Annotated in this window: 44 protein-coding genes; 9 read left to right on the top strand and 35 right to left on the bottom strand. The window is 67.1% G+C overall.

All coding sequences use genetic code 11. From position 1 onward, the window contains the following. The 9 genes from der to trpS form a co-directional block, all read right to left on the bottom strand. Window positions 1-877: ribosome biogenesis GTPase Der (gene der, locus VFV09_05665; GenBank protein ID HEU4867200.1), on the bottom strand; the 877-nt coding region annotated here is incomplete at its 3' end. Continuing rightward, window positions 874-1,518 (bottom strand): (d)CMP kinase, encoded by a 645-nt coding sequence (cmk, locus tag VFV09_05660; GenBank protein HEU4867199.1) that lies wholly within the window; start codon window positions 1,516-1,518, stop codon window positions 874-876. The genes cmk and der, both read right to left, overlap by 4 nt. After that, on the bottom strand, window positions 1,515-2,798 hold the full coding sequence (gene aroA, locus VFV09_05655) for a 3-phosphoshikimate 1-carboxyvinyltransferase (protein ID HEU4867198.1): 1,284 nt from the start codon (window positions 2,796-2,798) through the stop codon (window positions 1,515-1,517). Before aroA ends, cmk begins: the two co-directional genes overlap by 4 nt. 3 nt (window positions 2,799-2,801) lie before the next feature. Further along, window positions 2,802-3,917, bottom strand: a complete 1,116-nt coding sequence (locus VFV09_05650; GenBank protein HEU4867197.1) for a prephenate dehydrogenase — start codon at window positions 3,915-3,917, stop codon at window positions 2,802-2,804. Between the two features lie 7 nt (window positions 3,918-3,924). Further along, entirely contained in the window at window positions 3,925-4,290 is a 366-nt protein-coding gene (gene aroH / locus VFV09_05645; GenBank protein HEU4867196.1) for a chorismate mutase, read from the bottom strand. Window positions 4,291-4,326: 36 nt separating this feature from the next. Beyond that, a complete protein-coding gene (locus VFV09_05640; GenBank protein ID HEU4867195.1) occupies window positions 4,327-5,922 on the bottom strand; it encodes a pseudouridine synthase in 1,596 nt (531 codons plus the stop codon). Window positions 5,923-5,931: 9 nt separating this feature from the next. After that, the gene (gene scpB / locus VFV09_05635) at window positions 5,932-6,492 is read right to left on the bottom strand and encodes an SMC-Scp complex subunit ScpB (GenBank protein ID HEU4867194.1); all 561 of its coding nucleotides are present in this window, start codon (window positions 6,490-6,492) and stop codon (window positions 5,932-5,934) included. Then, window positions 6,492-7,235, bottom strand: coding sequence for a segregation/condensation protein A (locus VFV09_05630; GenBank protein ID HEU4867193.1), 744 nt, complete (start codon window positions 7,233-7,235; stop codon window positions 6,492-6,494). Before VFV09_05630 ends, scpB begins: the two co-directional genes overlap by 1 nt. Before the next feature lie 40 nt (window positions 7,236-7,275). Next, window positions 7,276-8,268 (bottom strand): tryptophan--tRNA ligase, encoded by a 993-nt coding sequence (gene trpS, locus VFV09_05625; protein ID HEU4867192.1) that lies wholly within the window; start codon window positions 8,266-8,268, stop codon window positions 7,276-7,278. Window positions 8,269-8,312: 44 nt separating this feature from the next. On the opposite strand from trpS, the gene VFV09_05620 reads away from it, so the two are divergent. Next, window positions 8,313-8,957: a site-2 protease family protein gene (locus VFV09_05620; GenBank protein ID HEU4867191.1), complete on the top strand. Its 645-nt coding sequence runs from the start codon at window positions 8,313-8,315 to the stop codon at window positions 8,955-8,957. On the opposite strand, the gene VFV09_05615 is transcribed toward VFV09_05620, so the two are convergent. From VFV09_05615 to VFV09_05585, 7 genes are all read right to left on the bottom strand, one after another. Next, window positions 8,954-9,661 carry an RDD family protein gene (locus VFV09_05615; GenBank protein ID HEU4867190.1) on the bottom strand — a complete coding sequence of 236 codons (708 nt, stop codon included), beginning with the start codon at window positions 9,659-9,661 and terminating at the stop codon, window positions 8,954-8,956. The genes VFV09_05620 and VFV09_05615 overlap by 4 nt on opposite strands. Beyond that, window positions 9,658-10,011, bottom strand: a complete 354-nt coding sequence (locus VFV09_05610) for a PadR family transcriptional regulator (GenBank protein HEU4867189.1) — start codon at window positions 10,009-10,011, stop codon at window positions 9,658-9,660. The genes VFV09_05615 and VFV09_05610 overlap by 4 nt, the downstream gene beginning before the upstream one ends. Window positions 10,012-10,345: 334 nt before the next feature. Continuing rightward, window positions 10,346-10,747 (bottom strand): cobyrinic acid a,c-diamide synthase, encoded by a 402-nt coding sequence (locus tag VFV09_05605; GenBank protein HEU4867188.1) that lies wholly within the window; start codon window positions 10,745-10,747, stop codon window positions 10,346-10,348. Next, the gene (locus VFV09_05600) at window positions 10,737-11,816 is read right to left on the bottom strand and encodes a ParA family protein (GenBank protein ID HEU4867187.1); all 1,080 of its coding nucleotides are present in this window, start codon (window positions 11,814-11,816) and stop codon (window positions 10,737-10,739) included. Before VFV09_05600 ends, VFV09_05605 begins: the two co-directional genes overlap by 11 nt. Window positions 11,817-11,932: 116 nt before the next feature. Further along, window positions 11,933-12,280 (bottom strand): TraR/DksA C4-type zinc finger protein, encoded by a 348-nt coding sequence (locus VFV09_05595; protein ID HEU4867186.1) that lies wholly within the window; start codon window positions 12,278-12,280, stop codon window positions 11,933-11,935. A 139-nt stretch (window positions 12,281-12,419) separates the two neighbouring features. Continuing rightward, complete coding sequence (locus VFV09_05590) at window positions 12,420-13,514, bottom strand: RlpA-like double-psi beta-barrel domain-containing protein (GenBank protein HEU4867185.1); 1,095 nt, start codon at window positions 13,512-13,514, stop codon at window positions 12,420-12,422. A gap of 62 nt (window positions 13,515-13,576) precedes the next feature. Then, the gene (locus tag VFV09_05585; GenBank protein ID HEU4867184.1) at window positions 13,577-14,587 is read right to left on the bottom strand and encodes a DUF3048 domain-containing protein; all 1,011 of its coding nucleotides are present in this window, start codon (window positions 14,585-14,587) and stop codon (window positions 13,577-13,579) included. Between the two features lie 103 nt (window positions 14,588-14,690). Between VFV09_05585 and VFV09_05580 the strand changes: the two genes are divergently transcribed. After that, window positions 14,691-15,254 carry an SRPBCC domain-containing protein gene (locus tag VFV09_05580; protein HEU4867183.1) on the top strand — a complete coding sequence of 188 codons (564 nt, stop codon included), beginning with the start codon at window positions 14,691-14,693 and terminating at the stop codon, window positions 15,252-15,254. On the opposite strand, the gene VFV09_05575 is transcribed toward VFV09_05580, so the two are convergent. The 13 genes from VFV09_05575 to VFV09_05515 all read right to left on the bottom strand — a co-directional run bounded on the left by VFV09_05575 (window position 15,204) and on the right by VFV09_05515 (window position 30,083). Next, a complete protein-coding gene (locus VFV09_05575; protein ID HEU4867182.1) occupies window positions 15,204-15,869 on the bottom strand; it encodes a DNA alkylation repair protein in 666 nt (221 codons plus the stop codon). The two genes, VFV09_05580 and VFV09_05575, sit on opposite strands and share 51 nt — an antisense overlap. Before the next feature lie 281 nt (window positions 15,870-16,150). Next, window positions 16,151-17,260, bottom strand: coding sequence for an alanine dehydrogenase (gene ald, locus VFV09_05570; GenBank protein ID HEU4867181.1), 1,110 nt, complete (start codon window positions 17,258-17,260; stop codon window positions 16,151-16,153). After that, on the bottom strand, window positions 17,257-17,814 hold the full coding sequence (locus tag VFV09_05565) for an NUDIX hydrolase (protein HEU4867180.1): 558 nt from the start codon (window positions 17,812-17,814) through the stop codon (window positions 17,257-17,259). The genes ald and VFV09_05565 overlap by 4 nt, the downstream gene beginning before the upstream one ends. 27 nt (window positions 17,815-17,841) lie before the next feature. Continuing rightward, window positions 17,842-19,560: a CTP synthase gene (locus VFV09_05560; GenBank protein ID HEU4867179.1), complete on the bottom strand. Its 1,719-nt coding sequence runs from the start codon at window positions 19,558-19,560 to the stop codon at window positions 17,842-17,844. Between the two features lie 271 nt (window positions 19,561-19,831). After that, window positions 19,832-20,707: a hypothetical protein gene (locus VFV09_05555; GenBank protein HEU4867178.1), complete on the bottom strand. Its 876-nt coding sequence runs from the start codon at window positions 20,705-20,707 to the stop codon at window positions 19,832-19,834. Beyond that, complete coding sequence (locus VFV09_05550; GenBank protein HEU4867177.1) at window positions 20,704-21,102, bottom strand: hypothetical protein; 399 nt, start codon at window positions 21,100-21,102, stop codon at window positions 20,704-20,706. Before VFV09_05550 ends, VFV09_05555 begins: the two co-directional genes overlap by 4 nt. 68 nt (window positions 21,103-21,170) lie before the next feature. Then, entirely contained in the window at window positions 21,171-23,426 is a 2,256-nt protein-coding gene (locus tag VFV09_05545; GenBank protein HEU4867176.1) for a hypothetical protein, read from the bottom strand. Further along, window positions 23,423-24,274 carry a hypothetical protein gene (locus VFV09_05540; GenBank protein HEU4867175.1) on the bottom strand — a complete coding sequence of 284 codons (852 nt, stop codon included), beginning with the start codon at window positions 24,272-24,274 and terminating at the stop codon, window positions 23,423-23,425. The genes VFV09_05545 and VFV09_05540 overlap by 4 nt, the downstream gene beginning before the upstream one ends. Then, entirely contained in the window at window positions 24,271-26,508 is a 2,238-nt protein-coding gene (locus tag VFV09_05535; GenBank protein ID HEU4867174.1) for a hypothetical protein, read from the bottom strand. The genes VFV09_05540 and VFV09_05535 overlap by 4 nt, the downstream gene beginning before the upstream one ends. Further along, window positions 26,505-28,088 carry a lipid II flippase MurJ gene (locus VFV09_05530; protein HEU4867173.1) on the bottom strand — a complete coding sequence of 528 codons (1,584 nt, stop codon included), beginning with the start codon at window positions 28,086-28,088 and terminating at the stop codon, window positions 26,505-26,507. The genes VFV09_05535 and VFV09_05530 overlap by 4 nt, the downstream gene beginning before the upstream one ends. Further along, entirely contained in the window at window positions 28,088-28,366 is a 279-nt protein-coding gene (locus VFV09_05525) for a DUF2283 domain-containing protein (protein ID HEU4867172.1), read from the bottom strand. Before VFV09_05525 ends, VFV09_05530 begins: the two co-directional genes overlap by 1 nt. Continuing rightward, entirely contained in the window at window positions 28,366-28,587 is a 222-nt protein-coding gene (locus VFV09_05520; GenBank protein ID HEU4867171.1) for a DUF4258 domain-containing protein, read from the bottom strand. Before VFV09_05520 ends, VFV09_05525 begins: the two co-directional genes overlap by 1 nt. Window positions 28,588-28,613: 26 nt before the next feature. Continuing rightward, entirely contained in the window at window positions 28,614-30,083 is a 1,470-nt protein-coding gene (locus VFV09_05515) for a PLP-dependent aminotransferase family protein (GenBank protein ID HEU4867170.1), read from the bottom strand. A 106-nt stretch (window positions 30,084-30,189) separates the two neighbouring features. Here VFV09_05515 and VFV09_05510 point away from each other — a divergent pair, with 106 nt between their 5' ends. The 3 genes from VFV09_05510 (at window position 30,190) to crcB (ending at window position 31,526) form a co-directional block, all read left to right on the top strand. After that, complete coding sequence (locus tag VFV09_05510; protein ID HEU4867169.1) at window positions 30,190-30,648, top strand: cyclic nucleotide-binding domain-containing protein; 459 nt, start codon at window positions 30,190-30,192, stop codon at window positions 30,646-30,648. A gap of 66 nt (window positions 30,649-30,714) precedes the next feature. Further along, window positions 30,715-31,155 (top strand): CrcB family protein, encoded by a 441-nt coding sequence (locus VFV09_05505; protein HEU4867168.1) that lies wholly within the window; start codon window positions 30,715-30,717, stop codon window positions 31,153-31,155. Then, window positions 31,152-31,526 (top strand): fluoride efflux transporter CrcB, encoded by a 375-nt coding sequence (gene crcB, locus VFV09_05500; GenBank protein ID HEU4867167.1) that lies wholly within the window; start codon window positions 31,152-31,154, stop codon window positions 31,524-31,526. The genes VFV09_05505 and crcB overlap by 4 nt, the downstream gene beginning before the upstream one ends. Window position 31,527: 1 nt before the next feature. On the opposite strand, the gene VFV09_05495 is transcribed toward crcB, so the two are convergent. Next, entirely contained in the window at window positions 31,528-32,673 is a 1,146-nt protein-coding gene (locus VFV09_05495; protein ID HEU4867166.1) for a hypothetical protein, read from the bottom strand. A 95-nt stretch (window positions 32,674-32,768) separates the two neighbouring features. On the opposite strand from VFV09_05495, the gene VFV09_05490 reads away from it, so the two are divergent. Next, window positions 32,769-33,731 carry an endonuclease/exonuclease/phosphatase family protein gene (locus VFV09_05490; GenBank protein HEU4867165.1) on the top strand — a complete coding sequence of 321 codons (963 nt, stop codon included), beginning with the start codon at window positions 32,769-32,771 and terminating at the stop codon, window positions 33,729-33,731. Here the strand turns inward: VFV09_05490 and VFV09_05485 are convergent. Next, window positions 33,724-35,430, bottom strand: coding sequence for a SulP family inorganic anion transporter (locus VFV09_05485; GenBank protein HEU4867164.1), 1,707 nt, complete (start codon window positions 35,428-35,430; stop codon window positions 33,724-33,726). The two genes, VFV09_05490 and VFV09_05485, sit on opposite strands and share 8 nt — an antisense overlap. 152 nt (window positions 35,431-35,582) lie before the next feature. On the opposite strand from VFV09_05485, the gene VFV09_05480 reads away from it, so the two are divergent. The 3 genes from VFV09_05480 to VFV09_05470 all read left to right on the top strand — a co-directional run bounded on the left by VFV09_05480 (window position 35,583) and on the right by VFV09_05470 (window position 37,537). Beyond that, the gene (locus tag VFV09_05480; GenBank protein HEU4867163.1) at window positions 35,583-36,221 is read left to right on the top strand and encodes a GAF domain-containing protein; all 639 of its coding nucleotides are present in this window, start codon (window positions 35,583-35,585) and stop codon (window positions 36,219-36,221) included. Window positions 36,222-36,270: 49 nt separating this feature from the next. After that, the gene (locus tag VFV09_05475; protein HEU4867162.1) at window positions 36,271-36,906 is read left to right on the top strand and encodes a PP2C family protein-serine/threonine phosphatase; all 636 of its coding nucleotides are present in this window, start codon (window positions 36,271-36,273) and stop codon (window positions 36,904-36,906) included. A gap of 193 nt (window positions 36,907-37,099) precedes the next feature. Then, window positions 37,100-37,537: a hypothetical protein gene (locus VFV09_05470; GenBank protein HEU4867161.1), complete on the top strand. Its 438-nt coding sequence runs from the start codon at window positions 37,100-37,102 to the stop codon at window positions 37,535-37,537. On the opposite strand, the gene VFV09_05465 is transcribed toward VFV09_05470, so the two are convergent. The 4 genes from VFV09_05465 to VFV09_05450 all read right to left on the bottom strand — a co-directional run. Beyond that, window positions 37,534-38,415, bottom strand: a complete 882-nt coding sequence (locus tag VFV09_05465) for a copper transporter (protein ID HEU4867160.1) — start codon at window positions 38,413-38,415, stop codon at window positions 37,534-37,536. The genes VFV09_05470 and VFV09_05465 overlap by 4 nt on opposite strands. A gap of 6 nt (window positions 38,416-38,421) precedes the next feature. After that, on the bottom strand, window positions 38,422-39,603 hold the full coding sequence (gene steA / locus VFV09_05460) for a putative cytokinetic ring protein SteA (GenBank protein ID HEU4867159.1): 1,182 nt from the start codon (window positions 39,601-39,603) through the stop codon (window positions 38,422-38,424). 52 nt (window positions 39,604-39,655) lie between these two features. Next, window positions 39,656-39,865 (bottom strand): hypothetical protein, encoded by a 210-nt coding sequence (locus VFV09_05455; GenBank protein ID HEU4867158.1) that lies wholly within the window; start codon window positions 39,863-39,865, stop codon window positions 39,656-39,658. Window positions 39,866-40,992: 1,127 nt separating this feature from the next. Then, a partial coding sequence (locus VFV09_05450; GenBank protein HEU4867157.1) for a hypothetical protein occupies window positions 40,993-41,559 on the bottom strand: 567 nt, incomplete at its 5' end.

Here is a 41,559-nt window from a genome sequence, read left to right as displayed (position 1 = left end):
CGTCGGCCACCTGGCGGGCGATCCGCTGGTCCTGCGCCGCAGCGCCCTCGTCGGCGTCGACCACCAGGATCGCGAGATCGGCCCGGGCAATCGCCTGCCGGGTGCGGCTGGCGCTGTAGATCTCGACCTCGTGGGTCTTGGCCCGGCGGCGGATGCCTGCGGTGTCGACGAACCGGTACATCTTGCCGTTGACCTCCAGCAGGGAGTCGACCGAGTCGCGGGTCGTGCCCGGCTCGTCGTGGACGATGCTGCGCTCCTCGCCGATCAGCCGGTTGAACAGTGCCGACTTGCCGACGTTCGGCCGTCCGACGATGGCGATGCAGGCTATCTCCTCCCGCTCCTCCACCTCGCCCGGAGGCGGGAGCAGCTCGTAGACCTTGTCCAGAAGGTCGCCGGTCCCCCGGCCGTGGAGGGCGGAAACCGGCATCGGCTCGCCGAGGCCCAGGCTCCACAGGTCGGCGATCTGCTGCTCCTGGCCGCGGTTCTCGATCTTGTTGGCTACGACGATCAGCGGCGCCTTGACCCGGCGCAGGCGCTTGACCAGCGCCAGCTCGTCGGCGGTGACGCCGGCCTGGCCGTCGACCACGAACAGGATCACGTCGGCGGAGTCCATCGCGCCCAAAGCCGCCGAGGCGACCTTGCCGGTGATCGTCTTCGTGGCGTCGGCGCCGAGAGCCTCCTCAATGAGGCCGCCGGTGTCGTTCAGCATGAAGCTGCGGCCGCGCCACTCGGCCTCGACGCTCAAGCGGTCACGGGTTAGCCCCGACATCGGCCCGACGATGGAGTCCATCCGCTGCGCCAGCCGGTTGACCAGGGTCGATTTGCCGACGTTGGGCCGGCCGACCACCGCCACTCGGGGCAGGTTTGGCTCGGTCATGGGTGTTGCCTTTCTCTCATAGCTTGCAAAACGCTGTCGACGACCTGGTCAATTGAGAGGTCGGTTGTATCGATTACCACTGCGTCACCCGCGGCCCTGAGCGGCGAGTGCTCCCGTGAGATGTCCCGGGCGTCCCGGCTGGAGACCTCCAAAAGGGCTTCGGCCTCGGAAGCCCCACGTTCGGTCGCCCTCCGGCGAGCTCGCTGCTCCTGAGATGCGGTCAGGTAAACCTTCAGGTCGGCGTCGGGCAGGACGACCGTCCCTATGTCCCGGCCCTCCACCACCGCTCCCCCGGGGGTGCCGTGGACCACCTGCCGTTGCCGGTCGACCATCCAGACCCGCACCGGCTGGTGCTGCGCCACCACCGAGGAGACCGCAGTCACCTCGGGCGTTCGAATCAACTTCTCCACCGGTTCCCCGTCCAGGAGGACACTGCCGTTGCCGACCGATATCTCCGTCTCGGGAAGCACCCGGGCCACCGCCGTCGCGTTATCCGGAGCCAACGCGCTGCGTAGAACCTTCAGGGCCAGCGCCCGGTACATGGCGCCCGTGTCGATGTGGCTGATCTCCAAACGCCTGGCCACCGCCGCCGCGATCGTGCTCTTGCCCGACCCGGCGGGACCGTCGACTGCAATGATCATCCGGCCACTTTCTTGAGGTCGTCCAGGAATCCGGGGTAGGAGACGGAGGCGGCATCCCAGCCCTGGACCGTTACCGGCTCCCGGGCAATCAGGCCCGCAACGGCGAAGGTCAGCGCCATGCGATGGTCGCCCGCGGCCTGCACCACACCGCCGGTCAACGGGGTCGGCCCTTCGATGATCAAGCCGTCCGGCCGCTCCTCCACTTTAGCGCCTAATGTCCGCAGGCCCTCGGCGAGGACTGCTATGCGGTCGGTTTCTTTGACTCTTAGCTCTGCAGCGTCACGGATGACCGTCGTTCCTTCGGCCTGCGTGGCGGCCAGGGCGACCAGTGGAAGCTCGTCGACCGCGGCCGGGATTCGGTCGCCGGAAACCTCGGTTGACCGCAGCTTGCAGGCGCGTCCGAAAAGCGTGCCGGCCGGCTCCGGGCCCGGCAGGTTCGCATTGAGCCCGAGGTCGGCCCCCATGAGGGCGAGGATTTCGATGATGCCGGTGCGCCCGGGGTTGAGGCCGACCCCTTCGATAACGACCATCCCGGCCGGGGAAAGGAGGGCGGCCACCAGCCAGAAGGCGGCCGACGAGAGGTCTCCGGGAAGTTCCATCTCAAAACCGCCGTGTCCGAAAAGCTGGTCGCCGCCTTGCACACTCACCTGTCCTTCCGTCCGGAGGATGCGGCAGCCGAGCCAGGCGAGGATGCGTTCGGTGTGGTCCCGGGACGGCGAGTCCTCCTGGACCGTGGTCAGGCCATCTGCCTGCAGACCGGCCAGCAGGATCGCCGACTTCACCTGGGCGCTGGGTACCGGGGTCCGGTAGACGACCGGCTTCAGGGAACCGCCCCGGATCGTCAGCGGCGGCCGGCCGCCCTCGGATGTCCGCACGTTGGCCCCCATAAGACGGAGCGGTTCGGCGACCCGGTCCATCGGCCGGCGGGACAAGGAATCGTCGCCCGAAAGCGTAAAAGTGCCTTTGCGCCCGGCGAGGGCCCCCGACAAAAGCCGCATCGTGGTCCCCGAGTTGCCGCAGTCGAGCGCCGCCGGTTCCGGTACCTCCCAGCCGGTCCCTTTCACGATCAGCGTTCCCGGTGCCTCGTCGGTGAACTCCACACCCAGCGCCTCCATGCATCGCCGGGTGGAGTTGACGTCCTCGCCTGAGATCTGCCCGGTGATCCGGCTGGTGCCCGCGGCCATGCCGGCGAACATCAGCGCCCGGTGGGCGATCGACTTGTCGGCCGGCATCGTCAGCCGGCCGTCGAGCCGGGAGACCGGGGAAAAAGTCTGGTCCACCGGCTACTCGATCTCGGTTTCGTAGCCCTTTTTCTGCAGGGCCTCGGCGGCGGTGCGGGCGTTGGCGGCCCCGCTGACCGCCAGGTGGATCACGCCGCGGCCCCCCTCCGCCGAGTGGAGGATGTTGAGGTCCTCGATGTTGACGCCGGCCTCCCCCACCGTCGTGGTCACCTCGGCCAGGACGCCGGGGCGGTCGGGCACCGGGATCAGGATCTCGGCCAGCTCGGAGGGCTCCAGGCCGGGCTTGCCCGGAAGGTCGTGGCGCGCCCTCTGGGCTTCGGCGAGCATCGCCCGCAGGCGGTACCAGTCGTGGTTCTCCAGCGCGTCGGCGGCTTCGCCGAGCGTCTCCAGGAACCGCCTGAGTAGCGATGAGAGGGCAGGCTGGTTCTCCTGGACGATGCCGACCCACAGGTCGGGCGAGCTGCCGGCGATGCGGGTCATGTCCCGGAAGCCCCCGGCGGTGAGCAGCGGCAGCCCCTCGCCGGTCTTCGCCACGTCGGCGGCGAACCCCATCAGGGTGCTGCTCAGTAGCTGGGGCAGGTGGCTGGTCAGGGCAAGCGCGTCGTCGTGGCGGGCGGGATCCAGCGACAGCACCCGGGCGCCCAGCGCGGCCAGGAAACGCATCAGCTTGCCGTAAGCCTCGGTCGAGGTTGCCCCGGTCGGCGTGAGGATCCAGATACATCCGTCGTAAAGGTCGGGGGTGGCCGCCTCGATGCCGTCCTTCTCCGACCCGGCCATGGGGTGGCCCCCGATGAAGTGCACGGACCCGGGGGCACTGAGGGTGACCGCCTCCACCACGCCGGCTTTGGTGCTGCCGACGTCGGTGACCACACAGCCTTCGGGCATCCAGGCCGCGGCCTCGGCGAAGACCTCTCCGATCGACCCCACAGGGGTGGCCAGCACCACCAGGTCGGCCTCGGACACCGCCTCGGCGAGGGAGCGGGCGGCGTGGGTGATGGCCTTGCGATCCAGGGCCCGCCTGACCGACTCCGGGTCGAGGTCGAAGCCGACCACCCGCTCCGCGAGCCCGCGCTCGAGTGAGGCGAGCCCTAGTGAGCCGCCCATGAGACCCAGGCCGACTATGGCCAGGGTGTTGACCTTGGGGTTGCGTTCGATCATGAAAGTCCTACTGAGGTAGATCGGTACGGAGCGACTGCGTGTCCTTGAGGTAGACGTGCCGGAGTTCGGCAAGACTCTTTTCCGTATAAATATGCATCAAGATCCTTATCACCCGGGGTTTTGAGCCCTTGACGTCGATCTCGCAGGCGCACAACAGCGGCACGTCGGAGATGCCGATGGACCGGGCCGCCGCCGCGGGGAACTCCGATGTGATGTCCGGGGTGGCGGTGAAGATGATCGTCACCAGGTCGTCCCGTTCGACACCGTTGCGCTCCATCATTGCCTGGAGCAGCTCGGCGGTGGAGTCCATGACCTCCTGCTTGGTGTCCTCGGCAACCGTGGTCGCGCCGCGCAGGCCCCTCACTCGTGACATTGAAATTCAGCCCTCTCTTCGGGTGAGCCTGAAGGTTTACAGGCCCACTTCACGATACAGCGCGTCCACCTCGGCTTGAGTGAGGTGACGGTAGGAGCCGGTGGTCATCCGGCCGAGCTTCACCGGCCCCATTCCCGTCCGGACCAGGCGCAGGACCGGGCGGTCGACCGCCTCCATCACCCGGCGGACCAGGTGCTTGGGACCCTCGTGGACCTCCAGCTCGACCACGCTGCGGTTGCCGCCGGGGCCCTTGCGGGAGCCGAGGATCCGGACCGCGTCGGCCTTAAACAGCTCCTTCTCGCCCAGGTCGACCCCGGTCTGGGTGAGCTTGCGCATGACGCCCTTTCCGATGGTGCCGGCGACCTCGGCGACGTAGGTTTTGGTCACCTCGAAGGAGGGGTGGGTCAGCCGGTGCGTCAGCTCGCCGTCGTTCGTGAGCAGCAGCAGCCCCTCGGTGGCGATGTCCAGGCGGCCGACCGGGAAGACCCTCTCGTGGATGCCGATGACGTCCAGAACCGTCGTACGCCCTTCGGGGTCGCTGGTGGTGGTTATAACGCCTTCGGGCTTGTTCAACAGGAAGTACTGCTTGGTCGGGTCGAGCTGCACCCGCAGATGGTCGACCTCGACCCGGTCGACCGCAGGGTCGATCCTCTGGCCCAGGTCCGCGAAGTCCCCGTTCACGATGACCCGGCCCTGGCGGATCATGTCCTCGGCCACCCGGCGGGAGGCGATACCGGCCTCCGACAGGACCTTTTGGATGCGGGTCCCTTCCAGGGGGGCGTCAGAAGCAGCAGTCGCCCGCTTTCGGGGCGGAACCTCGGACGACGATCGGGCGGCGGGCTTGCGGGGGGCGGAAGGGCGTACGGGATCCTTGCGGGGCGCCCGGCCGGCGGGCTGCCGCTTCTGGGCCGGCTTGGGGCGCGGCCCGGCGCCACTCCCGGCCGGTTTGCGGTTGGCTGCCGGGCGAGAGGCGCCTTCGGTCGTCGAGCTCTGGATGGTTTGGGACGAGCCGGCGTAGGCGGTGGGAGCCGGCCCGCTACGGGGCTCGGGGGCGAAATCGTCCCGGGGGGCCGGGCGGGGCCGGGAGTGCGAAGGTTTGGTGCCTCCCGATTCCGGACGGCCGTAGCCGGAAGCGCGATCGTCCCGTTTGGGGTATCCCGCGCTGCGGTCAGAGGGCCTGCTCCGCTGGTCGCGGGGCCCCGGCCCGGAGGGCCTGCGGTCGGAGCTACCCGGGCGATCCGAGGAGCGAGGCCGGGGCGGGCCGGACCGAAAGTCCGATGAGCCGCCTTCGGGGGGCCGCGACCGGGGCGGTCCCCCTCTGGAGTCAGGCCGGTCGCCGCGGTCCGAAGTTCGGGACCGGGAGGGGCCGTCCCTGAAATCGGACGGTCCGCTGCGGTCGGAGGACCGCGGCCGGGAGGGGCCGGGCCGGAAGTCCGATGAGCCTTCGGACCTGGGGCGGGAGTCCGAGGCGCCCCGCTGGCCGTAACCCGGCTTGGCGTCCGAGGAGGTCCGGCTGCGGCCGGAACCGGCGGGTCTGGGTGAATCGTCGTACGACGGGCGGCCACCCTTGTTCGGTGGGCGTTTGGCGAAGGGAGGTTTGCCGCCCCTGGCGGGCGGGCGTGGATTGTTCACCCCCCCAGACTACAGACCGGGACCGAGTCCAGACTCCATTCGCTCCACAGCTTTGGTGTCGGGCATGAATTCCGCCAGTGCCGGGAGGTCCGAGAGGTCGTTTAGCCCCAACCGCTCCAGGAACAGCCGGGAGGTGCCGTAGAGGATCGCCTGGCCGGGCCCGGGGTCACGCCCGACCTCCTCGACCACCCCCCGGGCGATCAGGGTCCGCAGCACGCCGTCGCTTGAGACGCCTCGGATTTCGGCCAGCTGGCCGCGCGAGATCGGCTGCCGGTAGGCCACGATTGCCAGCGTCTCGAGGGCCGCCTGGCTGAGCCGCCCGTGGCGCTGCTCCCCGACAAACCGCTCCAGGTACGGCGCCGACTCGGGGTGGGTCGCCAGCCGCCACCCCCCGCCGACCGACCGGAGGACAATCCCGCGCCGGGACTCCTCGTAGCCGGTCGCCAGGGCGGTCAGCAGCTCCTCGATCCGATGGGACGGGAGCTCGAACAGGACCGCCAGGTCGGCGGTGGGGACCGGCTCGTCGGCGATGAAGAGCACCGCCTCCAGGTGCCTCAAAAGGTCTTCCATCACGCCGCCCCGGACGCTTCGGGCCGGTAGGTGATCGCAATCTCGCCGAACGGGTCATCCTGCTCGAGGTCGACAGTCTGGCTCTTGAACAGCTCCAGAACCGCCAGCAGGGCGATCACTACGTCGATCCGGCTCTGAGCCGTGCGGCAGATCTCCCGGAACGAGCCCGACCTCTCCCGCTCCATTCGGGCCCGCAGCTGTTCGACCATCTCCTCGAGGCTGACGGTGATCCGGGTGATGTGCGACGTGTCGACCGACGGCCTTTCGGGCGGGGTTAACGCCCGGACCGCAGCGCGGGCCAGCTTCTCGGCGGTCAGCCCCCGGAAGATGTCCGGGGCCGCCGGGACCAGTTCTTCGGGCAGCTCGGCGGTCCGGGAGTGGAAGCCCGTGTTGGCCGACATCCGGGCTTCGAGCCGCACGGCGACCTTCTTGAAGGTGGCGTAGACCACCAGCTTGTGGAGCAGACGGTCCCGCTCCTCCAGGAGCAGCCGGAGCTCCGGGTCGACGGTGGAACGGTTGGGCAGCAGCTTCAGCGACTTGAGCTCGAGGAGGGTGGCGGCCAGGATCAAAAAGCTCGAAGCGGTCTCCAGGTCCACCTCGCCCAGGGCGGCCGTCGCCCGCAGGTACTCCTCGGTGACGTCGGCGATGCAGATGTCGGCGACGTTCACCCGCTCCTTGGAGATCAGGTGGAGGAGAAGGTCCAGCGGCCCCTCGAACACGTCCAGCTTTACGGCGTAGGTCACGGGTTCAACAATAGCCAGCGAAGGGAAGGGCCGCCGGTATTTAGGAGCGCCTCAGCCCGACCCGGTCCCGGACCACGTGCATGGTCTCCTGCGCCATCTCCCGGGCCTGGGCGGCGCCGGCGTCGAGGATCTTGTCGAGCTGGCCGGGGTCATCGAGGATCTCCAGGTACCGGGCGCGGAACGGCCCGAGGAAGTCGACCACCGCCTGGGCCAGCCCCTTCTTGAAGTCGCCGTACCCCTTGCCGGCGTACTCCTGCTCGATCTCGGAGACCGGCCGCTCGGTGACGGCCGAGTAGATGGTCAGCAGGTTGGTGATCGCCGGCTTGTCCGGGGAGGCGACGACCTCCTTGCCGGAGTCGGTGACCGCCCGCATGATCTTCTTGCGCACCACCTCGGGGGGGTCGTTCATCCAGATCAGGTTGTTCGGCCGGTCGGTGCTTTTGGTCATCTTGTAGGACGGGTCGTCCAGGCCCATGATCCGGGCGCCGTCGGCCGGGATGTAGGGGTCGGGGACCGGGAAGGTCTCTCCGAAGGTCCGGTTGAAACGCTCGGCGATGTCCCGCATCAGCTCCAGGTGCTGGCGCTGGTCGTCGCCCACCGGCACCAGCTCGCCCCGGTAGACCAGTACGTCGGCCGCCATCAGCACCGGATACATGTACAGGCCGGTGCCTATCGACTCGTTTTCGGTGTTGCGGCTCTTGTCTTTGAACTGGGTCATCCGGCTCAACTCCCCCATCCGGGAGACGCAGGTGAGGAGCCAAGCCAGCTCGGTGTGCTCCTGGACCTCGCTCTGCAGAAAGAGGACGGATCGCTCGGGGTCGATGCCGGAAGCGATGAGGCTGGCTGCCGCGGATCGGGAGCGCTTGCCGAGCAGCTTGGGGTCCCAGGGCATCGTCAGGCTGTGGAGGTCGACGACGCAGAAGATGCACTCGTGCTGCTCCTGGAGCGCCACCCACTGGCGGAAAGCGCCGATGTAGTTGCCGAGATGCGGCGCATCGGCGGTCGGCTGCACTCCGGAAAAGACTCTGGCCATCTTGAAACCTTCTGTTTGGTAGCTGCCCTTATGCTTAAGGTTAAGTGCTTCGATACCTCTTCAGTAACCCGCCCGACATCGCCGGGTTCATCCTACTTTCGCTGGTCTTCATCATCGCCCTGTCTCTGCACGAGTACGGGCATGCTCTGGCGGCCACCCTTCAGGGCGACCCCACGGCCAAGCTGGCCGGCCGGCTGACCCTCAATCCTAAGTCCCACCTGGACCCCGTCGGCACCTTCATGCTGGTCATGGTCGGGTTCGGCTGGGGCAAGCCGGTCCCCTTTGCGCCCAACAAGCTACGGAGCGCCCGCTTCGGTGCGGCGATCGTCGGAATCGCCGGGCCGGTGGTCAACGTCATCCTGGCGATCGTCAGCGCGTTCCTGCTGGTGCTCTTCGTCCGCAGCGGGGCGGAATTTACGGGCGCTGCAGGCCTCTGGGGGCGGTTTTTGGAGATCAGCCTGACCCTGAACATCACCCTTGCCCTGTTCAACCTTCTCCCTATCCCACCCCTTGACGGTTCCCGGATCATGAGCGCCCTGCTGCCGCCGAGCAAGCAGCACATCGTGTTCTTCCTCGACAAGTGGGGCTTCGTGATCCTGCTGCTGGTCGGGTTCATCCTGTTCCCGAGATTCGCCGGGCCGGTGGTCAACGCCTGCGCCCGGGCCATCCTGATCCTCGTCGGGGCTTAGGCTCCGTTGCTCACTACCCGCCGCATTTCTCCCGCCGGCTGAGGTTCAACGCCCTCGTCCTGGATGACCATGGTGTGCGCCAGCTTCTCAACCGCACGTTGGCGGCGGGGGTCGAACAGGGCGAACGCCCAGTCGATCAGTTGAAGGGGTCCCGAGAAGACCAGGGTCAGCCGGCGGACCACGACCTGCCCGAACGACGGAGCGATGCCCTCCTCGGTCACCACTCGCAGGCCCATAGCGGCTTTGCCGGGGCCGCGGCCGAACTTCCACTCCATCACCGTCAGTCCGACCACCCACCACGTCATCGCCAGTACGGCCACCAGGGCGCCCAGGGACTGAGCCAGCCCCCAGGTCGGCTCGCGCTCGGCCGCCACGTCACGGCCGAACTCGGCGAAGAGCCCGGCGTTCTCAGAGCTGAGAAAGGTTCCGATCGCAACCAGGGCAAGCACCGCTCCGATGGGAATGGCGACATCTATCAGCGCCGCCACAACCCGGCGCGGGAGCGGCGCCGGCCTGAGGCTGTGGCCGGCCGCGAACGCCTTAGCCGCGTCGCGAGGAGGACCGAGGCGCTCCAGCGTGGAGCCCAGCTCCCCTGCAGCGTCCGCCGCCTGCAGGTGCTCCGAGAACTCGGCGCTCAGAGCCTCCCGGCGCTCCTTGGGCCCCGCCGTCCAGCGTTGGAACTCGTTCAGGTAGTTCTCGTTCATGACCTTGCCCCTCCGTTGAGCAGCCTCTCCATACCCGACGCCAGGCGCAGCCACTCGGTGCGCAGTGCCTCCAGCCGGGCTTTGCCCTGGGTTGTTATCGAGTAGTACTTGCGGGGAGCCGCACGGCCCTCCGCCTCCCACGACGCCGAGATGTACCCGGCGTCCTCCATCCGGTGCAGCGCCGGGTAGAGAGTCCCTTCCTTGATGGCGATAGATCCATCCGAGGCGCTCCCGAGCGACGTCAGCAGGTCGTACCCGTAGCGCTTTCGAGCTTCGATCAACGCAAGCACCGCCAGTTCCATGGTTCCCCTGGAAAGCTCCCGTTGGATTCCTTCGTCTTCCGATCCCATCGGCTTACTCCTGCCTCACCCCATACCTTGTCTCGTAAGGTACCCGGTAGAACCAGGTGTGTCAAGACGGGCAAATGGGTTCGCTTCCAGGCACAAATCGCAGGGGACTTGGAGATAAGGCGCCTTGTGGACAAGTTCCCTTCCCGACTCGTTGCCGAGTGGATTTTTCCATACCTTTACCAATCCTTTAAGGTTATAAAACCTCACGTTCCACTTGACCCTTAGTCTCAGGTTCGGAATATTGTGCCCAGCCGGGCCATTTGACGACTTGTCGACAAGTCAATTTGGGCGCGCTCAGAGAGGGACTTGTAGACAAGTGGATTCGAGCTTGCTGCTACTCGGAGGAGAGGCGCTTCACCAGGAGCGAGTTCGCTCCCCTGGCGTCAAAGTCGTCGAGGATCTCGGCGATGGCCGCCCTGACGATGCGGCCCCGGTCGGAGGCCAGACGGTGGTTGGCCCGAAGGTCCAGCCTCGCGGCCTCCAGGCGGGTGAGGTCCGAGTCGGTGCAGTAGAAGGTGACCTTCTCCTCGTGCCGGGGACGCGGGGCGGAGACCTTAGCCGGCGACGCTTTCGGGGCTTGCGCCGGGGGCTGGACCGAAGGCTCGACCGATTCCGCGGCGACCTGGGCCTCCACAGCGGACTTCACCGCTGCGGGTTTGGCGGGCTCCTCGGTACGGGCAGCCCTGGGCTCACCGAAGAGCAGGTCTGCGCCGGGGAGGCTCGCTCTACGAGGCACGCGACATCACTTCCCTGCCGAGGTCACGGTACTCCTGGGCGCCGTTGGACGAGGGAGCGTAAGCCAGGATCGGCACACCGGCCACGGACCCCTCCGAAAACTTGATGGTCTTGTGGATGACGGTCTTGAAGAGCTTGTCGCCGAACGCCTCCCCCACCCGGCTGAGAACCTCCCTGCCGTGGATGGTTCGGGCCTCCAGCATTGTGGCTACGATGCCCAGCACCTCGAGTTGCGGGTTCAGCCGCTCCTGAACCTTGGCGACCGTGTCCATCAGCAGCGCCATGCCCCGGAGCGCGAAGTACTCGCACTCGAGCGGGATGATCACCGAGTTGGCTGCGGTGAGGGCGTTGACCGTCAACAAACCGAGCGACGGCGGGCAGTCGATCAGGATGTAGTCGTAGATCTGCTGCGCCGGCTCCAGGCAACGCTTGAGCAGCTGCTCCCGGGCCACCTCGGTGACGAGGACCACCTCGGCTGCGGAGAGGTCGATGTTGGAGGGGACCAGGTCCAAGCCCGGAACCCTGCTGGCCGCTACGACGTCGGAAAGGCCGACCGTCCGGTCCAGGAGGAGGTCGTACACGCTGACCTCAATCTCGTTCGGGTTGAGGCCCAGGCCTACCGATAGCGCCCCCTGGGGGTCGAAGTCGACCAGCAGAACCCGTGAGCCCTGCTCCGCCAGTGCGGCGCCCAGGTTGATGGTGCTGGTGGTCTTGCCGACCCCGCCCTTCTGATTTACCACTGCGACGATCTGCCCGAGCGCACGGTACGACCCTCGTTCCTCCCAGGGAGCCCGGGTCGGGGCGGCAGCCGCCGGTTCCTGGGCCAACGCCTGCTTCTTCGCCGGCTTCTTGGCGGGGGCCTTGACCGCCCGCTTCGCGGAGGCCCTGGAGATTTTCGCCGGCGCCGGCCTGCCCGGGGCGGCAGGGGGTGTGGCCGAAGCGGCGACGGGCGCCGGAGCCGCCGGAACGGGGAGCTGGGGCTCGTCGTCGGCAACGTCGTCGGGCGGGAACAGATCCGCCAGAAGATTGGGCGTGGAGAACGGGTTCGAGTTCACTTCTGAAATATCCACAAACCGCCTTGTCGACAATTTTCGCTGGGGCGGCAAATACTAAGTCGCGAAAGAACCCAATACAAAGACCTACGGAAAACAGATTGCGGTTGCGGCCGTGGAGCCGCAGTAAGGGCCTACCGCTTGATCTTGCTCTTGCAGGTCATGCACAGCTTGGCGGCAGGGATAGCCTCGAGGCGCTCGGGCGGTATGTTGTTGCCGCAGCCCTCGCACTTGCCGTAGGTCCCCTTCTCGATCCGGGTCAGGGCGCCCTGGACGTCCTCCAGCCTCTGCTGGAGTCCTTCGGCCAGGCTGAGGACCCGAGCCCGCTCCGAGGTGGTCTGGGCGGCGTCGGCAAAACCCTCGTCGAGGTGGATGTCCACTTTTCCGTCGGCAGTGAAACCAAGGTCGGCAAGCTCTGCCAGCACGATGGCTTCTTCCTCACGGAGGTTCTTTTGTGCTACCAGCAGGTCCTCTTCTAGCAAAGCCGTGTCCTTCCAGTAGAGCCGGGGCGTGGGGATCGAATCAACCAGCTTCTTAGGTCGTTCCGATCGCGCTGGTAAAAGCGCTTCAACACCTCATGGAAGCATATGCCTTTGGTGAAACTGGTGCGGGATTACGCGCTCAGGGGAACGGTGGGGCCGGTTCCGTAGGCAGAAGGATCTCCATGTCGACCGTTCCGGCCCCCAGTCCAATGGCCTGGGCCGCCGCCTGCGACAGGTCGAGCACACGCCCGTGGGCGTAGGGGCCGCGGTCGGTTATGACGACCGTGGTCGCCCTACCTCCCCGGGTCACCTTGAGGATCGTGCCGAGCGGCAGGGAGATGCTGGCCGCCGTCAGCTGCGCGGCTTTGAAGGTGGCGCCGCTGGCGCTCCGGCAGCCGTCGAAGCCGGGACCGTACCAGGAGGCGTCGCCCGATGTGACGACCCCGGTGGGTCCCACCTTGTCCGGCGCGATCCAGCTCAGTAGCGCGGCCAGCCGTTGGTCCCGCGCCGGGAGGCCCGGTGTGCACGGACCCGGCGTCGGCTTCTTGATGGCTGCGGCCCGGGCAGCCAGAACCTTCTTCTCGGCGTCCATGGCGTTCTGGATGGCAACCTTGAGTTCCTGGAGTGACCCGGCCCTCTTCTCCCGGGCGGTTTTGAGGCTTGCGCGCTGGGCGTCGAGGCTCTTCACCCGCGCCTCGAGGTTGGCGACCGTCTTCGCCAGGGCCGCTTTCTCCTCGTCCCGCTGGCCCCGAAGCCTGGTCGCCTCGTCGAGCGACTTTCCGTCCTTCTCCGCCAGGCTCTCCCAGAACATCCCGAGCTTGGACAGGTCGGTCATGGTGGTCGACGTGAACAGCGGGGCGAGAATGCTCCCCGGGCCGTTCTTGTACATCCGCACCGCCCGGACGTTGGCCGACTTGCGGATCAGCTGGATCTGGCCTTCGAGCTCCCTCACGTGCGCCTCGGCGCTCCGGATGCGGGACTCGGTCTGGCCGACCTCCTTCTCGTCTTTGGCGATCGACCGGTTCACGGCGAAGGTCTTGCTGTCCAGAGACTTGATCTCGTTGAGCACCCGGGCGGTCTGGGCGTTGGCGTCGGCCAGCTGTTTGCGGATGGCGTCGAGGTCGTCGGCGCGCGCAGCCGGGCCCGGCAGCACCAGCACGAAAACCGCCAGAAGGATAATTGTCAGCGAGCAGCGTCGCAGCGACGAGAGCGAGGGCCCCAGCCCGGATATCACGCGTCCGACGCTATCAGCGGAGCATGGGCGACGCAAGAATCGCAGCCCCCCGATGCGGACAACTACCTGAGGGCGACCGACCTGTCCGAGGGCACCAGGTTGATCCAGATGTTGCCCGGCGCAAGGTTGACCGGCTGGCCCGCATTGTCGACGAGGGTGAAGTGGTCGTTGACGCTCGCACGCCGCCACTTTCCCTGGACCGCCTGGCCGCCCCTGAGAACCGTGGCCTCGCCCTCCCCCGTGACCCCGATGTGGGGCGAGCCCCCGACGATCTGGACCGGAACCTTGAATACCAGGACGTTCGTGGCGCTCAGCTGGGCGCCGGATTCGTCGGTGTGGGGCCTGCCACCCTGCGAACGAAGGTACTTCTGGGATGCGGCGTCGTAGGTGTATCCCGCCGAGCTGGCCCTCGAGTACGACAGGTCGACGCCGCTACCCCCGGCCGTCGGGGAGGCGGCGAGCAACCCGGGATCGAAGGTGTAGCCGGTAGTCGGAGGACCCTTGACCCCCTGCGCTGCCGGACGGGCGAGCAAAGCGTCGGTCGAGGTGTACAGGTTGTGGGGCGCCGGCCTTGCGCCCGACCGCTGATACGCCGGCCCGTTGCCCCCGTGCACGAGGTTGATGACCCCGGGGGTCGACCGGACTTTGGCCAGCACCGGAGGGGCGGCGCCCGAGTACCCGAAGAGGACCGGAGCGTATGGGATCAACAGATCTGGGTCGACGAGCCGGGCGCTGCGGATCGGCCCGAGGCGCGGAGCGCTCTGGCAGTGGAGCACGACCAGGAAGCGGGTCAGTCCTCCCTCGACAAGCTCCTCGTACACGACGTCGGCCTGCGGCATGCCCACCTGGGGCCTCGCTTTGGGGGCGTTGTCGATCTTCACTGCATGAACCGGCCTGGAGAGGTCGGTGGCGCCGGCATCGACGCCGGTAAGCGGGCACGTCGGAGCGGCCGCCGAAGACATAATGGCCGGTGGGGACGCCGGCGCCCCGGGGGTCACACCCGGAGTCACCCCGCTCGTCAGCCCGGCGAGGACCAGGATCATCGCTACGAGGTCGCTGACGGCGTTATTCATGGCTCCTCACGGTGACTTTGGCGGGCTTCTTTATACTCCTAACCGAACCGAGGATGCTCGACCCGCATGGTCGCCGGGCGGTTTCCGGTGGTACTGTTCCGCAATGCCGGGAGCCTCCAGGGGTCGAACAGACCGTGCATCCCTTGTCGTCGAAGCCGAGACCGCCTCGGTGTATCGAACGTTTTCCGACGCCGGCTCGTTCATGGCGTGGCTCCCGCCCGGTGACATGACCGGCCGGGCGCTCGAATACGACTTTCGCGAGGGAGGTCGCTACCGGATCGAACTCACCTACGTTGAAAACGCCGGATCCAATTCAGGCAAAACCACGAGCAGCACGGATATCAGCACGGGTCGCTTCGTGTCGCTTGAGCCCTCCAAGCGCATAGTTCAGACCGTCGAATTCGAGTCGAACGATGCCTCGATCGCCGGCGAGATGGTCATGACCTGGTCATTCGAGGCGGTCCAGTCGGGAACAAGAGTCACTGTCACTGCCGAGAACGTCCCTCCAGGTGTCACCCAGGCCGACCACGACGAAGGTCTTCGATCGTCGCTTGAGAACCTTGCCAGGTATGTGGCAGAGCGGTCGGACCGAACCGGCAGGCGACGAGCGTGTCCCTCAATTCTGCCGGCCGACCATTTCCCTGATCCAGATCGGGGCAAACGGTGAGGTGCAACCCTTAGAAACGGGGTAGTCCCGGTAGATCCCCAACCTCTCTCCGGTGGCGATGGCCCGCTCACGGAGTTTGGAGAAGTGGATGCCGATCTCCGCGAGGGTGGTGTTCATCGTCCACTGCACCACGGGATCGGCGCCCCCCATCTCGGACTCGATGCGATCCAGCAACCCGGTCAGGTCGAGCCCTTCCGGGCTCCTGGCCACCCGCTCGGCGGTGAGGCTCCATCCGGCGCGGGCGGCCCAGCGGTCGTCTGCGGCCATCCATTGCCGGCGAAGGGCCTCCTTCGCGGCGTGCTTCTTGACCACATACGAGATGAACCAGTCCGCCACGTGCTCGAAAGTGACGGTCCGAACCATCCGATCCAAATCTTCGGCCGACAGATTCTTTGGCTTGATCAGAAGGATCGCCAGTAGCTGGGCGTCGAGGTTCCCGGTCCCCCAGAGGGCCATGGCCAGCTCATGGTCGGTCTTGATTGTCTTCGCCAGCACCCGAATGTCGCCGGCCTTGACGCCGAATTGATTGTCGCCGGCACCGTGTTTGGCGTTGTAGGCCCGAGTCCTCTCGTTGCTGAGAGCTTTGAGCTGTTCGAGAGCTTCATCGAGCGTCATGGTTGCGAGTCTATGGGGTTAGGCCCTTTTCAATTCGGGATCGTGGTCACTCTCATAGGACAATCGCCGACGACCCTGATTTCGGCTCCACCGTTCGGTATGAACCACGACGAGCGGGCGGCCTTCCCAAAGAACCGCCCAGCAGGCCTCAACCCGCCCGACCTCGATCCATGGAATTCGTTCCTTGCCAGACAAGCGGCGGATCGTCACACCGCCAAGGCGGGGTTGGTGAACGACCACACGCTCAGCCCGTCCTCCCGAACCGCAACGGGCACGGCGCGCTAGAAAACCTCCGAGGCCGGCCGGTAGTCCATGCCGTGGGCCTCGGCCACCGGCTCGTTCACCAGCACGCCGTTCAGCGTGTTCAACCCCTTCGCCAGCGCCGGATCCTCCGTGCATGCCCGAACCAGGCCCTTGTTCGCCAGGTCCAACGCGTAGTGCAGCGTGGCGTTGGTCAGGGCGTAGGTCGAGGTGTGCGGCACCGCCCCCGGCATGTTCCCGACGCAGTAATGCACCACCTCGCCCACCACGTAGGTCGGGTCGGAGTGGGTGGTCATCCGGGAGGTCTCGAAGCAGCCGCCCTGGTCGACGGATATGTCGATCACCACCGCCCCCGGCTTCATCGCCAGGATCTGCTCCTTGCTCACCAGGTGCGGCGCCAGGGCTCCTGGGATCAGCACCGCGCCGATCACCAGGTCGGCGGAGAGCACCGACTCCTCGATGGTCGTCTGGTTCGACATCAGGGTGAGAATGCGGCCTTTGTGGATGGAGTCGATGTAGCGCAGGCGGTCGATGCTGCGATCGAGCACGATCACCTCGGCCTCCATGCCCTGGGCGAGCCAGGCGGCGTTCGCTCCGGCCATTCCGGCACCGAGCACGATGACCTTCGCCGGGTGCACGCCGGAGACGCCGCCGAGCAGGATCCCCCGCCCGCCGTGCTCCTTCTCCAGCAGGGTCGCCCCGACCTGGGGCGCCATCCGTCCGGCGACCTCGCTCATCGGCGCCAGCAGCGGCAAGCGGCCCTGGGAGTCCTGGACGGTTTCGTAGGCCACCCCGGCGATACCGGAGTCGAGCATCGCCTGGGTCACCTCCAGGCTGGCTGCAAGATGCAGATAGGTGAACAGGATCTGGCCGGCCCGCATTCGGTGAAACTCGGCGGCAACCGGCTCCTTGACCTTGAGGATCATGTCGGAGCGGGCCCAGACGTCGTCGACATCGGTCATGGTGGCTCCCGCGGCCACGTAGACCTCGTCGGGAAGGCGGGACCCGGCCCCGGCGCCGGTCTCTACCAGCACCTGGTGACCGGCCGAGGTCAGCTCCCTGGCGCCTGCGGGGGTGAGCGCCACCCGGTACTCGTGGTTCTTGAGCTCGGTGGGGACCCCTACAATCATTCGTGAAGCTCGTGCTTGGCCAGCATCATCTGGTACAGCGTGATGCCGATGATGCTCTTACCGTCGACGATCCGGCCGTCCTCTATGGCCTGGAACGCCTCCTCGCTGCCCATCCACTCCATGGAGATCGGCTCTCCCCCGTCGTGCGTGGGCGCCGGGGCGACGATCTTCAGCTCCCGGCCGACAAAGACATGGGTCTTCTCGTCCGTCATGCCGGGGCTCGGGTAGAAGCTGCTCAGGAGGTCGAGGTCGCCGCACTCGTAGCCGGTCTCCTCCTTGAGCTCACGGCGGCCGCAGACCCAGGGGTCCTCGCCGGGGTCGATCTTGCCGGCGGGGATCTCCAGCAGCATGTCGTCGCACGCCTGGCGGAACTGGCGGACCATCAGGATGCGTCCGTCCTCGTCGACCGGGACCACGGCCACCGCGCCGGGGTGTTTGCACCAGTGGTAATCGTGACTGTCGCCGTTGGGGAGCTTCACCTCCTCCTTGACCACCTGGAAGAAGCCGGCGTCGTAGACGGTCTCGGAGCTAAGGGTTTCGCGGTGGCCGGTCACTCTTCGATTGTAGCTACGACTGAACGGCTATTTGGAGGGAGTTGAAACCGGGTCCGCGGCGACCTCGGAGGCGTCGACGGTGGGGTCGTTGAACTCCCCGCGGTCGATGGCCCGGCGGACGGCGGCCGCCACGAACTCCCGGAACAGCGGGTGGGCACGGTTGGGGCGGGACTTGAACTCGGGGTGGAACTGCGACGCCATGAAGAACGGGTGGTCGGGAAGCTCGACGATCTCCACCAGGCGGCCGTCGGGCGAGGTCCCGCTGAACGCCAGCCCGTGCTCCTGGAGGGTGGAGTGGTAGGCGGAGTTGACCTCGTAGCGGTGGCGGTGTCGCTCGTAGATGACCTCCTGGCCGTAGACCTCGTGGGCCCGGCTCCCCTTGTACAGCCGGCACGGCCACAGGCCCAGGCGCATGGAGCCGCCCTTCTCGTAGACCTCCTCCTGCTCGGGCAGCAGGTCGATCACCGGGTGGGCGGTCATCTCGTCGAACTCGGTGGAGTTGGCGCCCGAGAGTCCGGCGACGTTGCGGGCAAACTCGATCACCGCACACTGCAGCCCCAGGCAGAGGCCGAGGAACGGGATCCCCTGCTCCCGGGCGACCCGGACTGCGTCGATCTTGCCCTCGATGCCCCGGATGCCGAAGCCGCCGGGGACGAGAACGCCGTCCAGGCTCATGATCGTCTCGTAGCCGCCGGTCGTCAGGTGCGGCAGGGCCATCTGGTCCGGGTCGGACTTCTCGATCGTCTTCTCGTCCGAGGCGATCCACACGATCTCGACGTCGGAACCGACCGCGTAGCCGCCGGCCTTGACCGCCTCGATCACCGACAGGTAGGCGTCGGGCAGGTCGACGTACTTGCCGAACAGGCCGATCCGGACCTTGCCCTTGGGGTGCTCGATCCGTTCGACCAGCGCCTCCCACTCGCTGAGGTCCGGCGGGTCCCGCTTGATCTGCAGGTGCTTCAGGACGAACTCGTCCAGGCCCTCGTCCCGCAGGACCAGGGGGATGCGGTAGATGTTGGTGGTGTCGGCCGCCGAGGCGATTCCGCCGATCTCCACGTCGCACAGAAGCGAGATCTTCTGCTTGAGCTTCAGGGAGATCTCCCGGTCGCTCCGCAGGACCAGGGCGTCGGGCTGGATACCGATGCTCCGCAACTCCCGCACCGAGTGCTGGGTGGGCTTGGTCTTCAGCTCCCCCGACGGGCCGATGTACGGCGCCAGGGTCACGTGGACGTAACAGACGTTCTCCCGGCCGACCTCGAGGCGCAGCTGGCGGATGGCTTCCAGGAACGGGAGGGACTCGATGTCGCCCACGGTTCCGCCGACCTCGGTGATCACAACCTCGGCTTCGGCGGCCTGTCCGACCCTGAGGATGCGGTCCTTGATCTCGTTGGTGATGTGCGGGATGACCTGGACGGTGTCGCCGAGGTAGTCGCCGCGGCGCTCCTTGGCGATGACCGACTGGTAGATGGCGCCCGTGGTGACGTTGGAGGAGCGGTGCAGGTTCTCGTCGATGAACCGCTCGTAGTGGCCAAGATCCAGGTCGGTCTCGGCGCCGTCGTCGGTGACGAAGACCTCGCCGTGCTGGAAGGGGCTCATCGTGCCGGGGTCGACGTTGATGTAGGGGTCGAGTTTCTGCATGGTGACCCGGAGGCCCCGGTACTTCAGAAGGCGGCCCAGAGAGGCGGCAGTGAGGCCCTTGCCGAGGCTAGAAGCAACCCCACCCGTAACAAAAATATGCTTGGCCACGGAATAGGAGGCTATCAGACGAACGGCTTAACGCCCCCGGTTTCATGGGAAGTTAACGAGATTTGTTCGCGCCCTGGGACGGGCTACGCCTGGGTGACCGTCAGCGTCCCCGTCATGTCGGGATGGATGAGGTCTTGGGCCGCCGCCAGGTTCGTCAGTCCGTCTGCCGTGCAGCAGCACGGCATCGAAGCCCAGAACTGAAGCTTCTTCCGGCTTAACGCCCTGCCTCTACCTTTGTATCGTTGACCCTTTCCAAGAAGGGTGTTGGAGATCATACGTTTTGCCCCGCAGGAAGCCTCCTGCCTCCTTGGAGCCTGGAAAGGACCGCGGGCCAGTCGACGAACACCAGCATGGCGGTTGCCGACCAGGCCCAGTAGTCCAGCCCGAGAAACACCCAGGTCAACAGGTGCAGGCCCACTGCGATCACGGCGTACCAGGGCTGGAGCCTCCGCCACACCAGGACGAGAGGGAAGGTCAACTCGAACAGCAGGCTGAAGACGCTGGCTCCCTTGTAGGCCCACCACCGGTCCGCCACCCAGCGGGCCGCCTCCTCACAGCGGACCCGGCAGTAAACCGGTCCCCAAAGCAGGACGTATCTCAGGTTGTCGCCGAACGCCCAGGCGGGGCCGGAGCGCAGAACTTTGTGGTAGCCCGCCAGCCCGTAGACAACCGCAGCGATGAAGGCGGCGGAGCGGACGGGCCACCCGTACTCCCGGCGGGGTTCCGGGTCGTCTCCGGGCACGCCCACCGGCGCCAGCAGGAACGGCACCGCGGTCCACAGCAGCAACAGGTCGTTGTGCATTACTTTGCCCCTGCTTCCAAACAGGCCGGCGAGCACCAGGTAGCAGCCCCACGCCAGCCCGAAGGCGGCCCGGGGGTACCGGCGCAGCGCGGCAACCAGGGCCGCGGTCGCGCCGGCTACCTGCAGGGCGACGATGAGCCACAGCGGCGGCATTCCGGGCAGAAAGGCGAGGATCGGCACGGGGACGAACAGGGCTTCGGGGGTGCCGGCCAGCTCGGGGTAGGGGCCGAGGGCGACCCGCGTCCCTATCAGCAGCGCCAGCCCGGTGTGGACGAACAGCAGCCTGGCGGCGGTCTCGGGCCCCCACAGGGCGCGGTCAAGCCAGTGCCAGAAACGTTGCTTCATCTGTTAGGGCTCCCGCAGGAGTGGAACAGCAGGCGGTCGGACTCGAATACCCACTTTCCGTCCCGTCGCACCAACCACCGGTCGTTGCGCACGATGTTCAGCAAAACGGTGCCGGGTCGCTCCTTTGCCGCCGCCTCGAGAAGGGCGGCGCAGACCTCGTTCCTTCTGGGGTTGGTGCTGGTTTCCAGCTCCGCCAGCGTCCACTCGGCAAGCTGGTAACCGAACGGGAGCCGGTCGAGGTCGAGGGTGGCCGTCCGGCCTCGAGCGTCCACTGCGTCGATCTCCCAGTTCGTCTGGAGGTCTGTACGGGCCTGGCTGAAAAGGCGCCAGGCGGTCAGCGGCCAAAAGTCGATCCCGATGATCCCGGGGACCAGCAGCAGAAACAGTGCGCTCATCACCAGCCTCCGCTGCGCACTCCCCGGCACGATTCGACCGGGCGGGGTCGTGGCGGCGGGGTTGGGGCTCACGCCGCGGCCACCTCGGGATCCGGCGTTTCAACGGGCGCCGGCTCCGCCAGGACGAGGTAAGCGAGGGAGGCAGTCAGCACCGCCGCCGCTACGCCGCCCACAATCGCTCCGGAGTCGTTGACCAGGCTGCCCAGCACCGCTGCGACGAATGCCGCCGCTACGCCGGCCCCCAGGGTCGGCAGAGTCGCCCTTACCCGGTCCAGCGGCCGTGTGGGGTAACGGACGATGAAGATCCAAAACGCTACCGCCATCGGGATCACCGCCACCCAGAACGAGGAGACCGATACCTGCAGGTTCGCCAGGAGCTTGCGCTCCATGATCGAGAAGAGCGGGCCGAGGCCCTCGTCCCCCACCCTTTCGAACAGCCGTCCGAGGTGCGCCCTGCGCTCCGGGGGCCGAGCCAGGTCGAGAAGGCCGAACGCGGTGACCGCCGCGACGGTCGCCAGGCCGCCTGCGACCACCGTGCGCAGCCGGATCCTCCGGGTGAACACGAGTGCCACGAAGAGCAGGATCGTCGGCGTGAACGCCAGGATTCCTCCGACGTCCGATCCCCAGATGGGGACTCCGAGCACCACCAGCGTCGCCACGAGCAGGATGATCGCCGCGCCGCGGCCCCGCAGACCGTTCCCCCGGGCCGCCAGGAACGCCGCCAGGAGGCAGACTGCGGTCGCCAGCTGGCCGTAGGAGTAGTTGCTGATGCCGTAGAGCCGGGAGTTGCCGGTCGGCGAGTACCCGAATGCGGCGCTGAGGCTGAGGCGGGAGCCGGTGACGACGTCGAAGACCAGCACACCGGCCACCAGGCAGAGGATGACGACCAGCCCGGTCCGCAGGGTGCCCGATCGGCGGGCAAGGGCAGTTGCCGCAGAGGCCAGCGCCAGGGCGGTGACCGTGACGAACCCCCAGTAGAAGCCCGCCCCCAGATCCTCCAGGTCGAAGGCCCGGGCGGCGTAGGACATCGGGAACACGGCGAGGTCGACCAACGCCATGAACCGCAGGGCCCGCCGCCAGCGGGCATCCTTTTGGCCGGAGATGGCGACCACGGTCCCGGCCAGCACGAAGGCGAGGATCAACACGATCACCACCGTGGTGGGCACCAGGAGCCGCTCCCGGAACCGGGAGGCGTCGTTCAGGGAGACCAGCCGGTGGATCCGGCCGGAGAGCGAGGTTGAGGACTCCGCAACCTCCGCCGGGCGGCCCTCCATGGCAACGGGACGGTCGATGTCGAAGGTGCTGAGCACCGTCGGTGCGATGTCGACCAGCGTCAGGAAGCCCTCGCGCTGGGTGGAAGCCGACTCCAGGTACCCGCTCTCCGACCCCGGCGATCGCATAGCCACCGCTGTGAGGTCGCGGGATTCGAACCGGTTGTAGGGGGCTACGACGAGCACCGTGTCGAAGTCCGGGTCGACCCGGTCCATGAGCTGCCCGAACAGCTTGTCGGCCCCGGCGAGGGAGTCCGCCCACAGCGTCGAAAAGCGGTCGCTTCCCACCATCGGCCAGTAGCGGAGGGTGCGGGCGAGGTCCGACGCCTCGACCATCACCACGGAGTCCTGCGACCGGTCGGTCCCCCACGCCTCGTCGAACCTCTGGAGAACCATCGCCTCGTCCAGCCGGACCCCGAAGACCGCAGCCGGGTCGTCGGCGAGCAGCTCGCGGCGGAGCGCGCCCCCCTGGACCACGCCGTCGGTGCCGGTGAGCGCCAGGCCGACCTGTCGTTCGTAGGAGGAGCCGACCGAGTCGGTTCCGTCGGCGTTGCCGATTACGCTCACCCCGATCCCTTCGTCCCGCAGGGTCTCCGCCAGCAGGCCGGGAACTGCGTCGTACGGTTCGGCTTCGTTCGCCCGGAGCAGCGCCGGCCAGCCCAGGGCCACGAAGTCGCCGGCGGCGATCGAGCCGGTCCGCCGGGCGAAGATCTCACCCGCCATCGAGCCCGAGCTCTGCTCGTTGAGCGCCAGCACCTGGCCGTCGACCGCCGGCCGGGTGGTTGCCCGGGCGCCGGCCGAGATCGTCAGGTAGGCGTCGCCGGGGCCGGAGCGGGGCGACACTCCCCTGGGGGCCAGGTCGGCCAGGGCCGCCTGGTCGAAGAACCTCTCGAGCTCCGGGAGGTCGTGGGCTGCGACGTCGGCCCAGGTAAGGCCGGGCACCGAGACGATCAGCATTCGGCCCGGCACACGGGTGTCACTTTGTGCGACTGCGGGGGCCGCAGCGAGAAGGATCGTCAGAGCGGCGATCAGGGCGGTCGCGCGGGCTCTCAAGCTGCCCGGTCCCTGGGCAGGCGGCCGAGGCGGTCGAGAGCCCGCAGGGGCGGGAACCCTTCGATGATCCGGCTGAACGAGACCACCTCCGAAAGCAGTGTGAGGGCAAGAAGGACCGCCGCCGCGATCACCCGGCCCTGAAATCCCACGACCAGGACGAGCCCGACCCCGAGCGCCGCGCCGAGGGCGTTCGCCCCGGTGTCACCCAGCATGAACCGTTCCCGCAGGTCGCCCGCCAGCAGGACTGCCGAGGCGCCCGCGACAACGGCCAGCGCCGGGCCGGGTTCCGAGAATCCGGCGGCCAGCGCCAGGGGCACGTAGGCCAAAAGCCCCCACTTCAGCGTCCTTCCGGGAGCCCGGTCGAGCAGGTTGCCGATGTTCGCCGCCAGGGCGATGAGTGCCGCGTCGACAATCACCCGGACCGGCCGGTCGCCGTCGACCGCTGCGGCGATCACCAGAGCCGCCGCCGCTCCCCCGCCGAGCTTGATGAAGCCTGTCGTGACCCTCCCGTGCAGCGCAGCTTTGATGTGGCCCCGCAGGCCCCGGTCGGCTCCGTCGCCCAAAAGGTCGTCCAAAAGGCCGAGAAAGCCGAACACCACCACGGCGGCCGCCACCGCCAGGCGCTCGGGCGCTATCCGGCCACTCTCCAGCCCGGCCAGCCCGGCCATGGTGCGCACGCCCTCGACCGCCAGCACCGCCGCGACCAGCAGCAGCCCAATCGCAGTCGGGAGCTCGAAATCCCGGTAGTTCCTGCGCTGCAGTACCGGGTGGGCGATCAGCGCGCCGGATGCGGCCAGCAGGGCCCACGCCGCCAGAGCGCCGCCTACCAGAGCCAGGGCGAAGCTCACAAAGGCTCCGGGAGCGCCTGCGCCCGCCTGAGGACGAAGATCGGCACCAGGACCGGGACCATCGCTGCGGGCACGGCCACCGACGAGTCGTTCGCCACCAGGCCTATGACCGCCAGGACCGCCACGCCGGTCACCGCCGCCACCTGCCAGGAGTCCCGGTCCCTGCGGGTCGCGCCGGGCCCTGCAACCCCGCGGACGACCAGGATGGCGTACACCCCGGCGCCCACGGCCAGGATCGCCAGAACCGCCCACGCGGCGACCCGGGCGCTTCCGAAGCTGGCCTGAAGCCGCCGGCCGAGGCTGTCGAAGAACAGCCCCCAGCGGCCGTCGAGCACGTGCTGGGCCACCCGGGCCAGGTGGGTGCGCGACCCCTCGGGCCGGGCGGCATCGAGAAAGGCAAACAGCAGGACGGATCCAACGGCGGCGGCCCCCAGAGCGGCGTAGTGGGTCCAGCGTGGGCGCCGCCCGGCGAGGAGCAGCACGGTTACTCCGAAGGCGGGGACCATCGACAGCACGCCGCCGACGTCGGCGCCCAGCATCGGAAGGCCCTCAACCAGGACCACGATCAAAAGAAGGATCATCGCCGGCCTGAGTCCGGCGGGCCCGTATCGCTCCACCAGAAGCGCGGCCAGCAGGACCGCTATTGCCCCGAACAGGGCAAAAGCGAGGTTCCCCAGCCCGGAGAAGCGCCCGGCCACAGTGACCGAGTAGCCGAAGACCGAGTTGAGCTGGAGCGGCGCGCCGAAGATCACGTCGAATGTGAACATACCGGCGATGGCCAGTAGGACCGCAATGGCGCCGAGGCCCGGGTGGCGCCGGTCGATCGCCACGCCGACAGCACCAAGCACTGCGGCCACCGTGATCACCGCCGCGAAGTACCCCCAGGTGTTGAGCCTGACAATGCCCAACCGGCTTACGAGATAGGTGCCGGGAATGACCGAAAGAGAGGCAAGCGCCGCCGGCTTCAGCAAGCGCCCTACCCGCTCGGGAAAGCGGCGGGCGAAGGCCAGGCCCACGAGCAACAGGATCTGCACCCCGAAGTACGCCGGGACCACCTTGTACATCAGGGCATCCCGGAAGGCGGCGTCCTCGGCGGCCCTGACCAGCCGCTCCACCCGGCCCGAGCGGTCCGCGCTGCCGACATCGAATGCCCTGCCCTCGATCTCCTCCGGCTGCTCCAGCCCCACGAGGTCCAGCACCGTGGGGCCCACGTCGGCAAGCTGCACGTAGCCGTCCCGCCTGGTGGTGGATGAACGCAGCAGTCCCTTCTCCCGGCCGGGGGCGCGCATGGCGGCGATTGCCAGCTCGGGCGTGGAGGTGGCGGCCACGGGCGACACCACCAGCACGGCATCCCGCTCCGGGTCGGTCCGGCCGACCAGCTCGGCCAGGAGGTCGTCCGAGTCGGCCAGGGCTCGCTCCCTCAGGGCCTGTTGCTGTTCCGGGGTCGCCCGCCCGCCGTAGGCAGCGGCCCGGCTGAGGTCCGACGCCTCCACCAGCACCACTGCGGGACGGTTGCCCTGCCACTCGGCATCGAAAGCCTTCAGCACCGCCTCCTGGTCCAGCTTCCGGCCGAAAGGCGCCATCGGGTCCTCCTGCAGCAACCCCCGGCCCACCGTTCCGCCGGGGACAATCCCGTCCGAACCCATCAAAGCGGTAGCGGCGCCGCGGGCGTAGGCGCCGTCGGGCGGGGGTTCGTCGCTCACGAAGCCCTCGGCTGCGTCGGCGTTGGCGATCACCGCCCGGTGGATGCCGGCGTCGCTCAGCAGGTCGCCCAGCCGCCCGGGTTTGGCGCCGAACAGGGACTCCTCGTTGCGCTCTATCGCCGCCCCAACCGCCAGGTAGGCGACCCCCCTAGGGACCCGGCCCAGCCTCCGCTGGAGGATGTCGTCGGTCCGGACCCCTCCGTAGAGCTCGTCCGGGTCGACCGCGACCGCGATGTCCACGTCGGGGGCCAGGGCCCGGGTGCCGGCGCCGATCGACAGGTAGGCGTCGGTGGTGGAGGCGGGTCGCCGGCCGATGCGGGTCGACAGGTCGCCGATGGCGGCTGTTTCGACGAACGCCTCGAGGTTGGGAAGGTCGTGCTCCAGCACGTCGGCCCAGCGAACTCCCGGCAGGGAGACGATCAGCACCCGCTCGACGGGTTCGGCAGGGGGCTCCTCCTGGGCGCCGCAGCCGGCCAGCAGGCCTGCGGCGGCAGCCAGGGCCAGCAGCCTGCGGAGTGGAAGGAACTTCACGGCGTGTCGCCCACAGGCGTGCGCTGGGTGAGGGCCCCCGGCAACCCGGCGACCCGGTACCCGGCGAATACCAGCGCTCCCCCGACCACCCCGGCCACCGTCAGGACGGCGATATCCCGCAGGCGGCCTCCCGGACCTTCGAGCGCAATCCCGCTCCCCAGCCACACAACGACCCCCACCGCCGCCGACACCAGCACCATCGTCCCGACCCGTGTTGGCACAACCGACCCACCGGCGCGCCGGCCCAGCCCCCGGAGCAGGAGGAAGCAGCCCAGCAGATATGCGAAGGAGTGGCCGGCCCCCAGAACCGCGACCCGGGCGGGCCCGTCGGTCAGCAGCCCCCCTGCCAGCATCACGACCACGCCGGCGGCCGAAACCCACAAGGCGGCAAAGCCGGGCGTCCTGCTGTCGCCCAGGGCGTAGTAGGCCCGGGCCAGGAGAAGAAAAGCGCCGTAGGGATAAAGGCCAACCGCCAGGGAGGCGACCGCCGCGGCGAGCAGCCCGGGGCCGTTCCCCCCGGCCTCGCCGAAGGAAACCGCACGCATCCCGGGCAGGGCCAGAGCCATCATCGCCGCGGAAACCGGCAGGACGAACAGCGCCGTCCGCTCGAGGGACCACCGCATGGTCGTCCGAAACCGTGCCAGGTCGCCTCCTTCGACTTCGGCCACCAGCTCCGGAAGGACCGCGGTCTGGACCGGCTGGGCGAAGATTGCGAAGGGCGCCAGGAAGAACACCCACCCCACCTGGTAGGCGACGACGGCTCCCTCGACGCCCGAGCCTGCGACTATCGCCGCCCCCAGCAGCAGCCCGGCGGCGCTGTGGAGAACGACGCCCCAGCCCGAGTGCCTCAGTAGCTCCCGGACCCGGGAGTCGGAAAAGGCGAACCGCGGGTACAGGCGAAAACCGGACGCCCGGGTGGCGATCAGCAGCGGGAGTACGAACGCCAGCACCCCTCCGGTACCGGCAACGACCAGGAGCCAGCGCTGCGAGCCGGTGAGGTCGAAGGTCGGCGTGCCGGAGACCGAGGCGCCGAAGGCGAGCAGGCAGGCGACCATCACCAGGGTGTTGCCGATGGGCGCCGCAACCGTCACGGCAAACCGCCGCCGGGCCTGCAGCACCGCAATGGCAATGGTCCCTGCGGAGTAGAGCACCACCTGCGGGACGAAGAACCGGAGCAGATGGGTGATCAGCTCCCGCTGGTCGGCCACGACCGAGGCGGGGACGCCCACCGTCAGGAGGCGGGCAAGAAGCGGAGCGGCCAGAACCCCCGCCAGAGAGACCGCGCCCAGGACCAGGACCGCGAAGCCGAGGACCCCGCCCGCAACCTCCTCCGCGCCCTTCTGGTCGCCCGCGTCGAGCAGCCGGACGAAGGTCGGGACGAGAACCGAGGAGAGTGCGCCCGCTGCGATGAGCTCGAAGAGGACGTTGGAGAAAGAGTTTGCTGCTTGAAAGGCGTTGCCCAGATAGCTGGTTCCCAGAACCGCTGCGACGACCAGCACCCGGACGAACCCGGCCGCCCGGGAGATCGCAACGATTCCCGCCATGCCGGTGGCCGCCCGCGTGGTGCGGGCCGCCGGCATCACGGGTCTACAGCCGCCTCGGCGCCCTCCTCAGCAGTGAATTGAAACGATTCGATGGCGGGGAAGTCGGGGGCCCAGCCCTGCAGGCCGTACTCCTCCACCAGGTCGGAGAGCTGGACGCCGTGCGAAGCACCCATGATCTCGATGCCGACCGGGTTTCCCCGCTCGTCCAGGTCGACGATCCGCTTGATGTCGACCACGACCGACCGGTCGACCCGGGCCCCCCGCCGGAACGGCAGGTAGAGAGCATCGACGGCGCCGTCGTACAGAACCCGCACTAGCTCTTCTCCACCCGGATCACGGTGATGACGTGCTCCTGCCCGAAGTTGTTCTGGGTGATCCGCAGGCGCTTGCCCTCCTCCGTGGTCCCGACCTTTACCACCCGGCTGGGCCGGTCGCCCGGATCGCTGGACACGACGTTGGCCAGCGCCTGCTCGACCTCCTGGGGGGAGATCTCGCGCTGCGCCATCCTCAGGATTGCGTGGTGGGAGAGTTTCAAGACGTTTTGCAGCTTACATCAGGTGTTCAAACTTTTACTTCAACCGCTTCCCGCTGGGGGCCGCCGGAGGCCCGGTGGGCCTTCCAGGCGGCGGCCAGACGATCGACCGCCGCCTCTATCAAGGCCTCCTCAACAACGTAGTTGAGGCGCATGTGGTCCTGGAATGCGTCGTCGGGGGCAAGGTCGCTCCCCGGGGTGATGGCGACTCCGTGCCGCAAAGCCTGCTCGGCGAAGGCATTGGCGTCGCCGCTGGTAATTCGCACCCACAGCGACAGCCCGCCCTCCGGACGCTGCCACCGCCACTCGGGAATTCGTTCGTGCAGGAGCTTGGTCAGAAGGTCGAGCCGTGACCGCAACATCTCCGCCCTGCGTGCCTTGACCGCCTCGTGGTTCGGCAGCAGCCGGCAGGCAACCACCTGGGAGACCATCGACGAACCCAGGTCCGCCGCCACCTTGTGCTGGCCCAGCCGGGTGATGAGCGACTCCGGCCCCCTCACCCAGCCGATGCGGATCCCCGCCCAGTAGAGCTTGCTCATCGAGCCGACGCTGACAATCGTGCCGCCCCTAGCGTAGTGCGCCAGAGGCGGCGGGGGCTTGGTGCCGAACGTGAGATCGGACAGCGTGTTGTCCTCGGCGAAGGGGACCTGGTACTGGTCGGCCAGGCGGGCGACCTCCTTGCGGGCATCCTCTGGCATGACTGCGCCGGTCGGGTTCTGGAAGGTCGGCATCAGGTAGACCAGCCGGGGCCGGGCCGTCGCCAGCGCCTCGGCCAGCAGGTCCAGGCGTACACCGTCGACGCCCACCGGCACCGGGATCAGGCGGCCGCCGGCCCGGGAGAAGGCGTCGATGGCACCGGAGTAGGTCGGCGATTCGACGATCACCGCGTCTCCACGCTGGATGTAATGGCATGCAAGAAGGGAGATGGCCTGCTGGGCGCCGGTCGTTACCAGTATCTCCTCGGGCAGCGTGGGAACCCCGGCGTTGGTGTAGAGCGCGGCGATCCCCCGGCGCAGCGGCTGGAAGCCGAGAGGGGCGTAACCGTGGCTCGGGACACCGAGAAGGTCCGATAGCTGGATGGAGTTGCCCTCGGCGAAGATCTCGTCGGCGCCGGAGAGTGCGGCCATAGACATGTTGATGGGCGGCTGCGAGCTGGTGTCCATCATTCGGTTGAAAAACGTGCCGGCCGACAGCGGCCGCGGGCCGGCGGGGGTCGGGCGCCCGGCCTGCGACGGGGAGCCGACCCAGGTTCCGCTCCCCTGCCTGCTCTGCACCCAGCCGGCGTCCCGGAGCGACTCGTACGCCTGGGTTACCGTGGCCCTGCTGACACTCAACAGGTCGGCGAGGGATCGTTCTGCCGGCAACTTGGTGCCCGGGGGCAGGTCGGACTGCTCGATGGCCGAAACGAACGCCCGTGTGAGGCGCGAGTAGAGCGGCCCATCGTTTTGCATCCAGTCGCCGAGTATCTGCAGCAGCCGGCGGTCGGTGGCGGTAATCATTTCAGGCCACTTTCCTCCAATTGGCTATGTAAGTCAAGTCCAATCTTTCCTAGAGTGGTCTGTCAAGAGGCCAATGTGCCTGCCCCGAACCAGATTGGTATGCAAAATGGACTGGACAATCAGCAGAGAGTGGAACGAAGGACTACTAACCCTCCGTCACCGGACCGACGAGAAGATCGAGCGCATGGCCGCCCTCGCGATTTTCGACGGCTGCTCCCGCAAGATGCTGGCGACCATCGCCCGTCTCGTGGATTTCGTCCAGGTCGAGGCGGGGACCGAGGTCATCCGGCAGGGCGCCTACGCCGACCAGGTGGTCATTGTCAGCAAAGGAAGGCTGCGGATCGAGCGGGACGGCGCCGAAACCGGTTACGCCGGCAAGGGCGAGATGTTCGGAGAGATGCAGGCTCTGCGCCGGCTCCCCTACCCCGAGTCGCTGGTCGCAACGGGAAGCAGCGAGGTTGCCGTCATCGGTGCGCGGGAGTTCCTGGACCTGCTCGATACCGTGCCCTGCCTGGCCCTCAAGGTGCTGCAGCGGGCGGCGCAGCGCCAGCAGCAGGTCGCCTGACTCAAGGGACCTCGGACTGTCGACCGCGGCGGCGCAACGGGTTGTGGGATCGCTACAGGGTCGATAATGCGGCTTGACCGCATGACCTACTTTCACCCCGCCCCCGACCGCAGCCCGGCGCTCCTCGCGGCGATAGCGGCCGGCGGGGCGCTGGGGGGCCTGTGCCGTTACGTCTTCGCGCGGGTCCTCCCCCCGGCGGCGAACGGCTTTCCCTGGGCGACGTTCTGGACGAACGTCTCGGGGAGCCTGCTGCTGGGGCTGGTCGTTGTCCTGACGGTCCGGCGTTTCCCCGAGAACCGGTGGGTGCGCCCCTTCCTCGCCACGGGCGTGCTCGGCGCCTACACCACGTTCTCTACCCTCGTGGTCGAAATCGACCTCCTGACCGGCCACGGGTACGGATCTACCGCAATCCTGTATGCGGCGGCCAGCCTGGTTACCGGTTTGGGTGCGGCCTGGGCCGGCCTCGTGCTCGGCCGGAGGTTGTGGCCGGCGAGCCGTCTACCGTGAGCGGCTCTGCCTGGGTCGCGTTTGTGGCAGCGTGCTCCCTGGGGGCCGTCGTTCGCTACCTGGTCGACGGCTGGGCTCAGGCTCGCTTCGCTCAGACGTTCCCCTGGGGAATCTGGGTGGTGAATGTGTCCGGGAGCTTTCTGCTGGGCATCCTCGCCGGGCTAAACGAGACTTCACACCTGGGCGGCGTGCCTATGGCCATCGCCGGGACCGGCTTCTGCGGGGCTTACACCACCTTCAGCACGCTGGCCGTCCAGACCGTAGAGCTCGCCGAGGACGGCCTTGCCCTGCAGGCAGCGCTGAACGCCCTGGGAACGTTGCTGGCCGGCCTGATGGCTGCAGCAGCCGGCTTTTGGCTGGGAAGCCTCTAGCTCAGGCGCAGGCCCGGATCAGGATCGTCTTGCCGTTCGTCACGGAGGCGGTCGGCTGGGTGAACGACCATGCGGTCAGGGCTTCGAACAACTCCGCCTTGTCCTTGGCGGTGTCGGTAGCGATGCTCATCCGGATGCAGTCCGTCCCTCCCCTCTTCCAGGCAACGTAGTAGTCGCCGTTCCACCCCTCGGCGGCCTGCAGAGCCTGGTCCCGGTCGATTGTCTGCAGGAGCATGGTCAACAGGCCTCTCTCGCCCCATATGCCCTCTTCGATGACCTCGGCCTCCGCCTTGGGCGAATCGACCTTCGCCGGGTCCTCTCTTCTCAAGAACCTGTCGGTGTGCAGCACCTGCTCGGTGGTGGTCGGGGGCGACTTGAAGGCCTGGTCCACCCGGGCCTGCCCGCCTGAGCTCAGGATTTCGTCGACGAACAGCGAGCCAACCTCGTACGGGAAGCCGGAAAGCATGGCGAGAGTCTGGATCGACGGGTCCTCGGTCCCGGCAAAGGGGCTCTGGTTCTCGGATTCGACCAGCGCCTGGTCCTCCGGGCTCAACGACTCGTAGTAGGCGTTTTCGATGCGGGTGGCGTCGCCCTCCACCAGCGAGGCGTAAGCGGTGTAGGACTCCTCGGTGTCCGCCGGCACCTGGTCCAGGTCGAAGTGCTGGTCCTGAAGGGCGTGGGTGAGCTCGTGGACCAGGACCATCCGCACGAACGGCGTCGGGTCGGTGCCCTGCACGACCAGCTCTTCGGTGATCGAGTCGTAGAAGCCCGCCAGGCCGCCGCCCTGTAGCGGGTCCTCCATGGTCTCGAGGTCCAGCTCGCCGTCGACGAGGTTCAGCGCCTTCAGGGCGATGTACGAGTCGGCCGCGTCCGGCTGGTAATAGTCCTCGGAGTCCCCCTCGATCTCCTCGAGGAACTCCTCTTCGGTCTGGAAGACCATCGAAACCTCATCCTTGAACTTCAGGCCCCTCTCGTTCTCCACGAACTTCACCAGCTCGTCGACGACGGGCGCCCATACGGCAGGAACCGGTTCGGGCTCACGGCGACCGCCCTCCGGGCCGAGGAGCGCGCCGAGCGCAAAGAGGGTCGCCAGTGCCGCGACCGTCACGCCGGCGGCAATGAGCGCGCCCTTGACGTTTCCGTTCATGGACTTTTCCCCGCTCGTTGGAAATCTGGTTGTCAATTCTTTACATCGGCAACAAGTGGTGCCGGCTTAACGAAAGACTTCTAGACTTTGAGGCGATGCCGAGCGCCACCGACCCGCTGCCCGCCGAGTTCCAGCCCGAGCTCGACGTCCTGATTCAGGCTCTGGACCGGGACGTTCCGCCCAAGCGCCTGGACGAGAACCTGCTGATCTGCACCTGGAACATCCGGGCTTTCGGCGGACTGGTCGACAAGTGGCGATCGGAGGAGAGCGACAGCCCCAAACGGGACCTGTTCTCCCTCAACTGCATTGCCGCCATCGTGCGGCGATTCGACGTGGTCGCGATACAGGAGACCAAAGGCAACCTCAGGTCGCTCCGGCACATGCTCGACATCCTTGGTCCGGACTGGGGCCTCATCCTCACCGACGTGACCGAGGGCGCCAGGGGCAACGACGAGCGCCTGGCGTTCGTCTTCGACACCCGGCGGGCCAAGCCCTCGGGCCTGGCCGCCGAGCTGGTGGTGCCCCGGGAATGGCTCGACCGGCAGTCCAAGGACGCGCTCGAGGACCAGTTCGCCCGGACGCCCTACGCCGTGAGCTTCCTGTCGGGCAATCAGACCTTCATCCTCGTCACCCTCCACGTCTTGTTCGGCAAGCACGCCACCGAACGGGTGCCGGAGCTGACCGGGATCGCCGAGTACATGGCGAAGTGGGCGAAAGACCTTAACTCCTGGCACCAGAACCTGATCGTCCTGGGCGACTTCAACATCGACCGCAACGGCGACCCGCTCTACCAGGCCTTCACCTCCACGGGACTTCGGACGCCGAGCGAGCTGAACCTGGTCCCCCGGACGATCTTCGGGAACTCCCAGAAGAACTTCTACGACCAGATTGCCTGGTTCACCGGCGAATCGGGCGCCCCGGCTCTGTCGCTCAGCTACCGCAAGAACGCCGGCTACTTCGACTTCGCCAAGTACGTCATGACGAACCTGACCAGGGCGGCGCTGAGCTGGAGGATTTCCGACCACTACCCGCTCTGGGCCGAGTTCCACATCAGGTAGCTTCGTTCTGGAAGGCTTCGACCGCCTGTTCGATTGTGCGGTAGAACCGGTCCGGTCCGATCTTCTCGACCAGCCCGAACCGGTCGAGACCGTCCCTGACCGTCCCCTTGAGCTCGGCGAATCGCAGCGAGGCGCCCCGGTCCTGAAGCTCCAGGAAGAGCTCCTCCAGCATGACCGCCGCCGTCGAGTCGACGTCTGTGATGGGCTCCGCCGTCACCACCACCCAATCCGCTGCAGCGACCTCGTCGACCAGATCGAGCACCTGCCTGCGGAACAGGTCGGCGTTCGCGAAGAACAGCGGTGCGTCGAACCGGAAAAGGACCAGCCCCGGGATTCGCTGCCCTTCGGGGTGCCGGTCGTAATCGTGGTAACCCTCCAGCCCGCCGACGTGGACCAGTTCCGCGCTGTGAGGGCGCCAGCCTCTCCATAGAAAGCTGAGAACGGCCAGTGCCAGAGCGAGGCCAATTCCTGAGATCGCCCCCAGCACCGCCACCCCGACGGTGGTCACCAGGCAGATTGCCAGCTCGCTTCGCCGGGTCCTCGCCAGGGTTGCAACGGTCTTGATGTCGACCAGCCTGAAAGAGGCCGAGATAACCACCGCAGCCAGAGCCACCGACGGCAGGCTGCCTAGTGCGTTGGGAACAAAAAGCAGCATTGCCGCCACGAGCAGGGCACCGGCCAGGCCGGCCAGGGGGCTCTTCGCTCCAGCCGCCTCGGCTACCGGGGTTCGGGTGTTGCTGGCGCTCACCGGCATCCCGGCAAACAGGCCGCTGAAAAGATTCGCCGAGCCGACAGCGACCAACTCCTGGTCGGCGTCCACGTGCCGGCCCTCCCTGGCGGCCAGGGACCTGGAGAGGACGCTCGCGTCGGCCATCGTTATCAGCGCCACCGCCAGGGCTGCGCCGAGCAGGGTGGGCAGGTCCCCGGTGCCGATCGACGGAAACGACAGCGCCGGCAGCCCGCTCGGCAGCCTGCCGACTACGGACAAGCCGGTCTCGGCCAGGTCGAAGACGATCACGGCGGCGGTGGTTCCGGCAACCGCCACCAGGATTCCCGGGAACCGGGGGGCCAGCCGCAGAGGTGCCAGTATCGTGACCAGAGCTGCAAGCCCCAGGAGCAGCGCTGTGGTGTTCACCTCTCCGGCGCCCACGCCTTCGAAAAATCCGGCCAGCTGGCCCGGCAGGTTCTCGCCGGGCGCGGAGAACCCGAACAGCTTCGGCAACTGGCCCACGAACAGCGTCAGAGCGATCCCGTTCAGGTAGCCGACCCGGATGGGCATGGAGAGCAGGTCGGTGAGAAAGCCCAGGTGCGCCACCCCGGCGATCAGGCAGAAAAGGCCCGCCAGGCCGGCCAGCGCCGCAGCAAGGGCCACCGCCCGGGAGTCGACCCCGCCGGCCAGTGGGATCACCGTCGCGGCGACGATTGGAACCAGCGACGAATCCGGCCCCAGGATGAGGATCCGAGAAGGCCCGAAGATGGAGTAGACCACCAGAGCGGCGATTGTGGCGTAGAGCCCGTTGATTGCCGGCAACCCGGAAGCCTCAGCGTAGGCCATCCCGGCCGGGACCAACAGGGCCGCAAGGACCGCCCCCGCACCCAGGTCTTTGGCCAGCCAGCGCGGCCGGTAATCCGAGAACATGCCCAGGCCCGGAAACCACCTTCGCAGCCCGGGGACCTTGCGCAAAGTTCGTTTGGCCAACTTCTCAGATCCCCGCATCGGCTACCCGGCGGTGCACCGGCATTGTCGGTGCCTATCCAAGCATTCTTCGAGAAGGCTGCCTGCCGGCAATGGCACGAAAAGGCCCCTGAGCCCCCCAAGCCGCCCCCTCAGAGGCGTACACTTGTTTGTACTTGTACGGCTGCCCCTGCCCCGGCGACCACACCTACGGTCGATTAGAGGGAAGCGCCATCACAGTCACCGATATTGCCATCTCCCACAAGGCACCGGTCCCTGCCACTCCCCACGACGAGCCGGCACGGCTGAGCGCGGTTCGGCGTTACGACATCCTCGACACCCCAGCCGAAGGCAGCTTCGATCGCATCGCAGCGCTTGCCGCGAGGTGTCTGGACGCCCCGATCGGCATGGTCACGATCGTCGACCACGACCGCATCTGGTGCAAGGCCCGCTTCGGGCTCGAGGTCGAAGAGCTGGAGCGGGCTTCGGGCTTTTGTACCTCGGCGATCTTCCAGGCCGACCCCTACGTCGTGCTCGACGCGTCGCTTGACCCCAGGTTTCTCACCAACCGGCTGGTTGCCGAGGAGTTCGGGATGAGGTTCTATGCCGCCGCCCCGATCGTGACCCACGACGGATACCGCCTGGGGACGGTGAACGTGATGGACAGGAACCCCCGGGAGATCACCCAGGCGCAGATGGAGACCCTGCAGGATCTGGCGGCGATAGTGGTGGACGCACTGGAACTCCGGCTTTCGGCTCGCAGGCTGCTGGCGATACAAAAGAGCTGGCACAGCTCGGGGAGGCATTCCAACTAAGCGCCCTGCCGCCGGCGCTGCCCGCCACCGCCGGGCTGGACCTGGCCGGGTGGTACCGTCCCGGGGTCCCCGGGCTGTTGGTCGGCGGGGACTTCTACGACGCCATGACCTCGGCAGCGGAACCTGGGCACTGGTTCTGGGGGATGTCTGCGGTCACGGTACCGACGCCGCAGTCGTGATGGGTGCGGTGATCCGCCAGATCAAGGCACTGGCGGAGGTCGACCGGCTGCCGAGCCAGCTTCTTCACGACCTCAACGAGAGCCTGGTTAAAGAGGAGCCCCCGGAAGAGCTCTGCACGGTTTGCTACATGCTGCTCCAGCCCGGGGATGGGTTCCTGGACCTGACTGTCTGTTGCGCAGGGCATCCCCTGCCCATAGTGCGCCGGGCGGACGGGAGCCTGGAGACGGCCTGCACCGAGGGGACGATCCTCGGCGCCTTCCACGACCCGTACCTGAGGGACTCCCGGATCCGGCTGGAGGCGGGCGATTCCCTGCTCGCGTACACCGATGGCGTCATCGAGCAGAACCGCAACGCAGCCCACGGCGAGCACAACCTGCGCAACGCTTTCAGCAGGTGCCCTCAAAAGGGAGCGGAGGAAATCCTTTCCTACATCGAGGACGAGACCCAGCCCGAAACCGAGGCCCATGACGACCGGGCGATGGTCCTGATCAAGGTGGCCAACTAAGCAGTTGATTGCCTTACCGGCCGGTAACCGATAGGTCGTTCCCACTTATTTCGGCGCATCGGGTAGTTTTTTACTAAAACTTCCGGAGGTACGAACCATCACTCTCACCTGCGACAACGGACGGTTCTTTCGCGGCAACGACGGCGTCTGGCTCTACGGGCCGGACGGCATGCCGGTGCGCGGCGGCCGAGACATGACTCTTACCAACTTCTTCAACTTCGAAGTGGTGGAGACAGACCGCGGGCCCGTTGTGCGGGTCCCCCGCGGCCTGCTGCTGGAGAACTACCTGCTCGAGTTCTGCGCCGAGTTCGACACCGGCGGCCCGGACATCGACGTCCCGGCCGAGGCCTGGGCCGAGCACGATGACGTCATCGGCATCTGGGCCCCCGAACTGCAGCACGAGGGCGGCGTTCGGGGCATGCGGCTCGATAAGCCCCGCCGGGAGGGGGACCCCGTCGACCGTTGGGAGCCGCCTTTGGCGCCGAACCGGCCTTCGTCCGACCCCTACAAGCCGATCTCGGAGATGGAGACGGACATCCGGCGCCGCACCTCGTGGGGTTTTGCCCCGCTGAAGGGCCTGGTGTCGCTGAACCGCTACCGCCGCAAGTCCTCCGAACGTATGGTCGACTAACCTCCGTCGAACTCCGGTAACGCGGTGGTTGCGCCTTCGCCCCGACCGTAGTGCCCGTACTGTCCCGTAAGGGCGCCCTGCAGGCCGACCGCCAGCGCGGACTGGCCAAGCGGGGTTTCGATCGAGTCAACGGTCATGACCCGGATGTCGGAATCGTCCCGGATCGGCTCCAGCAGGCGCAGCTCGATGCCGTCCTCCACCGCAGCGGCAACCGTCTGGCCGCCGCCCAGCAGTCTTGCCAGCGGAAGGGCGATCCGCTCACTCACCTCATTCGGGATCTCGCCGCCCACCAGGATGATGGCGGGGGCCGCCTCGGAAGGGGCCGCGGGAAGAGCAACCGGGGCCGAGGCCAGCTCGGCTTCCAAAAGCTTCGTCAGGAATTCCGGGCTCCTTCCCTCGAGCGCCGGGCCCAGCTGGGCCACCAGCTCCTCGGAGAGCTTGACCGCGTCGGTCGACGAGCTTCCCAGCGCCGCCGCCAGGGCCTCCCGGTTCTCCTGGGACTTGAGGTCGAGCCGGTCGGAGAGGGTGAGCTGCCCGTCGGTTCGTGCGCCGGCCAGGGTCAGGGTCTCCCGCACCGCATCCAGTGCTTCGCCCGGGGTGTCCTCGAAGCTGACCAGGACCACGGGCACGTCCTGAAGGGTCCCCCGGACAACGATGTCGCGGGTCGACCCGGTGAAGGTCTGCAGCGCCTCGTTCTCATCCTCCAGGTCGACGATCCGGCCCCTCAGCTCTTCGTTGCGGTCGCCGAGGCGGGCCTGGGTCGCCCGGAGGCTGTCGACGATGTTCTGGTCGATGAAGGTGGCGCCGAACAGGACGCCGAGGCCGATGGCCATGAAGACGGCGACAAGCGTAACTACGTGGTAGCGGAAGGTGATCATCTTTGCCTATCTGAAGGTTTGGCCGATTACGAAAAATATGTCGCTCATCCAGTCGCCGGCGGCCTGCAGCACCAGCCGCATGGGCTGGGAGATGCCGATGATCACGAGCATTGTCACCAGGGCCGCGCCGACCAGCCCGAACAGCTCCCAGCTGCGGGGCTCGGTGCGGTGCAGCTCGCTCACGCCCTTGGCGTCGACCAGCTTCGGCCCGACCCTCAGGCGGACCAGGAAGGTAGAGGCCATCCCCTTGCGGCCTTTGTCCATGAACTCCACCATGCTCGCCCGGGCGCCCACCGCGACGATCAGCTCCGCCCCCTTCTCGTGGGCCAGCAGCATGGCGACGTCCTCGCTGGTGCCCGGGGCTTCGAACGTGGCGTAGGGCAGGTGGAGGGCGTCCAGGCGCTCGGCGCCGGGTGCCACCCCGTCCGAGAAGGCGTGGACCACCAGTTCGGCGCCGCAGCTCAGGGCCTTGGTGCTGACCGAGTCGAAGTCCCCGATGATCACATGCGGTGTCAGCTTCTGTTCCAGCAGTGCGTCGGCCCCGCCGTCGACGCCGATAAGGATCGGCCGGAAGTCGTGGATGTAACCACGAAGCGAGGCCAGGTCCTCCTTGTAGCCGTAGCCGCGGACCACCATTAGGACGTGCCGGCCGGCAAACTCGGTCTTGATCTCCGGCAGGCGGATGGCTTCGAGGATGAAGTCACGCTCGTTGATCATGTACTGCAGGGTGTTCTCGGCAAAGCTTTCCAGGGCGGCCGAGATGTTCTTCTTGCTGGAGTCGAGGCTGGCCTGGGCGGCCTCCATGTCGACCACCTCGCCCTCGGCGACGACGTTGCCGTCCCGGAGGATGGTCCCGTCCTCGAGCCTCAAAACGTCGCCCTCCCGGACCCGTTCGAAGATGCTCGGGCCCACCCCCTCGATCAGCGATATGCCGGCGCCGCACAGGACCAGAGCGCCGAGGTTCGGGTACTTGCCGGTGGAGAACTTGGAGGCGTTGATGACGGCCAGGACCTGTTTTTCGACCAGGCCCTCGGCGGCAACCCGGTCCAGGTCGGCGTGGTCGATGATCACAATCTCGCCCGGTTGGATGCGGCCGGTCAACGCCTTGGTGCGCTTGCCCAGGCGGACGACCCCTTCTAGCTCCCCGGAGGTGTGTTGGGTGGTTTTTCTCCGGGTCGCGAACTTCATCCTGGCGATTGTAACCGCCCTGCCGGGCGGCCCTGCCAGATGGTTGGGGCTACTACTTGTGTTGCGACCGAATTTTGGCTCTCGTTGCGAACAGCCAAACGCCGCCAACCACCAGCAGAAGCAGAGGGAGCGCTCCGGGCTCTTCTTCGACGGTGACCATGTAGGTCAGAAGGATTGCGCCGAGCACAATTGTGATCGTTGACAGAATGGTGTGCACCCTTACTTTTCGACCGGCATCCCGGCCGGTGCTGTCGTTGCCCATGGGTCCTCCAGAGTCGGATTGCGTTGGTCGCTGGAAGCAGGCTATCCCGGTGGTTCTGGGATTTTGTAGAGACGGTGTCGAGGTTCGAAGCGAAGCGTATGTCTCAAGACACCAGCCGTCTGTACGAGGCGACTAAGGACGGTTTACCGCCTTCAGCGATACGGCATGAAGGTCAGGCGCGGTGTCGGAGAGTCGATCAGCCAAAACAATTACGTATGGATTACCAATTCTGGCGAAAGTTGCACGAGATGGTTTAGGCCGATTGCGAACCGCCAGCTGTCCGGCGCCAACATTCGTTGTATAACCCATCCGGATGCGGATCAACTAGAGGTGCTGGTTGAGCGCCAGGAAGGGAGGATGGACGGCCTGGGCTAACCAAAGCCGGCGGTAAGGAGGGACCCGCCGGCCAAGCGGGGAGGCCGTTCAAGGACCCGGCATGCTTGCATCCGGCGGTCGACGACCTAGATGTGCGGACCGAGCTCAAAGGGTGAAGAAGGGCCCAGTGGGCGTTCGTCGTTCAGACGGGCGTGTCGGAGGAGAATTGATCAGTTGCCGGAACGATGGAGATTTCACGCGCCCGATCTCGGGCGACGCGATTTTGAGACATAACGACCCCATCCCCTTGGACAACCTCTTCGCAGAATGGCGTTTGCGCGCTTAGCGAGTGGACCTGGCGATTTAGTCTTGCAGATCCCTATCTCGAAGACGGCCAAGAGCCAATAACAGGGCGCCGACGACAACTAGATCAATCCAAACAAAGACCCTGCGTTCCGTCTCTCTAATGCAGGGATCTCGGCTTAGGGGATACTCACTACTAACAGAACCTTTCGTCGGCGCCCCATCGCTCCGCGGCAACACCGGCGAACAGATGACAGGCGCCGATTTTGCCTCGACGCCGCCGGGGACTACCATCGGTACGGAATCGGTGTAGGGCCTAATCGCTGTCCACACCACCGTCCCCACATAGATCAATAGGGCGACCGCAGCGACAACCGGCCATCGCTTCTTATCCGGCCTACTGGCGGTCTCGGGTTGACTGTCGGTCTCAATCATCAGGCGGTGAGTTTAGCCGACGCCCAAGCCAGTCACCCAGGGCTAACAAAGCTTCACTCCAAGCCCCTCGGTCGCTAATTCTGTTTGCGTACGAGCTTGATTTTGACTGCGTCGGGAGTACAGGTTTCCTGGGCCGCCGGATCAAGCGCTCGCGAAGCCTCCATCACCGTGGTGAGATCTGCGTCGTCGCCGACCTCTACACCAAAACGCCTAATGCACGCGACGCTCCGCTGCCTTGCCTTCTCCATGTCTGCCGGCGAAGGGCTCATTTGCTCCGCGTATCTCGCAGCTACCTGGCTTAGGTACTTCCGATTGCATTCCTGATACTTCGAGAACGCGCTCTGGACAACGGCCGGATCGGATGATTCACCGTACGAGAACGTGAGTTGCCCGTTCGTGAGTTCGCTTGATTCCGTTACCTCGATACCCTGCCTAGTCAGACAGGATTTCACCCTCCCTACAGCCTTTGTGTATTCGTTTCTAGATACATTCTGATCGTGGAGGATCTTCTTCTGGAATTCCGGCAAGATTCCGTTTGCTTCAAGCTGCTGAACGCCCAAAGGCTTTCCGCTAAGCCCAACTGCCAAAGCCGACGCCCCGAGGACAAGCACGCTGACGCTCAAACTAATCGCGATCGCGGT

The organism is Actinomycetota bacterium, assembly GCA_035759705.1.
Lineage (GTDB): Bacteria > Actinomycetota > CADDZG01 > JAHWKV01 > JAHWKV01 > JAJCYE01.
Note: the sequence above shows the minus strand (reverse complement) of the source record. Positions and strands in the feature narration are given on the sequence as shown.

Bases quoted from the DNA above. Each gene is read 5' to 3' on its own strand.
- cmk (HEU4867199.1), bottom strand. From the start codon at position 1,518: ATGATCATTGCAGTCGACGGTCCCGCCGGGTCGGGCAAGAGCACGATC.
- VFV09_05650 (HEU4867197.1), bottom strand. From the start codon at position 3,917: ATGATCGAACGCAACCCCAAGGTCAACACCCTGGCCATAGTCGGCCTG.
- aroH (HEU4867196.1), bottom strand. From the start codon at position 4,290: ATGTCACGAGTGAGGGGCCTGCGCGGCGCGACCACGGTTGCCGAGGAC.
- scpB (HEU4867194.1), bottom strand. From the start codon at position 6,492: ATGGAAGACCTTTTGAGGCACCTGGAGGCGGTGCTCTTCATCGCCGAC.
- trpS (HEU4867192.1), bottom strand. From the start codon at position 8,268: ATGGCCAGAGTCTTTTCCGGAGTGCAGCCGACCGCCGATGCGCCGCAT.
- VFV09_05615 (HEU4867190.1), bottom strand. From the start codon at position 9,661: ATGAACGAGAACTACCTGAACGAGTTCCAACGCTGGACGGCGGGGCCC.
- VFV09_05610 (HEU4867189.1), bottom strand. From the start codon at position 10,011: ATGGGATCGGAAGACGAAGGAATCCAACGGGAGCTTTCCAGGGGAACC.
- VFV09_05585 (HEU4867184.1), bottom strand. From the start codon at position 14,587: ATGAATAACGCCGTCAGCGACCTCGTAGCGATGATCCTGGTCCTCGCC.
- VFV09_05580 (HEU4867183.1), top strand. From the start codon at position 14,691: ATGCCGGGAGCCTCCAGGGGTCGAACAGACCGTGCATCCCTTGTCGTC.
- VFV09_05575 (HEU4867182.1), bottom strand. From the start codon at position 15,869: ATGACGCTCGATGAAGCTCTCGAACAGCTCAAAGCTCTCAGCAACGAG.
- ald (HEU4867181.1), bottom strand. From the start codon at position 17,260: ATGATTGTAGGGGTCCCCACCGAGCTCAAGAACCACGAGTACCGGGTG.
- VFV09_05555 (HEU4867178.1), bottom strand. From the start codon at position 20,707: ATGAAGCAACGTTTCTGGCACTGGCTTGACCGCGCCCTGTGGGGGCCC.
- VFV09_05550 (HEU4867177.1), bottom strand. From the start codon at position 21,102: ATGAGCGCACTGTTTCTGCTGCTGGTCCCCGGGATCATCGGGATCGAC.
- VFV09_05530 (HEU4867173.1), bottom strand. From the start codon at position 28,088: ATGCCGGCGGCCCGCACCACGCGGGCGGCCACCGGCATGGCGGGAATC.
- VFV09_05515 (HEU4867170.1), bottom strand. From the start codon at position 30,083: ATGATTACCGCCACCGACCGCCGGCTGCTGCAGATACTCGGCGACTGG.
- VFV09_05510 (HEU4867169.1), top strand. From the start codon at position 30,190: ATGGACTGGACAATCAGCAGAGAGTGGAACGAAGGACTACTAACCCTC.
- VFV09_05505 (HEU4867168.1), top strand. From the start codon at position 30,715: ATGCGGCTTGACCGCATGACCTACTTTCACCCCGCCCCCGACCGCAGC.
- VFV09_05495 (HEU4867166.1), bottom strand. From the start codon at position 32,673: ATGAACGGAAACGTCAAGGGCGCGCTCATTGCCGCCGGCGTGACGGTC.
- VFV09_05490 (HEU4867165.1), top strand. From the start codon at position 32,769: ATGCCGAGCGCCACCGACCCGCTGCCCGCCGAGTTCCAGCCCGAGCTC.
- VFV09_05470 (HEU4867161.1), top strand. From the start codon at position 37,100: ATGACTCTTACCAACTTCTTCAACTTCGAAGTGGTGGAGACAGACCGC.
- VFV09_05465 (HEU4867160.1), bottom strand. From the start codon at position 38,415: ATGATCACCTTCCGCTACCACGTAGTTACGCTTGTCGCCGTCTTCATG.
- steA (HEU4867159.1), bottom strand. From the start codon at position 39,603: ATGAAGTTCGCGACCCGGAGAAAAACCACCCAACACACCTCCGGGGAG.
- VFV09_05455 (HEU4867158.1), bottom strand. From the start codon at position 39,865: ATGGGCAACGACAGCACCGGCCGGGATGCCGGTCGAAAAGTAAGGGTG.